This is a genomic window from Pseudomonas canadensis, from assembly GCF_030980095.1.
Lineage (GTDB): Bacteria > Pseudomonadota > Gammaproteobacteria > Pseudomonadales > Pseudomonadaceae > Aquipseudomonas > Aquipseudomonas canadensis.
Window position 1 is genome coordinate 5,125,166 of sequence record NZ_CP133298.1, and the last position, 57,671, is coordinate 5,182,836.

Annotated in this window: 49 protein-coding genes and 2 tRNA genes (1 of these 51 cut by a window edge); 23 read left to right on the forward strand and 28 right to left on the reverse strand. The window is 60.7% G+C overall.

The window, feature by feature from the left end; translation table 11 throughout:
• Positions 1 to 187 precede the first annotated feature (187 nt).
• The 3 genes from RB216_RS23830 to RB216_RS23840 form a co-directional block, all read right to left on the reverse strand.
• On the reverse strand, positions 188 to 664 hold the full coding sequence (locus tag RB216_RS23830; protein WP_016975517.1) for an FxsA family protein: 477 nt from the start codon (positions 662 to 664) through the stop codon (positions 188 to 190).
• 66 nt (positions 665 to 730) lie between these two features.
• The gene (locus RB216_RS23835; RefSeq protein WP_028617796.1) at positions 731 to 1,462 is read right to left on the reverse strand and encodes a HugZ family pyridoxamine 5'-phosphate oxidase; all 732 of its coding nucleotides are present in this window, start codon (positions 1,460 to 1,462) and stop codon (positions 731 to 733) included.
• Between the two features lie 123 nt (positions 1,463 to 1,585).
• The gene (locus RB216_RS23840) at positions 1,586 to 2,593 is read right to left on the reverse strand and encodes a DUF481 domain-containing protein (RefSeq protein WP_025854818.1); all 1,008 of its coding nucleotides are present in this window, start codon (positions 2,591 to 2,593) and stop codon (positions 1,586 to 1,588) included.
• A gap of 145 nt (positions 2,594 to 2,738) precedes the next feature.
• Between RB216_RS23840 and RB216_RS23845 the strand changes: the two genes are divergently transcribed.
• The 4 genes from RB216_RS23845 to RB216_RS23860 all read left to right on the forward strand — a co-directional run bounded on the left by RB216_RS23845 (position 2,739) and on the right by RB216_RS23860 (position 7,565).
• Positions 2,739 to 3,101 carry an MGMT family protein gene (locus RB216_RS23845; RefSeq protein WP_016975520.1) on the forward strand — a complete coding sequence of 121 codons (363 nt, stop codon included), beginning with the start codon at positions 2,739 to 2,741 and terminating at the stop codon, positions 3,099 to 3,101.
• Positions 3,102 to 3,144: 43 nt separating this feature from the next.
• Positions 3,145 to 4,677, forward strand: a complete 1,533-nt coding sequence (locus RB216_RS23850; RefSeq protein ID WP_028617797.1) for an AmpG family muropeptide MFS transporter — start codon at positions 3,145 to 3,147, stop codon at positions 4,675 to 4,677.
• A 198-nt stretch (positions 4,678 to 4,875) separates the two neighbouring features.
• Entirely contained in the window at positions 4,876 to 6,591 is a 1,716-nt protein-coding gene (locus tag RB216_RS23855; RefSeq protein WP_028617798.1) for a proline--tRNA ligase, read from the forward strand.
• Positions 6,592 to 6,611: 20 nt separating this feature from the next.
• The gene (locus RB216_RS23860; protein WP_028617799.1) at positions 6,612 to 7,565 is read left to right on the forward strand and encodes a hypothetical protein; all 954 of its coding nucleotides are present in this window, start codon (positions 6,612 to 6,614) and stop codon (positions 7,563 to 7,565) included.
• A gap of 99 nt (positions 7,566 to 7,664) precedes the next feature.
• Here RB216_RS23860 and dinB read toward each other — a convergent pair whose 3' ends face one another.
• The gene (gene dinB, locus RB216_RS23865) at positions 7,665 to 8,729 is read right to left on the reverse strand and encodes a DNA polymerase IV (protein ID WP_068931555.1); all 1,065 of its coding nucleotides are present in this window, start codon (positions 8,727 to 8,729) and stop codon (positions 7,665 to 7,667) included.
• 280 nt (positions 8,730 to 9,009) lie between these two features.
• Here dinB and RB216_RS23870 point away from each other — a divergent pair.
• The 4 genes from RB216_RS23870 (at position 9,010) to RB216_RS23885 (ending at position 13,574) form a co-directional block, all read left to right on the forward strand.
• Positions 9,010 to 9,086 (forward strand) — tRNA-Met (locus RB216_RS23870).
• 209 nt (positions 9,087 to 9,295) lie between these two features.
• Positions 9,296 to 9,372 (forward strand) — tRNA-Met (locus tag RB216_RS23875).
• A gap of 279 nt (positions 9,373 to 9,651) precedes the next feature.
• The gene (mprF, locus tag RB216_RS23880; RefSeq protein ID WP_028617801.1) at positions 9,652 to 12,294 is read left to right on the forward strand and encodes a bifunctional lysylphosphatidylglycerol flippase/synthetase MprF; all 2,643 of its coding nucleotides are present in this window, start codon (positions 9,652 to 9,654) and stop codon (positions 12,292 to 12,294) included.
• On the forward strand, positions 12,294 to 13,574 hold the full coding sequence (locus RB216_RS23885) for a virulence factor family protein (protein ID WP_028617802.1): 1,281 nt from the start codon (positions 12,294 to 12,296) through the stop codon (positions 13,572 to 13,574). Before mprF ends, RB216_RS23885 begins: the two co-directional genes overlap by 1 nt.
• A gap of 198 nt (positions 13,575 to 13,772) precedes the next feature.
• Here the strand turns inward: RB216_RS23885 and recJ are convergent, their stop codons facing one another.
• Together recJ and RB216_RS23895 are read right to left on the reverse strand one after the other, a co-directional pair.
• Positions 13,773 to 15,482 (reverse strand): single-stranded-DNA-specific exonuclease RecJ, encoded by a 1,710-nt coding sequence (gene recJ / locus RB216_RS23890; RefSeq protein ID WP_028617803.1) that lies wholly within the window; start codon positions 15,480 to 15,482, stop codon positions 13,773 to 13,775.
• A 197-nt stretch (positions 15,483 to 15,679) separates the two neighbouring features.
• A complete protein-coding gene (locus RB216_RS23895; protein ID WP_016977727.1) occupies positions 15,680 to 16,222 on the reverse strand; it encodes a YaeQ family protein in 543 nt (180 codons plus the stop codon).
• Positions 16,223 to 16,358: 136 nt separating this feature from the next.
• On the opposite strand from RB216_RS23895, the gene RB216_RS23900 reads away from it, so the two are divergent.
• Entirely contained in the window at positions 16,359 to 17,558 is a 1,200-nt protein-coding gene (locus RB216_RS23900; RefSeq protein WP_028617804.1) for a CaiB/BaiF CoA transferase family protein, read from the forward strand.
• Complete coding sequence (locus RB216_RS23905; protein WP_068932564.1) at positions 17,558 to 18,424, forward strand: TIGR02285 family protein; 867 nt, start codon at positions 17,558 to 17,560, stop codon at positions 18,422 to 18,424. Before RB216_RS23900 ends, RB216_RS23905 begins: the two co-directional genes overlap by 1 nt.
• Positions 18,425 to 18,594: 170 nt before the next feature.
• Here the strand turns inward: RB216_RS23905 and RB216_RS23910 are convergent, their stop codons facing one another.
• Positions 18,595 to 18,879 carry a DUF3509 domain-containing protein gene (locus RB216_RS23910; protein ID WP_028617806.1) on the reverse strand — a complete coding sequence of 95 codons (285 nt, stop codon included), beginning with the start codon at positions 18,877 to 18,879 and terminating at the stop codon, positions 18,595 to 18,597.
• A 314-nt stretch (positions 18,880 to 19,193) separates the two neighbouring features.
• Here RB216_RS23910 and RB216_RS23915 point away from each other — a divergent pair, with 314 nt between their 5' ends.
• Both RB216_RS23915 and RB216_RS23920 read left to right on the forward strand, forming a co-directional pair.
• Positions 19,194 to 19,415: a hypothetical protein gene (locus tag RB216_RS23915; protein WP_049711681.1), complete on the forward strand. Its 222-nt coding sequence runs from the start codon at positions 19,194 to 19,196 to the stop codon at positions 19,413 to 19,415.
• Positions 19,416 to 19,557: 142 nt separating this feature from the next.
• Positions 19,558 to 20,211, forward strand: a complete 654-nt coding sequence (locus RB216_RS23920) for a response regulator (RefSeq protein WP_068932565.1) — start codon at positions 19,558 to 19,560, stop codon at positions 20,209 to 20,211.
• Here RB216_RS23920 and RB216_RS23925 read toward each other — a convergent pair.
• From RB216_RS23925 to ffh, 12 genes are all read right to left on the reverse strand, one after another.
• Positions 20,180 to 21,424, reverse strand: coding sequence for an EAL domain-containing response regulator (locus tag RB216_RS23925; protein ID WP_122685557.1), 1,245 nt, complete (start codon positions 21,422 to 21,424; stop codon positions 20,180 to 20,182). The two genes, RB216_RS23920 and RB216_RS23925, sit on opposite strands and share 32 nt — an antisense overlap.
• A gap of 73 nt (positions 21,425 to 21,497) precedes the next feature.
• The gene (locus tag RB216_RS23930; protein WP_308907973.1) at positions 21,498 to 25,055 is read right to left on the reverse strand and encodes a transporter substrate-binding domain-containing protein; all 3,558 of its coding nucleotides are present in this window, start codon (positions 25,053 to 25,055) and stop codon (positions 21,498 to 21,500) included.
• A 134-nt stretch (positions 25,056 to 25,189) separates the two neighbouring features.
• Positions 25,190 to 26,599, reverse strand: a complete 1,410-nt coding sequence (gene thrC, locus RB216_RS23935) for a threonine synthase (protein ID WP_028617811.1) — start codon at positions 26,597 to 26,599, stop codon at positions 25,190 to 25,192.
• 67 nt (positions 26,600 to 26,666) lie between these two features.
• Entirely contained in the window at positions 26,667 to 27,971 is a 1,305-nt protein-coding gene (locus RB216_RS23940) for a homoserine dehydrogenase (RefSeq protein WP_010207988.1), read from the reverse strand.
• Positions 27,972 to 28,100: 129 nt separating this feature from the next.
• Positions 28,101 to 28,832, reverse strand: a complete 732-nt coding sequence (locus tag RB216_RS23945) for a thioredoxin fold domain-containing protein (protein ID WP_010207987.1) — start codon at positions 28,830 to 28,832, stop codon at positions 28,101 to 28,103.
• Positions 28,833 to 28,974: 142 nt separating this feature from the next.
• Positions 28,975 to 29,871: a site-specific tyrosine recombinase XerD gene (gene xerD / locus RB216_RS23950; RefSeq protein ID WP_028617812.1), complete on the reverse strand. Its 897-nt coding sequence runs from the start codon at positions 29,869 to 29,871 to the stop codon at positions 28,975 to 28,977.
• A gap of 152 nt (positions 29,872 to 30,023) precedes the next feature.
• Entirely contained in the window at positions 30,024 to 30,437 is a 414-nt protein-coding gene (locus tag RB216_RS23955) for an acyl-CoA thioesterase (protein ID WP_003193963.1), read from the reverse strand.
• Between the two features lie 82 nt (positions 30,438 to 30,519).
• Entirely contained in the window at positions 30,520 to 30,870 is a 351-nt protein-coding gene (gene rplS, locus RB216_RS23960; protein ID WP_003175895.1) for a 50S ribosomal protein L19, read from the reverse strand.
• A gap of 45 nt (positions 30,871 to 30,915) precedes the next feature.
• The gene (trmD, locus tag RB216_RS23965; protein WP_308907974.1) at positions 30,916 to 31,689 is read right to left on the reverse strand and encodes a tRNA (guanosine(37)-N1)-methyltransferase TrmD; all 774 of its coding nucleotides are present in this window, start codon (positions 31,687 to 31,689) and stop codon (positions 30,916 to 30,918) included.
• Positions 31,671 to 32,207, reverse strand: a complete 537-nt coding sequence (rimM, locus tag RB216_RS23970) for a ribosome maturation factor RimM (RefSeq protein ID WP_028617814.1) — start codon at positions 32,205 to 32,207, stop codon at positions 31,671 to 31,673. Before rimM ends, trmD begins: the two co-directional genes overlap by 19 nt.
• 5 nt (positions 32,208 to 32,212) lie before the next feature.
• Positions 32,213 to 32,464: a 30S ribosomal protein S16 gene (gene rpsP / locus RB216_RS23975; protein ID WP_003175899.1), complete on the reverse strand. Its 252-nt coding sequence runs from the start codon at positions 32,462 to 32,464 to the stop codon at positions 32,213 to 32,215.
• A 250-nt stretch (positions 32,465 to 32,714) separates the two neighbouring features.
• Positions 32,715 to 34,091, reverse strand: a complete 1,377-nt coding sequence (gene ffh, locus RB216_RS23980; RefSeq protein WP_003193965.1) for a signal recognition particle protein — start codon at positions 34,089 to 34,091, stop codon at positions 32,715 to 32,717.
• A gap of 220 nt (positions 34,092 to 34,311) precedes the next feature.
• Here ffh and RB216_RS23985 point away from each other — a divergent pair, with 220 nt between their 5' ends.
• The 3 genes from RB216_RS23985 (at position 34,312) to RB216_RS23995 (ending at position 38,045) form a co-directional block, all read left to right on the forward strand.
• Complete coding sequence (locus RB216_RS23985; protein WP_016977712.1) at positions 34,312 to 35,124, forward strand: cytochrome C assembly family protein; 813 nt, start codon at positions 34,312 to 34,314, stop codon at positions 35,122 to 35,124.
• A gap of 12 nt (positions 35,125 to 35,136) precedes the next feature.
• Positions 35,137 to 36,375, forward strand: coding sequence for a transporter associated domain-containing protein (locus RB216_RS23990; RefSeq protein WP_028617816.1), 1,239 nt, complete (start codon positions 35,137 to 35,139; stop codon positions 36,373 to 36,375).
• A gap of 356 nt (positions 36,376 to 36,731) precedes the next feature.
• Entirely contained in the window at positions 36,732 to 38,045 is a 1,314-nt protein-coding gene (locus RB216_RS23995; RefSeq protein ID WP_028617817.1) for an MFS transporter, read from the forward strand.
• Between the two features lie 108 nt (positions 38,046 to 38,153).
• Here RB216_RS23995 and purT read toward each other — a convergent pair whose 3' ends face one another.
• The 5 genes from purT to RB216_RS24025 form a co-directional block, all read right to left on the reverse strand.
• Positions 38,154 to 39,335: a formate-dependent phosphoribosylglycinamide formyltransferase gene (gene purT, locus RB216_RS24000; protein WP_017139720.1), complete on the reverse strand. Its 1,182-nt coding sequence runs from the start codon at positions 39,333 to 39,335 to the stop codon at positions 38,154 to 38,156.
• 69 nt (positions 39,336 to 39,404) lie between these two features.
• Entirely contained in the window at positions 39,405 to 39,872 is a 468-nt protein-coding gene (locus RB216_RS24005) for a VUT family protein (RefSeq protein ID WP_010207975.1), read from the reverse strand.
• Positions 39,873 to 39,995: 123 nt separating this feature from the next.
• Complete coding sequence (locus RB216_RS24015; RefSeq protein WP_122554807.1) at positions 39,996 to 40,211, reverse strand: DUF1289 domain-containing protein; 216 nt, start codon at positions 40,209 to 40,211, stop codon at positions 39,996 to 39,998.
• On the reverse strand, positions 40,208 to 40,732 hold the full coding sequence (locus tag RB216_RS24020; RefSeq protein ID WP_028617818.1) for a gamma carbonic anhydrase family protein: 525 nt from the start codon (positions 40,730 to 40,732) through the stop codon (positions 40,208 to 40,210). The genes RB216_RS24015 and RB216_RS24020 overlap by 4 nt, the downstream gene beginning before the upstream one ends.
• Before the next feature lie 36 nt (positions 40,733 to 40,768).
• Positions 40,769 to 41,371: a CoA pyrophosphatase gene (locus RB216_RS24025; RefSeq protein WP_016971944.1), complete on the reverse strand. Its 603-nt coding sequence runs from the start codon at positions 41,369 to 41,371 to the stop codon at positions 40,769 to 40,771.
• 149 nt (positions 41,372 to 41,520) lie between these two features.
• Between RB216_RS24025 and RB216_RS24030 the strand changes: the two genes are divergently transcribed.
• The 7 genes from RB216_RS24030 to nagE all read left to right on the forward strand — a co-directional run bounded on the left by RB216_RS24030 (position 41,521) and on the right by nagE (position 50,008).
• Positions 41,521 to 42,069 carry an NUDIX hydrolase gene (locus tag RB216_RS24030; protein WP_028617819.1) on the forward strand — a complete coding sequence of 183 codons (549 nt, stop codon included), beginning with the start codon at positions 41,521 to 41,523 and terminating at the stop codon, positions 42,067 to 42,069.
• Positions 42,070 to 42,089: 20 nt separating this feature from the next.
• Positions 42,090 to 42,593 (forward strand): L,D-transpeptidase family protein, encoded by a 504-nt coding sequence (locus RB216_RS24035; protein ID WP_308908900.1) that lies wholly within the window; start codon positions 42,090 to 42,092, stop codon positions 42,591 to 42,593.
• A 262-nt stretch (positions 42,594 to 42,855) separates the two neighbouring features.
• On the forward strand, positions 42,856 to 43,614 hold the full coding sequence (locus RB216_RS24040; RefSeq protein WP_016977704.1) for a GntR family transcriptional regulator: 759 nt from the start codon (positions 42,856 to 42,858) through the stop codon (positions 43,612 to 43,614).
• A 10-nt stretch (positions 43,615 to 43,624) separates the two neighbouring features.
• On the forward strand, positions 43,625 to 44,731 hold the full coding sequence (nagA, locus tag RB216_RS24045; protein ID WP_028617821.1) for an N-acetylglucosamine-6-phosphate deacetylase: 1,107 nt from the start codon (positions 43,625 to 43,627) through the stop codon (positions 44,729 to 44,731).
• Positions 44,724 to 45,734 (forward strand): SIS domain-containing protein, encoded by a 1,011-nt coding sequence (locus tag RB216_RS24050; RefSeq protein WP_236317795.1) that lies wholly within the window; start codon positions 44,724 to 44,726, stop codon positions 45,732 to 45,734. The genes nagA and RB216_RS24050 overlap by 8 nt, the downstream gene beginning before the upstream one ends.
• Before the next feature lie 29 nt (positions 45,735 to 45,763).
• Complete coding sequence (gene ptsP, locus RB216_RS24055; RefSeq protein ID WP_308908901.1) at positions 45,764 to 48,274, forward strand: phosphoenolpyruvate--protein phosphotransferase; 2,511 nt, start codon at positions 45,764 to 45,766, stop codon at positions 48,272 to 48,274.
• A 27-nt stretch (positions 48,275 to 48,301) separates the two neighbouring features.
• Positions 48,302 to 50,008, forward strand: coding sequence for an N-acetylglucosamine-specific PTS transporter subunit IIBC (nagE, locus tag RB216_RS24060; RefSeq protein WP_308907975.1), 1,707 nt, complete (start codon positions 48,302 to 48,304; stop codon positions 50,006 to 50,008).
• A gap of 437 nt (positions 50,009 to 50,445) precedes the next feature.
• Here nagE and RB216_RS24065 read toward each other — a convergent pair whose 3' ends face one another.
• Positions 50,446 to 50,757: a YqfO family protein gene (locus tag RB216_RS24065; protein ID WP_028617825.1), complete on the reverse strand. Its 312-nt coding sequence runs from the start codon at positions 50,755 to 50,757 to the stop codon at positions 50,446 to 50,448.
• 4 nt (positions 50,758 to 50,761) lie between these two features.
• On the reverse strand, positions 50,762 to 54,658 hold the full coding sequence (gene purL, locus RB216_RS24070; RefSeq protein ID WP_236317723.1) for a phosphoribosylformylglycinamidine synthase: 3,897 nt from the start codon (positions 54,656 to 54,658) through the stop codon (positions 50,762 to 50,764).
• 287 nt (positions 54,659 to 54,945) lie between these two features.
• Here purL and mltF point away from each other — a divergent pair, with 287 nt between their 5' ends.
• Positions 54,946 to 56,406, forward strand: coding sequence for a membrane-bound lytic murein transglycosylase MltF (gene mltF, locus RB216_RS24075; protein WP_028617827.1), 1,461 nt, complete (start codon positions 54,946 to 54,948; stop codon positions 56,404 to 56,406).
• 45 nt (positions 56,407 to 56,451) lie between these two features.
• Here mltF and RB216_RS24080 read toward each other — a convergent pair whose 3' ends face one another.
• Together RB216_RS24080 and ptsP (RB216_RS24085) are read right to left on the reverse strand one after the other, a co-directional pair.
• Positions 56,452 to 56,730: a PTS sugar transporter subunit IIB gene (locus RB216_RS24080; protein ID WP_028617828.1), complete on the reverse strand. Its 279-nt coding sequence runs from the start codon at positions 56,728 to 56,730 to the stop codon at positions 56,452 to 56,454.
• A gap of 2 nt (positions 56,731 to 56,732) precedes the next feature.
• Positions 56,733 to 57,671: the end of a phosphoenolpyruvate--protein phosphotransferase gene (ptsP, locus tag RB216_RS24085; protein WP_308907976.1), read on the reverse strand. It continues 1,578 nt past the right edge of the window; the window shows 939 of its 2,517 coding nt (coding positions 1,579-2,517); the start codon falls outside the window, past its right edge; its stop codon occupies positions 56,733 to 56,735.

Genomic DNA, 57,671 nt, shown 5'->3' on the forward strand with positions numbered 1-57,671 from the left:
CGGCTGTGCCGGTCGCGCCTCGCCAAGCAAGACGCGGAAGTCTGTCTGGTGTCGCCACCAGAAACCTTGCGGTGACCGTTACATAAGGGCGCATAAGCTTATTACAAGGGGCCGTGGCGTAATTTTTTTGCGTGTGCCGACGACTGAAAGCAGCACGGCACCCAGAGGTGCCGTGCCAGCTAAGCGGTTATTTGCTGTCGCGGTGCTCGAACTCACCTTCGATCACATCACCTTCACGCCCCAGCGGCTGGCGCGGGGCCGGACCGCCACGGGGTTGCAGGTCATCGGCGAACGCACGCTGGCGAATCGCTGCCTCTTCGGCGCGCTGGCGCATCTTGCCTGCCAGCAATTTGCGGGTAAACGGCAGCAACATCACCAGGCCGACCACGTCGCTGATGAAACCTGGCAGGATCAGCAGGCCACCGGCCAGGGCCATCATCAGGCCTTCAAGCATGGTTTGCGCGGGCAGTTCGCCCCGGTTAAGGCTTTCACGGGCACGCAGCGCCGTGGCCAGGCCGGCGACGCGCAGCACCAGAACGCCGAGCATCGAGCCGAGAATGATCAGCAACAGGGCCGGGAAAAAGCCGATCGCACTGCTGACTTGAACGAATACGAACAGCTCCAACACCGGGAACAGCAGAAAGAGCAACAAAAAAGGGCGCATCAAATGGTTCCTCAACGCAAGAATGCCTTGCCAGTCCACCTTAGATGACGTCGCCGTTTCGTGAATTCAAGCGTCAGCGGCTTCTTTTTTCGGCCAAACCTCGGCGTGAGCCAATGAAACCAAGGCTTCGCGCACTTGTGTCGGCGTGTTGCAAGACTCCGCAAACGGCAACCAATATAAGGATTGGCCTATACGCAAGTGCATGCCTTCGCTGTCGATACCGGCCAACTGGGCAGGCTCGGAAGTCGGCAAACCGGTGAGGTCGACGTAATGGGCAATGGCCTTGGTGTGATCGCTGTTCATGTGTTCGATCATGCTGCGCTCGGCCTTGCCCGCAAACGGGTTGGCCAACGTCAACTGATCGACCCAGTGAATCGCGCCAAAACCACCGATATATCGGTGACGCACCGGCTTGAGCACCCAGAAGTCGAAATCGTGAGCCTTGTGGTAGTTGGCTGAATCGGGGAAGTAGCGGTAATAACGCTCGGCCGCCGCCTCGATGGCAGCGCCCTCCTCCAGTTTTTCGGCTTCAGCCAGGTAGGTCAGGCGCCCGACGGCCTGCACGTCATCCGCCTCGCGCTCACCCACCAGCAGCGAACACTTGGGGTCTTTCTGCAGGTTGTGAGTATGTTGGGCGATGCGGCTGATCAGGATCAGCGGGCGGCCCTGCTCGTCCAGGCAATACGGCACTACCGAGCCGAAAGGGAAGCCGGGCATGGCTTTGGACTGTGTGGCGAGAGCCCCACGGTATTCCTTGAGCAACAGCTCTCGGGCGTTCTTGGCAACCTGTGCGCTCAACGTATGACTCCTCGGGTATTCAGCCGCTCCATGACCTATGGGCCTATGGGCCTATGGGAATGAATCTCAACGCAAGGTAATCATTATCGGCAAAGGTTGCCAAGCAGGTTTTGTACGCCCGTGTTACCAGGCCACGCCAAAGCCTGCGGTATAGCGGGTTTTGCTCAGGCTGCTGTCTGAGTCTCCACTGATAACGTCGCGTTCGGCCTTGAGGTTGAGCGACGCCCACTCGGTGACCTTGTAGCGCAGGCCCATTTCTGCGTCCAACGAGTATTCCGCAGGACCGCCGATGGGCTTGCCCACTTCGCCGTTGGTGAAGAACTCGACGGTCTTGCCCACCAGGTAGCGGTTGTAATTCCACTTCATGGCCAGGGAATAGAAGTTGTCCTTGCCGCCGTCGGCGTATTCATAGTCGGTGCGGTTGACCAGCGAGCCCAGGGAGAACGCGCCCAACTCATCGTCCCAGAACTGATAGCCCGGGCCCGTGCCGACGGTGCGCTGACGGGACAGGTCTTCAACCTTGTCGCGCTTGTAGGTCAAGCGCCCCTGCCAGAACCAGTGCTCGGTCAGGAAACGGTCGAGGTCGTATTCCAGGGCCCAGTTGTCGGTGGTGGTGACGTCGTCCTGGAACTCGCGGTTGTACTCGCCCTGCCCGGTATGGCGCCATTGACCATGGCGGGCGGTGGTCTTGAAGTCGATGTCGTAGTCGTTGGTGTCTTTATCGGCGCGTTTATAGTCCAGCGCCATGTCTACATTGCCCTTCCACACCAGGTCTTCAACCACCGGCTTGGGCTTGATGATCTGCTGGATGCTGGCCAGTTCGACGGTCTTGGGCGCTTCGCCGTTGGCCAGGACCACTTTGCCATCGTCCGCCGCTTTCAGGGACTTGGCCTTCTCGCCGGTATAGGCGTCCTGCTTGACCAGCAGTTCCTGGTCGCTCTCCAGGGTTTTCACCTGTTTCCAGTCTACCGGGATGGCGCCTGCGTAATCGGTTTGGATCAGCAGCTTGCCACCGTCGAAGACCTTGATCTTGCCCGTCAGGCGGTCACCGTTTTTCAACCAGACGGTATCGGCCAGCAAAGGCGTGGAGGCGCTGAAAACAGCGAGGCACAGCAGGGTTCTGGACAGCATAAGCGGATAAGGAGCTCAAGGTTGGCGAAAAAGGGCGGTTATCGTGTTAGATAGCTAGGACTGACTCAAGGATTTATGTTGAGTTCAATTCTCACCAGCACACTTACAGACCTTTCCTACAATTGTGCCGTCGGTATCAATGGATATGCCTACCGTGAATCAGCCCGCCGAAACACCACAAAGCCCCGCCGAAATGCGCCGCACCGCGCTCTACCTGACCCTGGCCCAAGTGCCCGCAGGCTGCGTGGTGAGCTACGGTGAGCTGGCCCACTTGGCGGGGCTCGGGCGTGCGGCGCGCTGGGTTGGCCGTACGCTAAGCCAGCTTCCCGAAGACACCAAGCTGCCCTGGCACCGCGTGCTGGGTGCCGGCGGTCGGATAAGTCTGCCGGTGGGCAGTGCCTCGGGTGACGAGCAACGCGCGCGTTTGCGCGATGAAGGCGTCACTGTCCGCAACAATCGCGTTGATATTCAGCGCCATGGCTGGCGCCCGGTAGAGCACAGCGGTTAGAGTGCGCGCTTTGTTTCCGCAAATCTGAGGCAGACTCCAGCCCATGCCCCGTAAAACCTGGCGCGCCGCGCTCGCCGCCTATGCCAGCCCCTCGACGTTAGTCCTGTTGTTGCTCGGCTTTGCCGCCGGCCTGCCTTACATGTTGGTGTTCTCGACGCTTTCAGTGTGGTTGCGCGAAGCCGGTGTGGCGCGCGAAACCATCGGCTACGCGAGCTTGATCGGTTTGGCGTATGCCTTTAAGTGGGTGTGGTCGCCGCTGCTCGACCAATGGCGCCTGCCGTTGCTCGGCAAACTCGGGCGCCGCCGTTCCTGGCTGGTGCTGGCCCAGTCGCTGGTGATCCTCGGATTGATCGGCATGGGTTTTTGCGACCCGCAGAAACACTTGTCCTGGCTGATCGCTATCGCGGTCATCGTTGCCTTTGCGTCCGCCACCCAGGACATCGCCGTCGACGCCTATCGCTTGGAAATCGCCGACGACAGCCGCCAGGCTGCTCTGGCCGCCAGCTACATGTCCGGCTATCGCATTGCAGCCCTGCTCGCCACAGCGGGCGCACTGTTTTTTGCCGAAGGTTTCGGCTCCACCGGCTTCAACTATAAACACTCGGCCTGGACCGGCACCTATGTGCTGTTCGGGGTACTGATGATCCCGGCGCTGCTGACCACCTTCTTCATGCGCGAACCGAATGTGCCACTGCGCACTCAATTGCAGGCCGGGCGCTACAGCTTTGTGCATCAGTTGGTTTCGGTGTTTGTACTGATCGTGTTGCTGGTGTCGGTGCCGGCCATGTTCACCCAACTGTTCAACACTGACTTCGAAAGCGTGCTGTTCCATGGCATGAGCCTGTGGGACTTGCTGATGGAAGACCGCGCATTCCTGCGGGCCATCCTCTATATAACGCTCACCACCCTATGCCTCTCGGCCATGGGCCGCCGTGGCCTGGCGCCGGTGCTGACGCCGGTCAATGACTTTATCCTGCGCTACCGCTGGCAGGCGTTGTTGCTGCTGGGGCTGATCGCTACCTATCGCATGTCCGACACCGTGATGGGCGTGATGGCCAACGTGTTCTACATCGACCAGGGCTTCACCAAGGACCAGATCGCCGGGGTCAGCAAGATCTTCGGCCTGATCATGACCTTGCTTGGCGCCGGCATGGGCGGCCTGCTGATTGTGCGTTTCGGCATCCTGCCGATCCTGTTCATCGGCGGTGTGGCCTCGGCTGGCACCAACCTGCTGTTCGTGATGCTCGCCGACATGGGCCCTGACCTGCAGATGCTGATCTTCACCATTTCCCTGGATAACTTCAGCTCGGGGCTGGCGACCTCGGCATTCGTAGCCTACCTTTCCAGCCTGACCAACCTGAAGTTCTCCGCCACCCAATATGCGTTGCTCAGCTCGATCATGCTGTTGCTACCGCGGCTGATCGGTGGGTATTCGGGGGTGATGGTGGAGAAGTTCGGCTATCACAATTTCTTCCTGATCACCTGCATGCTGGGTGTGCCGACGTTGCTGCTGATTGCGCTGCATTGGTTTCAGGAGAATCGGCGAATTCGGTTGAATCCACCGCAGGAAGACTGACACACATGCTTTTGTGGTGAGGGAGCTTGCTCCCGCTGGGGTGCGAAGCAGCCCCAAAAGCCGGCTCCAGCTGCGCTGTCGAACGGGAGCAAGCTCCCTCACTACAGACATCCCTACATTCTGATGCCTGTACGGCGGCAGTTTGCGCCCGTACAATCCAGAGTCATTTCAAGTCCAAGCAACCGACAACGGCCTACCATGCGTACCAGTCAATATTTGCTCGCCACACAGAAAGAAACGCCTTCCGACGCGGTCGTGATCAGCCATCAGCTGATGCTGCGCGCCGGCATGATCCGCAAACTGGCCTCCGGCCTGTACACCTGGCTGCCCATGGGCTTGAAGGTGATGCGCAAGGTCGAAGCCATCGTTCGTGAAGAAATGAACGCTGCCGGCTCTCTGGAAGTGTTGATGCCGAGTACCCAACCGGCTGAACTGTGGCAGGAATCCGGGCGCTGGGAAGAGTACGGCCCTGAGCTGCTGCGCTTCAAGGATCGTCATGGCCGCGACTTCTGCGCCGGCCCGACCCACGAAGAAGTGATCACCGATCTGATGCGCAACGAGCTGAGCAGCTACAAACAGCTGCCGCTGAACCTGTATCAGATCCAGACCAAATTCCGTGACGAAATCCGTCCACGCTTCGGTTTGATGCGCGGCCGCGAATTCATCATGAAGGATGCGTACTCGTTCCACGCCGACCAGGCGTCACTGCAGGTCACCTACGACCGCATGCACCAGGCCTACTGCAACGTGTTCACGCGCCTGGGCCTGAAGTTCCGTCCGGTTGAAGCGGACAACGGCTCCATCGGCGGCGCCGGTTCCCACGAATTCCACGTACTGGCCGAGTCCGGCGAAGACGATATCGTGTTCAGCAACGGCTCCGACTACGCGGCGAACATCGAGAAAGCCGAAGCCGTGCCACGGGAAACCTCCCGTCCAGCACCGGCTGAAGAGCTGCGCCTGGTGGACACACCTGAGACCAAGACCATCGCGGCCCTGGTGGAAAAATTCAATCTGCCGATTGAAAAGACCATCAAGACCCTGATCGTGCGCGCCGAAGAAGAAGGCAAGCTGATCGCCCTGGTGATCCGTGGCGACCACGAACTCAACGAAATCAAGGCGGCCCAGCAACCTGGCGTGGCCAGCCCGCTGGTCATGGCTACCGACGCCGAACTGCGTGACGCCATTGGCGCCGGCGCAGGTTCGCTCGGCCCGCTGAACCTGCCGCTGCCGATCATCATCGACCGTTCGGTCGAGCTGATGAGCGACTTCGGCATCGGCGCGAACATCGACGACAAGCACTACTTCGGCGTGAACTGGGAGCGTGACCTGCCGGTTCCGACCGTGGCCGACCTGCGCAACGTGGTGGCCGGTGACCCAAGCCCGGATGGCAAGGGCACCCTGGAAATCAAGCGCGGCATCGAAGTCGGGCACATCTTCCAGCTGGGCAACAAGTACAGCAAGGCGATGAAGTGCGAAGTGCTGGGCGAGAACGGCAAGCCGATCACCCTGGAGATGGGCTGCTACGGCATTGGCGTATCGCGCGTGGTTGCCGCTGCCATCGAGCAGAACAACGATGAGAAAGGCATCATCTGGAGTGACGCCCTCGCGCCGTTCCAGGTGGCTCTGGTGCCGCTGCGTTATGAAACCGAGCAAGTACGCGAAGCCACCGACAAACTGTATGCCGATCTGACGGCCGCCGGTTTTGAAGTGTTGCTGGATGACCGGGACAAGAAAACCAGCCCGGGCATCAAATTCGCCGACATGGAATTGATTGGCATCCCGCACCGGATCGTGGTCAGTGACCGCGGCCTGGCCGATGGCAATCTGGAATACAAGAGCCGGACCGAAGCCGAAGCCCAACCGTTGCCGGTGGCTGACGTGCTGTCTTTCCTTCAGGCGCGTATTCGTCGCTGAAAACCAGATCAAGAGAAGTCATGTTCAAGCGAAACACCAGAGCCCTGGGGGGCGCCGCCTTGTGCGGTGCCCTGCTGGTCAGCGGCTGCGCCAACCAGATGTCGCAACGCAGTGAGCACGAGGAGCGGGTCGAGCGTAAGTTGCTCGACCACAGCCTGCAGATTGATGTAGGCGAACCCAAAGTGCTGGAGCTGCCGCAACGCCGGGTCCGCATTCACGAACAGAAGACCTTCGAGGTCACCGAGTTCGAAGTCACCCGTCGTTACGACCGCTACACGCCCTACCAGCCCTGGCGCAAACTCTATGAGATGCCTTTGGGTGCCGTAGCCCTGGTGGCCGGCGCGGGCGCCAATGTGGTGAACGTATTCGCCCTTGGCAACCTGCCGACCAGTGTGACGCGTGACTGGCTGATCTACGGCGTGGACGGCCTAAACCCGTTCATGAACGTGCAGTCCCACGGCCGTGCGCAACAGAACCTGGCGGGTATTGATGAAGTCCAGCGCGACAAGCGCGTGGAGTATTCGAGCCTGCCCTGGAGCGAACGCCCGGTGCAAGTTACCGCCGGCAAGCAAGTCCATGAGCTGACCACCGACCGTAATGGCGTATTGCGCCTGAACCTGTTGGACAGCCCGTTTGCCGAGCAGGACCTGAACCGCGTCACGACCTTGAAGATCAGCGTGGAAGATGGCCAGGACGACGTGCATTCGGACTCCACGCTGGCGGTCAGCAGCACCTTGCGCAATAAGTTGCTGGAAGCCCACGGACTGATCTACGACGACCTGGAAGATGACGAAGTCAGTCAGTGGGTGCATAGGGTCAAGCGCTTGTCTGAACTGGGCCTGGAAGAAGAAGCCAGCGAGCTGGAGCAAAGCCTGATCGAACTGACCCGCAATGATCCCGAGTTGCAGCAGGAATTCCTGCAGGCGTTGACCAAGGATGCGGGGCGTCTCGTCGCAGATCCAGGCGCACGCTGAACCTTGTAGGAGCGAGCTTGCTCGCGAAAAACGTCAACGATGACGCGGGCATTCTGAATGAACGCGGTGCCGATGCGTTCTTCGCGAGCAAGCTCGCTCCTACAGAGGGGTAAATAGCTCCAATTGCTCGTTACCACCACTCAGGTCCAGCAACCGCACCCCAATCCCCAGCAACCGCACCGGCTTCCCACCGCGGTTAAACGCTTGCGTCAGCAGTTGCTGATAACTCTCCAGATCCCGCCCTGCCCCCGCCTGCTCCAAGGTGGTCTGGGTAAAGTCATGAAATTTCACCTTAACGAACGGCTTGCCTGCCCGGTAACTGCTGTCGATGCGCGCCATGCGTCCGGCCAGGGTTTCCATCAGCTCGGGGAGTTTGGCCAGGCAACTTGAGAGATCCGGCAGGTCCACGTCGTAGGTATTTTCCACACTGATCGACTGCCGGCGACTGTCGTTCTGCACCACGCGGTCATCGATCCCACGGGCCAGGCTCCACAGCCGCTCGCCAAAACTGCCGAATTCGCGCACCAACGCCAGCTTGTTCCACTCGCGCAACTGCAGGCAGTCTTCGATTCCCAGGCGCGCCAGTTTGTCCGCCGTGACCTTGCCCACACCGTGCAACTTGCTCACGCGCAACTGCGAGACGAAGTCTTCAACCTGGTCCGGGGTGATCACGAAGAGTCCGTTGGGCTTCTTCCAATCACTGGCGATCTTGGCCAGGAACTTGTTCGGCGCCACGCCGGCGGACACGGTGATGTGCAACTGGTTGGAGACACGCCGGCGAATATCCTGGGCAATACGCGTGGCACTGCCGCCGAAATGCGGGCTGTCGGACACGTCCAGATAGGCTTCATCCAGTGACAACGGCTCGATCAGGTCGGTGTAGTCGCGAAAGATGGTCTGGATTTCCTTCGACGCTTCCTTATAGGCATCCATGCGCGGCTTGACGATGGTCAGGTCCGGGCACAGCTTCAAGGCATGGCGTGACGACATGGCCGAGCGCACGCCATAGGCCCGCGCCTCGTAGTTGCAGGTGGCGATCACCCCGCGCCGGTCGGCCGAGCCACCCACCGCCAGCGGTTTTTGCGCCAGGCTCGGGTCATCGCGCATCTCGATGGCGGCGTAGAAGCAATCACAGTCGACGTGGATGATTTTGCGCTGCGTCATATAAACGGGGGTGTGTACCTACGGGTGGCCAGTATCGCATTCACACCTGTATATAGCACCAGTAGTTTGATTCTTCCGCTTGAGCGGTAGGAAAAATCCCGGATGAATTTATTTTCTCAATCGAATTTTACCTGCTGATAGAGCTGAAACCCTCAGCCACACTGGGCTGGCGGGGTATCGAGAGGCCACCTTGGAGAGCTAACCGATTGAACCACAAGCGCTTTTCTTCGATTCACGGGTTGACACACCTGCGTTCCTCTGTAGAATGCCGACACACAGACGCGGGATGGAGCAGTCTGGTAGCTCGTCGGGCTCATAACCCGAAGGTCGTCGGTTCAAATCCGGCTCCCGCAACCAAACATCAAAAAAGGCTACTCGAAAGAGTGGCCTTTTTTGTGCCTGCTCGTTTTTCCTTCCTGTACGAAAATTGTAAGACAAAAAACTCTTTACTCGTCGCGCACTTACCGTTCTTGGTCAACGTGTAACGACAAATTCACACTTATTTGACCCATCAGCCCATTAACGGTTGACACCCCGCCGTTGGGCTGTAGAATGCCGCCCACAGACGCGGGATGGAGCAGTCTGGTAGCTCGTCGGGCTCATAACCCGAAGGTCGTCGGTTCAAATCCGGCTCCCGCAACCAAACATCAAAAAAGGCTACTCGAAAGAGTGGCCTTTTTTGTATCCGGTGAAAAAGTTCTTCTGAAACAATGGCATGGCAACTTTCATGAAACCCTACACGGTTTGTTGAGTCCATCTCTTTGCAAGCTATGCTGAATGCTCAATCGCTACCCTCTACGACCAATGGCCGCTGTCGCCGCACCCGGTGATACGCGTTAATATTTGTAATTATTTTGTCCATAGGGATTGGTAACTTGGCTGGATACCTCCATCCTGTCGCGCACAATCCACGAGGTGATTGATGCGCGCCAACTCGTCTGAACCACAAGACACTGTCACAGCAGAACAACCGATCACACCCACTCGTTTACGTTGGCTGGATCTGGTGAGCAAGTACCGGCAACCCATCGGGCTGGCCGTCACCCTATTATTGTTCGCCATCGCCCTGATCGCCTGCCGACACCTGCTGTTGGAACTGGACCTCTACGCCCTCCACGACTCGATCCTGGAAGTGCCCAAGCCCGCCTTGCTGGGTGCGTTTGCGGCGGCAGTCGCCGGTTTCGTCATTCTATTGGGCTACGAATTTTCCGGCGCGCGCTACGCGGGCGTGAACCTGCCCGCCAAAACCCTGGCCCTCGGTGGCTTTACCGCCTTCGCCATCGGCAATGCGATTGGCCTGTCGATGCTCTCCGGCGGTTCGGTGCGTTACCGTTTATATGCACGCCATGGCATCGGGGCTTCGGAAGTCGCGCACATGACAGTGTTCGCCAGCCTGGCGCTCGGTACTGCACTGCCGCCACTGGCTGCATTGGCGACACTGAGCAACCTGCCCGCCGCATCGACCTACCTGCATTTGCCACAGGCTGTGCTGGGCGGTATTGCTGGCGCGGTGCTGTTGTTGTCGGCGGTGTTGTGCATAGGCATTTATCGCCGTCGCCTGCCGGAACAACCCTACCCGGATAACCTGCTGGTAAAAGCCGGTCGTCGAACCCTGCGCCTGCCGGGTCGCCGCCTGACCTTCCTGCAACTGATCATTACCGCGCTGGACGTGGCCGCTGCCGCCACTGTCCTTTATATGCTGCTGCCGGAAGCGCCGCCGTTCGGGCCCTTCCTGCTGGTGTACCTGCTGGCCTTGGCCGCTGGTGTGCTCAGCCATGTACCGGGCGGTGTGGGCGTATTTGAAGCGATCCTGCTGGCGGCCTTCGCCGACAAACTGGGCGCCGCGCCTTTGGCCGCCGCCCTGCTGCTGTATCGCATGATCTACGTGGTGTTGCCGCTGCTGATCGCCTGCGTGTTCCTGCTGGTCAACGAAGCACAGCGCCTGTTCCAGACCCAGCAAAGCCTGCGGGTCGCCTCGGGGCTGGCAGCGCCAGTATTGGCCGTGCTGGTTTTTTTGTCCGGCGTGGTCCTGCTGTTCTCTGGCGCCACGCCCGAAATCGACTCACGCCTGGAAAACATCGGCTTCCTGATTCCCCACCGCCTGATTGACGCCTCGCACTTTGGCGCCAGCCTGATCGGCGTGCTGTGCCTGTTGCTGGCCCAGGGTCTGCGTCGACGTTTGTCGGCTGCCTGGATGCTGACCATGGTGCTGCTGTTGGTCGGCGCCCTGCTCTCGCTGCTCAAGGGGTTCGACTGGGAAGAAGCCAGCCTGATGACCATGACCGCGATCCTGCTGGCGATCTTCCGACGCTCGTTTTATCGCGCCAGCCGCCTCACCGAACTGCCCTTCTCGCCGCTGTACCTGGTGGCCAGTGTCTGCGTGCTGGGCGCTTCGATCTGGCTGCTATTGTTCGCTTATCAAGACGTACCGTACAGCCATCAACTGTGGTGGCAGTTCACCCTGGACGCCAACGCTCCACGCGGCCTGCGCTCGCTGCTGGGCGCCGCCGTGGTGCTAGTGATCGTGTCGTTGACCTGGCTGCTGCGCACCGCGCGCCCGGTGATCCACTTGCCGACGCCAGACGAACTGGAGCGCGCCAGCAAGATCCTGATGGCCTCGTCCCAGCCCGACGGAGGCCTGGCGCTTACCGGCGACAAAGCGCTGCTGTTCCACCCCAATGATGAAGCTTTCCTCATGTACGCCCGTCGCGGCCGCAGCCTGGTAGCCTTGTACGACCCGATTGGCCCGACCCAGCCACGGGCCGAGATGATCTGGCAGTTCCGTGACCTGTGCGACATTCACCATGCGCGCCCGGTGTTCTACCAGGTCCGCGCCGAGAACCTGCCGTACTACATGGACATCGGCCTCACCGCCATCAAGCTGGGCGAAGAAGCCCGCGTCGACCTGAAACGCTTTGACCTGGAAGCCAAGGGCAAAGAGATGAAGGATCTGCGCTACACCTGGAACCGCGGCTCGCGGGACGGCCTGTCCCTGGAGATCTGCGAGCCGGGCACCGCGCCGATGGACGAGCTCAAGGTAATCTCCGATGCCTGGCTGACCGGTAAGAACGTACGGGAAAAAGGCTTCTCCCTGGGACGTTTCAGCGACGATTACCTCAAGCACTTTCGCATCGCGATCATTCGCTTCGAAGGGCGCCCGGTGGCCTTCGCCAACCTGCTCGAGACCTACAACCACGACCTGGCCAGTCTCGACCTGATGCGCGCCCACCCGGACGCGCCCAAGCTGACCATGGAGTTCATGATGGTCGGCCTGATTCAACACTATAAGAGTCACGGCTACGCCCGCTTCAGCCTCGGTATGGTGCCGTTGTCGGGCCTGCAACCACGACGCGGCGCCCCGCTGACCCAACGCCTGGGCTCGATGGTGTTCCGACGTGGCGAGCAACTGTATAACTTCCAAGGTTTGCGCCGCTTCAAAGACAAGTTCCAGCCTGACTGGGAACCCCGTTACATGGCCGTGCCCGCAGGACTTGATCCGCTGGTGGCACTGGCCGATACCGCCGCCCTGATCGCGGGCGGCTTGACTGGATTGGTGAAACGCTGATGATTCGACGCTCCTGGCGGTATGTGTTGGCCTTTGTAGTGCTGCTCGCCCTGATCCTGGGTGGCGGCTATTGGTACTGGAACCGCCCTGCCCCGCAGCCAACCCTGGAGCAACTGCCCCAGGCCGATGGCTCGGTGATGACCCGGGTAACCCCGTACGGAACGCCGAAAGCCCGTGTGGCCGTGGCCGTGATGCCCGATGAAATCCTGACCGACAGCCAACTGGTCGCCTTGAGCCAAGGCGGCAAGGCGCAGATTGTCCAGGTGATCCTGCCCAAGGACGACTGCAAGCTGCAGGAACAAGCGCTGCAAAACGCCCTGGGCCAGCTCAAGGGCCAAGCAACGCTGGTCAGCGGCATCGGCCCTGGCGCCGCCCTCGCCTGGCGCTGGCTGGCCACCCAGAACGACGACAAGGCCAACGCCATCTCCGTCGGCTTCGCCTTGGTGCAGGAAGGCTGCAAGGATCCACTGCCAAAGACAGCCGCACACGGCAATTGGCTGGTGGCCTGGAACGATAACCCTGACGATGAAAGCGCCAGTTTCGTACGTGACACCCCGCGCGCCACCACCAGTATCAGCGACTACGACATTCACTACCCGCAAGTGCTGAACAACGAGCTGCGCAAGCAACTGGTAGGTTCGGACAACGGCGGCCTGGCGATTCCGGTGGTTGAAGTCCCGGCCGGCCAAGCGAAAGATACCGTCACCCTGTTCCTCTCCGGTGATGGCGGCTGGCGTGACCTGGACCGTGACGTGGCCGGTGAAATGGCCAAGATCGGCTACCCGGTGGTGGGTATCGATACTCTGCGTTACTACTGGCAGCACAAGACCCCGGAACAAAGCGCCAAGGACCTCACCGAACTGATGCAGCACTACCGTCAGAAATGGGGCACCAAGCGCTTCGTACTGACCGGTTATTCGTTCGGCGCCGATGTATTGCCGGCCATCTACAACCGCCTGCCGGAAAACGAGCAGCAGCGCGTGGACGCGATCATTCTGCTGGCGTTCGCGCGCACGGGCAGCTTCGAAATTGAAGTGGAAGGCTGGTTGGGCAACGCCGGTAAAGAAGCCGCCACTGGGCCGGAAATGGCCAAGCTGCCCCCTGAGAAAGTGGTGTGCATCTACGGCGCGGAAGAGGTCGACGAGAGCGGCTGCACGGACAAGACAGCCGTGGGTGAAGCGTTGAAGTTGCCAGGTGGGCATCACTTCGATGAGAATTACCCGGCGCTGGCGAAGCGGTTGGTGGATATCATCGTGAAGCACCAGGCCAAAACCGAATAAGCTCTTCCCCCGTGGGAGCTGGCTTTTGTGGTGAGCGGGCTTGCCCCGCGCTGGGTGGCGAAGCCGCCCCAATAAGAACGCCGCATTCTGTCAGACAGAATGCGGCGTTTGGTTTTAGGGCTGCTGCGCAGCCCAGCGCGGGGCAAGCCCGCTTACCACACAAGCCCGCTCACCCCAGATAGCTTGCTCCTACAGCGTCTAGCGCGGTTCGATGTGGGCAATCATCAGTTGCACAGTCTCATTCCCACGAAACTCGTTCACATCCAGCTTGTACGCCAACTCCACCCAACGCACGGTCGGGTTCGGCCAGACTTCACGGTCCACGCCAAAGGCAATGCCATCGAGTTTCACTGACCCGCATTCAGTCTTGAGCACCACCTTCAGGTGCCGCTCACCCACCACGCGCTGCTCTACCAACTGGAATACACCGTGAAAGACCGGCTCGGGAAAGTGCTGCCCCCACGGCCCGGCATGTCGCAACGCGCGGGCCAGTTCCAAGTGAAACTCTTCCACCGCCAGAGTGCCATCCGACAACAAGCGTCCGGTCAGGTCTTCCTCACGCAGTTGCCGACGCACTTCAGCATCAAAGGCTTCGGCAAACAGTGGGAAATTTTCCTCGCGCAGTGTCAGGCCAGCCGCCATGGCGTGGCCGCCGTATTTGGCGATCAGGTTGGGATGCTGGCTCGCGACCACCGCCAGGGCGTCACGGATATGAAAACCCTGCACAGAGCGCCCTGAGCCCTTCAACAGGCCATCACCGGCGTCGGCAAAGGCGATGGTCGGTCGGAAATACCGCTCCTTCATGCGCGACGCCAGAATGCCGATTACACCTTGGTGCCATTCCGGGTCGAACAGGCACAAGCCATAGGGCATCGACTCCACCGGCAGGTCCTTGAGCTGGGCCAAGGCCTCGCGCTGCATCCCTTGCTCGATGGATTTACGGTCCTGATTCATGCCATCCAGTTGCGCGGCCATTTCACGGGCAGCGGCAACGTCGGTGGTCAACAGGCATTCGATCCCCAGGCTCATGTCATCCAGGCGACCCGCAGCGTTCAAACGTGGCCCGAGGATAAAGCCCAGGTCAGTAGAAGTGATGCGTGCCGCGTCGCGCTTGGCCACTTCCAGGATCGCCTTGATCCCCGGCCGCGCACGGCCAGCGCGGATACGCTCCAGGCCTTGATGCACGAGGATGCGGTTGTTGGCGTCCAGGGGCACTACGTCGGCCACGCTGCCCAGGGCAACCAGGTCGAGCAATTCACCAATGTTGGGTTGCGGCTTGTTGTCGTACCAGCCCAAGCTGCGCAGGCGCGCACGCAGTGCCATCAGCACGTAAAAGATCACACCCACGCCGGCCAGGGCCTTGCTCGGAAACTCACAGCCGGGCTGGTTCGGATTGACGATGGCATCTGCCGCCGGCAACTCATCACCAGGCAAGTGGTGGTCCGTCACCAACACCTGCAACCCCGCCGCTTTCGCCGCCGCCACGCCTTCGACGCTGGAAATGCCGTTGTCCACGGTGATCAGCAACTGCGGCTCGCGCTGCAGGGCGACAGCGACAATTTCCGGGGTCAGGCCGTAGCCGTACTCGAAACGGTTGGGCACGAGGTAATCGACATGGGCCGCACCGAGCAAACGCAGGCCCAGGGTGCCTACAGTGCTGGCGGTGGCGCCATCGGCGTCGAAGTCACCGACGATTAAGATACGCTGGCGCTGCTCCAATGCGGTCACCAGCAAGTCCACCGCCGCATCAATCCCTTTGAGCTGCTGATAGGGAATCAACCGGGCCAGGCTTTTATCCAGCTCGGCCTCGGACTGCACCCCGCGCGCGGCGTAGAGACGGGTCAACAGCGGTGGCAGTTCACCGAGAAACGGGAGGACGGCGGGCAACGGGCGAGGATCGATACGCATGGGGTGACGGGAGCTTCTCTTCTATTTGAAAGTTAGTTAGCAATGCTAAAGGCAACGCAGATCAGCTGTGGGAGCTGGCTTGTTGTGGCGAGGGAGCTTGCTTCCGTGGGCTGCGTAGCAGCCTCTCGCTTTTTGGGGGGCGCTTCGCACCCCAGCGCAAGCAAGCTTGCTCACCACAACAGCTGGCTCCTACAGTCTCAGCCGCGTTCGCCGACCAGCCATTGCAGTTGGACTTCATGCTGACCACGGTCGTCGGTGACGAACATCGTGCCTTCGCTGATCATCACGTCCCACTTGATGACGCGGGGCATGTCCTTGGCCAGGGTCTCCAAGACTTCCTGGGGCACGGCGGCGATGTGTACGTTTTTCAGGTTATTCGCCACCGGCACTACCTTGCCTTCCCACACGCGCAAGCTGCCGTAGGCCAGCAGGCTGGTGCGTTCGGTGCGGCGCGAGCACCAGGTGAGGCGGTCGGCGTCGGGCTGGCCGACTTCGATCCAGTGCAAAACCCGATCATCCAGGCTTTTTTCCCACAGGGCTGGTTCGTCTACATCTGACAGGCCGCGCCCGAACGACAACTGCTCGTTGTACCAGAGGGCGTAGGCCAGCAGGCGCACGGTCATGCGCTCTTCGGTTTCCGACGGGTGGCGGGCGATGGTTTGTTTGACGCTCTCGTACACCGAGCGATCGAGGTCGGTGAGGTTGAGTTCGAATTTGTAGGTCGTGGACGGCTGGGCCATGAACGGGCTTCTAGAGACAGGGAAAGGCGGCCAGTCTAACCGATGGCGAGGCTATTCAACGAATCCTGCGCTGCCCAGGGCTACTCGCCTATGTTAAAAGGCATCACACCCACGCCCTGCGCAGACAAGGATCCTCATGTCGTTCAACGCCAAACCGCTTGCCGGACTGAAAGTCATCGAACTCGGCACCCTGATCGCCGGCCCGTTTGCCTCCCGTATCTGTGCGGAATTCGGCGCCGACGTGATCAAGGTCGAGTCTCCCGACGGCGGCGACCCCCTGCGCAAATGGCGCAAGCTGTACGAGGGCACATCGCTGTGGTGGTTCGTGCAGGCGCGTAACAAACAGTCGCTGACGCTGAACCTCAAGCACCCCGACGGTCTGGCCATCCTCAAGCAACTGTTGGCCGACGCCGACATCCTGATCGAGAATTTCCGCCCCGGCGTGCTGGAAAAACTCGGCCTGAGCTGGGAAACCCTGCACGCCCTCAACCCCAAGCTGGTGATGGTACGTCTCTCCGGCTTTGGCCAGACCGGGCCGATGAAAGATCAGCCAGGGTTTGGTGCTGTGGGCGAATCCATGGGCGGCCTGCGCTACATCACCGGTTTTGAAGACCGCCCGCCGGTCCGCACCGGTATTTCGATCGGCGACTCGATCGCCGCGTTATGGGCGGTGATCGGTGCGTTGATGGCGCTGCGTCATCGCGAAGTCAATGGCGGTTTGGGGCAAGTGGTGGATGTGGCGCTGTACGAAGCCATCTTCGCCATGATGGAGAGCATGATTCCGGAGTTCGACGTGTTTGGCTTCATCCGCGAACGCACCGGTAACATCATGCCCGGCATCACGCCGTCCTCGATCCACACCAGCGCCGATGGCAAGCATGTACAGATTGGCGCCAACGGCGATGCGATCTTCAAGCGCTTTATGTCGGCCATCGGTCGAGAAGACCTCGCCAACGATCCTGCACTTGCCAGCAATGACGGGCGCGATAGCCGCCGTGATGAGCTGTATGGGGTAATTGATCGCTGGGTGAACTCGCTGCCGCTGGGTCAGGTGGTAGAGATCCTGAATAAGGCCGAAGTGCCCGCCAGCCGCATCTATAGCGCCGAAGACATGCTCGGCGACCCGCAATTCCTCGCCAGGGAGATGTTCCTCAAGGCCAAGTTGCCTGGCGGCAAGGACTTCAAGATGCCGGGCATCGTGCCCAAGCTGTCGGACACGCCGGGCAGCTGCGAATGGGTCGGGCCGCAGTTGGGTGAACATAACAGCCAGGTGCTGGGCGGGCTGGGTTATGACGCTGCCGCCATTGTGCGTTTACGTGAGGCAGGCGCGATCTGATGATCCGCAGGCTTGCTCAGCTTTGCCTCGGCGTCATGCTCGCCTGGGGCCCGACCGCCAACGCTGAAGACACGCTGGTCTGGCTATTACGTGACCTGCCTCCCCTGACCATTTTCGAAGGCCCACGCAAAGGCCAGGGTGCGCTGGACCAGTTACTGCCGATACTCATCGAACGCCTGCCGGAGTACCGCCACCAAGTGCTGCACGTCAATCGCGCACGGGGCATGCAAATGCTGCGTGAGCCCACGTTCACCTGTGATCCGTCATTGCTGTGGACGGCCGAACGGGCCAGGTACGTCGTGTTTTCCAGCCAGGCGTTTGTGGTGGCCGGCAATGGCGTCACCATCCGACACGACCAGCAGGACGCCATGGCGCCCTACATCACGCAAGGCCAGTTTGACCTGCAGGCGTTCCTCGATGCTCACACGTCTAGGGTGGGAGCCATCGCCGAGCGCAGCTACGGGCCTGTCATCGATGAACAGCTCAAGCACGCTGATGCGCACAAGCTCGCACTGCATTACGGCAACGACGCCTTGGGTAGCCTGTTGCAGATGCAGCGCCTGGGCAGACTGGAGGCGGTGTTGGGTTATTGGCCGGAAATCCGCTATCACGCGATGCAGCAGGGCATCGTCTCGGACGACTTGATGTTCTACCCCATCAAAGGCTCGGCGCCTTACCAACGGACGCACATCGGTTGCTCGGATACGCCCCAGGGACGCCAAGCCATCGAAAGGATCAACCAGATCCTGCGCGAAATCCCACAAGAGCAGATACAGCAGTCCTACGCCTCATGGCTGGACCCCGTCATGCGTGAACAGTATCTGCGCGATAACCCGAGTTTTTTCCAGGACTCGCCGGCCCCCTGACAAATCGCAGGCAAAAAGAAACCCCGGAGCGTGGGGAGACACTTCGGGGTTAAACGTGGCCTACAAAGACCAGTACAACAAGGCACAAACACCGGAGCACAATGTTTGCTCTTGCTGTTACGAAATCTGACCGGCCACGCTGTAGGAAGTTTCCATAATTAAACAATTCTTCATGCGGCGGTGGCGTTGCGGGTCTGGGCTGCGTTGCGCAAGGCCGCGATGACCGAGGGTTCGACGCGCCCTTCGGCAATTTTGATGTCACGCAGCAGGCAATCCACCACATCCACCAGCACGCGTTTGTCCATCAATTGGGCGCGGTCGACTTCACGTTCGACCACAATGGCGCCAGCAGGATTCTTCACGGTTACCAGGCACTCGTCCTGCACACCAGAGGTGGTCAGCGTAACCTGATAAGGGCTCAGTGCTTCTTCGAGCAATAGGCTGATACTTTCCATCTCGATCACCACTCAATAGTTCGGGAACAATCGTTTCAACGGGAGCTGCATCTATCCTAAGTGACTGTTTGTGACGTAGGAAAGTTCGCTTTATCGTCTTTATGGGGCCGTCAGGGGGTGACGGATTCCAGCATGCGCTTGCAACATGACAGGGAAAAAACGGCTGCACATAACTGCTTACGCAATGGGCGGCTGTTTTGGGGTTGGCCGAGGGCCGAGACCCGAGGTGAATCCTATACTCGGTGAGCGCTGGTATAGCTGCGACGCAGATAAAAGCGCAGGTCAAAAGGCCCTTATTGCGAAGGATGAAGATGATGGCGGAACACAATGAACAGCAAACATCGACAGACAGAATGCACGCCGAGGTCTCACGTATTTTTGCTGAAATCGCACGTATGAACGCAGAGCAGAACAAACTCAACAAAGAATCCCTGAAGATAACCTGTGAGACTTTCTGGTACCCGGTGGGTATCGCGACAGGGTTCTATGCCGCAGTCGGCACCGTCATAGTCGTCGCGCAGAAACTATTCTCGTAACACTAGACCGGGCCTGCCAGAAACAGAAAACGCCGCTGCCCCAAGGAAGGGAAAGCGGCGTTTTTGTGCACCGTGAACACCCCACTTTCCACCATCACTGGGTTAACAGGCTAAAATCCCCGAATTGTCCGGGGAATCTATCTTGAGAAGCGCACCTGAAAAACCCTTGCGCATCATCCTTGCCGACGACCATCCCATTTTCCTGATTGGTCTGCGAGCCGTCTTGGAACGCGATGAACAGTTGGAAATCGTCGGCGAAGCCAACTCACCCCAGTCCCTTGCCCAATTACTGCAACACTGTGCCTGCGACCTGTTGATCACCGATTTCATGATGCCCGCCGAACCCCAGGCCGACGGTTTGCGACTGATCGAACAACTGCGCCGGCATCACCCAACGCTGCCCATCGTCGTGGTGACCATGCTCAACAACGCTGGGTTGTTTCACGCCATTCTGGAGCTGGGTGTCATGGGCCTGCTGAGTAAAGCCAGCCTCGCGAATGAATTGCCTGAAGCCGTCCGGGGGGTACGCCAGCAGCAATGCTATGTGGCCCACACCATTCGCCAGTCACTGAGCGCCGTGGGCACTGATCGATTGCAGTCCCACGAGCAACTGTCGCCCCGCGAGCTGGAAGTGATTCGCCTGCTGGCGAGAGGGCTGACCGTTGGTGAGATTGCGGCACAACTGCATCGCAGCAAGCAGACAGTCAGTGCGCAAAAAGTGAGCGCCATGCGCAAGCTAGGGCTCAGTACCGACGCATCATTGTTTATCTACGTGCAGGAGCATGGGTTGGCCTAGCCTCATGGCCGAGCCACTCTTTCAGTGCCTGAGCGTCCATCGGCGGGGCAATCAGGCGGCCTTGCAACCAGGCAGGGCCCAGTGCACAGGCCGCATCACGATCGGCTGTCGTTTCAATGCCCGCCATCACCACGTTCATGCCCATGCGGCTGGCCATGCTCATGGCGCCTGCAACGACGGCCACTTTGCGCTCATCGCCCGCCATTCCACAGGCAAAGGCCGGTGGTATTTTCAGCTCGGTGAAAGGCAGCTCCAGCAAACGCTGCAAACTCGTACCGCCAACGCCGAAGTCACCGATAGACAATTTGCAACCGATCATCCGCAAACGTAGCAAGCTGCTGACATGAGCACTGTCGGTGTTCAAGCGGGTGGTTTCGACCAGTTCCAGCGTCAGGCTATGGGCGGGCACGGCATAGCGTTGCAGCAGGCGCTGCAGCCTCTGGGGAAAATGCGCATGCTCCAGCATCCGCCCGGGAATGTTCACCGCCACTGGCAAGATCTCGCCCGTATCCCACGCTATCTGGCTGACAAGGCCTAGGGCCTCTTCCATCACATGCCAGGTAAATGCCTCCTCCATACCGGCAAACTCCAGCACCGGCAGGAATTCATGCGGTAGCAACACTTCTCCCTCAGGTAGGTACCACCTCGCCAGCACCTCAACCCCTTGCAATACGCCTGCCTGGCAAACGATAGGCTGAAAGCTGGCGCTGGCGTAGCGCGCGATGGCTACCTGGCAGGCATCCACCGAAGGCGGCAATTCATCCTGCTCATTCACCCCCAACAGTTGGCGTACCCTCTCCCAGGACACTACCTGCGGCCCTGGGCGTAAGTGTTGCCGGCAAACCGTCAGCAGTTGCCCGATCAGCTGTGCCGAGGCGGGTTTGGGCAAACACCTGAGCACATTCAACCCGGCCTGACGCGCCATGTTGGCGACACCCTCCAATACGTTGGGCTCAGCATTGCTTAACAGGATCAGCACCTGAGTCTGCCGCAGCTCGCCCAATTCGCGAATCAGCTCAAGGGCATCGCCTTGCTCCAGATAGAGGTCGCAAATAGCAATGTCTACCGGCCCCTTGCTCGCCAACGACTGCCGGGCGGCATCTACTGTTTCGGCCGTCATTACATTAAATACACCATTGGCATTGAGCATCTGGTGCAGGGCCATCAGTTGGAACGGGTTATCTTCGAGGATCAAGACATTGAGGGAGCGCATGAAAAACTCTACGACGTAAAAGCGAGGTGGCGCAGGCTACTCAAAAGGCCCTGCGCGCCCCATAGGACACGTCCTATTCTTGCGGATTCAAATGAGCCCCCAGCTCAACTTTAAACTCTGCCAGCGCTTCATTCAGCACAAGCCACAGGGGTTGAACTTCTTCAATACGTTGCTCACGCAGGCAGCTTTCAAGCCCCACACACGCCTTGGCAAGGGGCAGCGCATCCACCAGGCAGCAAATGCCCTTGAGGCGATGCAGCGAGGCCATCACCCGGGGGAAATCCTGTTCCGCCAACGCCGCCTTGATCGCGTCGTGCTCATGTTCAAGACTCTTCGCCAGCTCCTCCAGCATTCGCTGCAGCACCGGCCCATCGGCCTGGGTCATCGCATGCAAGGTCTGGATATTGAAGGTGCGCAACGGCGCCACGCGGGCGAGTACCCTGGCCCAGTGTTCAAGGGTAACCGGCTTGACCAGCAGTTCATCCATCCCCACCTCAAGACAACGCTGGTGCTCATCCTCCATGGCATTGGCGGTACAACCTACCAACGCACAGCGCGGTCGTCGCTCCTGCGCTTCAATCCCGCGGACCGCTTCGCTCAAGGCGTAGCCGGACATACCCGGCATGTTGCAATCGGTCACCAGCACGTCAAAGGCGTCATCTCGCCAATGCTGCAAGGCCAACTCAGCCGAGTCGAGGGCCACCACCCGATGACCGAGGAATTGAAGCTGCTGAGCCAGTACCAGACGATTGGCGGGCAGGTCATCCACGACCAGCACCGACAAACGGCGACCGACAGTCGGCAGGGTCATCTCAGGCACAACGGGCATGTCGTCGCCACTAACCCGTTCCAGATACAGGTCAATGCACACCGTCGTGCCCTCGCCCGCCGCGCTGCTCAGGGAGATCGTGCCGCCCATCAACTCCACCAGTTGCTGACAAATGCTCAAGCCCAGTCCCGTCCCGCCATGCTGAGCCGCCGTCAGCGGGCTGACCTGGACAAAAGGCTTGAACACCCGGGCCTGTTGTTCGACGCCAATCCCCGGCCCACTGTCTGCAACACACACATGCAGGTATTCAGCGCCTGACTCATCGCACAGGGTGACGACGCTGAGGCGGACCTCACCCTGCTCGGTAAACTTCAACGCATTGCCCAGCAGGTTGTGCATGACCTGCCGCAAACGCAGCGGGTCGAACCAATAATTCCCTTGCGCCGCTGGGTCAAACGCCAGGGTCAAATGCAGGCCTTTTTTACGTGCGGTGGCTTCGAACAGGCGCTGGATCCCCTCGAAAAAACTTTTCAGGTCAGTGGTCTGCGGCGCCAGTTGCAAATGGCCTGCTTCGATCTTGGCCAGGTCCAGGCTATCGCCCATTAACTCAATCAATTCTCGTGCCGAACGATGGGCCACCTGTAGCGCTTCGGAAACGCGTTTGCCCTCGGCCAGGGCGCGTTCTTGTTCCAATTCAAGCAAGCCGATGATGGCGGTCATCGGTGTACGAATTTCGTGGCTGAGCGTCGAGAGAAACGCACTTTTGGCGTAATTCGCTTCGTCAGCAGCCTGGCGTGCGTCCATCAACTGATGTTCCAGGACTTTGCGCTCATTGATGTCGATCCACCCCCCGAGCAATCCCTGCAATTGGCCGCGCGCGTCGAAAAACGGCACCGTCCATTGATACACGTGGAAAGTGCCGCCGTTGAACTCCAACTGGCGATCAACAAATAACGATCGCTGCGTTGCCAACTGCTCCATGTGCCCTGCATGCAGGCGTGCGGCAGTAGCTTCTGGCATCAAGCCACTCTCCATCAAGGTCAGGCCCTGGATCTGCTCGCGCCGGGTGGCCAACTGCTGCTCATAGCTGGTGTTACAGGTCACCAACCGCCCAGCCAGGTCACGTACGAAAACCGGATTGGGCATGCCGTCGAGCAAGGCACGCTTGAAGGCCAACTGATCGCTCAGTCGTTGCTCGGCCACTAAGCGCTGCTGGATCTGACGCTTGAGCCGGCTATTCCAGGCCAGCGATACCAACACACACAACAGCGCCATGGCGACCGTCCAATAGGCCCATGGCGGCACACGCTGCCATGCCGATGTAGGGATGGGCACCGCGCCCAGCCAGCGCAAGCGCAGCGCGCTCAACTCTGCCACCGGCATCGCTTCCAAAGCCTTGTTCACAATACTCAGCAGCTCGGGCTGATCCTTGCGCACCACAAGGCTGTTGGACGACCACTTGCCCTCGACACTACGCCCGATACGCAAGCCGTCGGACGGGTAACTCTGCACCTCCACTTCATTCTGGATAGTCGCTGCCGCGTGCCCCTGGATCACTTGATCACGGGCCTGGGTATAGTTATCGACAGAGAGAATTTCGATGTCTGGGTGTTCACGACGAATAAAGCTTTCCAGTACATGACGTGCCGGCAACGCCAATACTTTGCCGGACAGTTCACTCAAACTGACCAGTAATGGCGTGTCGCTGCGCTGGATAAACACCCACCCGGCGCCACCAAAACCATGACTGAAATCCAGGAATTGCCTGCGTTCCTGATTCTCGGCCAGCGTGGTGTTCATATCCGCCCTGCCCGCTGCCAGTAACTCCAGGGTCTGCGCGGTGGAAGACACCTCTTCCATCACGAACTGCAACCCCGTCATGCGTGAAATCCGGTTTAGCAGATCGACGTTCAGGCCGACCCATTGGTCATCCTTGTCTTTGAAGATGTACGGCGACTGTTGTTGGGACGCCACCACCACATGAGGATGGTGCAACAGCCACGCTTGCTCCTGGGCCGACAACACAATGCGGTCTGCGGCGATGTCCACCCCCAGGCCAGTGGTCCAGCGCGCCAGGATTTCACGCTGTATCGACTCGTCGATACTCGCCAGGGCACGGTCCAGCATGGCGCCCAATAAAGGGTCCGCCGCACGGGAGGCAAAGGCAAAACCAATCGGCGCCAGCCGGCTTTCCACCTTTATCTGCAAACCCAGGTAAGGACGCAGCGACTTGTAGGCACGCACGATCACTTCATTGCCGATAAAGGCATCGGCATCCCCTTGGTTCAACGCCTCCAAGCCACTGTAAAGGTTCGGAGCCAGTATGATATGACTGGCGGGATAGGCCCGATGCACATTGCCGACATTGGCATATCCCTCCAGCAAAACCACCTTCTTGTCCGCGAGGTCCTCGTTCTGCGTGGCGTCGTCGCGGCGCACGACAACCACCGAACGATCCGGCATGTAGTCCCGGGTAAACCGCAACCCAGGCACATCCCGCTCATAGCCATTGGCGCTGGTCAGAATATCAATCGCCCCACTGCGCAAGGCTTCCACCGCTTGCGCCCGCTCAGCGAAGCCCATCACCTGCATGGGCACATCGAGGCGCGCGCCGATTAGGCTCAGGTAGTCGGCGCTGATGCCCTGGTAGCGATTATGGTCGCGGGTAATATCAATCGGCTGGTAATCATCAATGGAGATACCAACCTTCAGCGTTCGATGGGTCGCCAGCCATTGCTGCTCGGCGGCCGTCAAAGGCAAGGGTGCCAGAGGCGTAAATGCCGGGACCAGTTTGAAGGGCAGGCTAACGGCTGCCAGGGTCGTCGACAGATGACCGAACAAGAGCAGACACACCAGCCACATGCATCTTCGGCTCAATAAAAGCACCGTATTGGTTTCCTTGTTTTTTGTTGTCGGTTGCCCGTTGGAGTATGGCCTGCCCCAATGAAAAAGCCCGTCACTAAGACGGGCTTGAGCAACCTCGCGAAGCCATTGAATCAGAGCGGCTTGCCACGATTTCCGTGCTGGCTCACAAACGCCTGCACAGCCTTCAGGTCATTGGCCAACACGGTGCAACGCTCTTCACGCTCGAACAGGTCCGCCAAGTGCACAGGCAGCTCCAGCGCCTTACCAACACCAGCCTTCTCTACCGCTTCCGGGAATTTAACCGGGTGGGCGGTGCCCAGGATCACCATCGGAATGTCCAGGCTGCGGCGGCATTCGCGGGCGGCCTTCACACCGATAGCGGTGTGCGGGTCGAGCAGCTCGCCGGTCTGGGCATAGACTTCAGCGATGGTTTCGCAGGTCTGTGCATCGTCCACGGCCAGGGAATCGAACAGCTTGCGGGTTTCGGTCCAGCGCTCTTCTTCCACGCTAAAACCGCCGCCACTCTTGAAGGTGTCCATCAAGCCGGCAATCGCTGCACCGTTACGACCGTGCATGTCGAACAGCAGGCGCTCGAAGTTCGACGAAACCATGATGTCCATCGACGGCGACAGGGTGGCGTGCAGGGTTTCCTTGACGTACTGGTTGCCGCTCATGAAGCGGTGCAGGATGTCGTTGCGGTTGGTGGCGACGATCAATTGGTTGATCGGCAGGCCCATGTTGCGCGCCAGGTAACCGGCGAAGATATCGCCAAAGTTGCCGGTAGGCACCGAGAACGACACCGAACGCGCCGGGCCGCCCAACTGCAGGGAAGCGTGGAAGTAGTAAACGATCTGGGCCATGATCCGCGCCCAGTTGATCGAGTTCACCGCTACCAGGCGTGTGCCCTTCAGGAAGCTCTGGTCAGCAAAGCTGTTCTTGACCATTTCCTGGCAGTCATCGAAGTTGCCTTCGATGGCAATGTTGTGGATGTTTTCACCAAAGATGGTAGTCATCTGGCGACGCTGCACTTCCGACACGCGCTTGTGCGGGTGCAGGATGAAGATGTCGACGTTTTCGCAATGCTTGCAGCCTTCGATGGCCGCCGAGCCGGTATCACCGGAGGTGGCGCCGATGATCACCACGCGCTCGCCGCGCTTCTCCAGCACGTAGTCGAGCAGGCGACCCAGCAGTTGCAAGGCGAAGTCCTTGAATGCCAGGGTCGGGCCGTGGAACAGCTCCAGTACCCATTCGTTGCCATTCAGCTGGCGCAGTGGCGCGATGGCATTGTGGGAGAAGACACCGTAGGTTTCTTCCAGGATCTTCTTGAAGTCCGCATCCGGAATGCTGCCGGTGACGAACGGGCGCATCACGCGGAACGCCAGTTCGTGGTACGGCAGGCCGGCCCACGAAGCGATTTCTTCCTGGGTAAAACGTGGCAGGTTTTCCGGCACGTACAGGCCGCCGTCGGTGGCAAGACCTGCCAGCAGGACGTCTTCGAAATTCAGGGCCGGTGCCTGGCCGCGGGTGCTGATATAACGCATGACTGGCTCCTCTAGAGCATTCTTGAACAAGGGCCGCCGAACCTGCGGGGCCCTTGCAGCAAAACCATTAGTTCAGGTGTTCGACGCGGATCCGCACCACGGGGCCGACCACGCCTTGCAGGGCTTCCAGGGCAGCGATGGCATCGTTGATGTGCTGTTCGAGCACGCGGTGAGTCAGCAGGATCATCGGCACCTGGCCGTTTTGTTCCTCGACTTCCTTCTGCATGATCGACTCGATATTGATACCGCGCTCCGACAGGATGCTGGCGACCTGGGCCAACACGCCCGGATGGTCCTGGGCCTGGATGCGCAGGTAGTAGGCGCTTTCGCAGGCTTCGATCGGCAGGATCGGGTGCGCCGACAGCGAATCCGGCTGGAAGGCCAGGTGCGGCACGCGGTTTTCCGGGTCGCTGGTCATGGCGCGGACCACATCCACCAGGTCGGCGATCACCGACGAAGCGGTCGGCTCCATGCCGGCACCGGCGCCGTAGAACAGGGTCGAACCGGCCGCATCACCGTTGACCATCACAGCGTTCATCACGCCATTGACGTTGGCGATCAGGCGGTCGGCCGGGATCAGCGTTGGGTGCACACGCAGCTCGATGCCCGCAGGTGTGCTACGCGCGACGCCCAGGTGCTTGATGCGGTAGCCCAAGGCTTCGGCGTAGTTCACGTCGGCGGTGGTCAGCTTGGTGATGCCTTCGGTGTAGGCCTTGTCGAACTGCAGCGGGATACCAAAGGCGATGGACGCCAGGATGGTCAGCTTGTGAGCGGCGTCGATACCTTCCACGTCGAAAGTCGGGTCGGCTTCGGCGTAACCCAGGGCCTGGGCTTCGGCAAGCACGTCTTCGAAGGTGCGGCCCTTTTCGCGCATTTCGGTAAGGATGAAGTTACCGGTGCCGTTGATGATGCCGGCCACCCAGTTGATGCGGTTGGCGGACAGGCCTTCACGGATCGCCTTGATCACCGGGATGCCACCGGCCACGGCGGCTTCGAACGCCACGATCACGCCCTTCTCACGCGCCTTGGCGAAGATCTCGTTGCCGTGCACGGCGATCAGCGCCTTGTTGGCGGTAACCACGTGCTTGCCGTTCTCGATGGCCTTGAGCACCAGCTCACGGGCCACGGTGTAGCCGCCGACCAGCTCGATGACGATATCGATTTCAGGGTTGGTGGCAACGGCGAAGACATCGTTGGTAATCGCAATACCGGTCGTTTCGAACTGAGGCTTTGGCGAACGCGTGGCAATTTGCGCCACTTCAATCCCGCGACCTGCGCGGCGGGAAATTTCCTCAGCGTTACGCTGAAGTACGTTAAAGGTGCCGCCACCGACGGTCCCTAACCCACAGATGCCTACTTTGACCGGTTTCACTGAAGAACTCCCCATGAAACGGCCGACGCTAGGTCGGCCGTGGAAAACAGCCGCACGACTGCGGCTTGCAATTAACGACCCGCTGACGTGTCAGCGAGCCTTGATCGTCGACATTTCGACGATACTGATTTATTTGGCACTGAGCGCCAGTTTGGCAACTTGTGGTGCCGGCTGGTAGCCCGGAATCACTTGGCCGTCAGCCAAAACGATGGCCGGTGTACCGTTCACGCCGATGGACTGGCCCAGGGCGAACTGCTTGGAAACCGGATTGGCACATTTGGCCGCCTTGATTTCCTTGCCATCGACCATCTTGTCCATGGCTGCTTTCTTGTCGGCCGAGCACCACACGGCTTGCAACTGCTCGTCACCCGGCGAACCCAGGCCCTGGCGCGGGAACGCGACGTAGCGCACTTCCACGCCCAGCTTATTCAGCGCCGGCACTTCGGCGTGCAGCTTGTGGCAGTAAGGGCAAGTGGTATCGGTGAACACGGTGATATGGGTCTTGGTCTCGCCGATGGCCGGGTAAACCACGGTTTCTGCTACCGGAATGCCATTGATCAGCTTGGACACGCCCAGGCGCTCGGCTTTCTCGGTGAGGTTGACCGGCTTGCCGTCCTTCAGCTGGAACAGGTAACCCTGGACGATGTACTGGCCGTCGGCACTGGCGTACAGCACGCGGCTGCCCTTGAGCTTGACTTCATACAGGCCGGCCATCGGGCTGGCGCTGATGCTTTCGATCGGGGTATCGAGTTGCAGGTTGGCCAGGCTCTTGCGGATGGTCTGCTCGGCAGCGTCATCGGCGAAGGCAAAGGTAGAAACCAACGCAATGGCTGCGGCGGCAATAATCTGGGTCAAGCGCATGGGAACTCCTGAAGGCAGATGCAGGGACGGGAGCAGTAGCACCGATGTGGAAACTCGGGCATGGGCCGTCCCCTTTGCTAACCGGCAAAGCCTACCACAGTTGGGCCGCAGGGCAGCCCGTGACGGGATAAATTGGCGGTTTTCAGCCTCGCGGGTGGTGCTTGGCGTGCATATCCTGCAAACGTGCACGCGCGACGTGGGTGTAGATTTGGGTTGTGGATAAGTCGCTATGGCCGAGCAACATTTGCACCACGCGCAAATCCGCACCGTGGTTGAGCAAATGCGTGGCAAATGCATGGCGCAACGTGTGGGGTGACAAGGTCTTGCCGATACCGGCGACCTTGGCCTGGTGCTTGATACGATGCCAGAAGGTCTGCCGGGTCATCTGCTCGCCGCGCAGGCTGGGGAACAGCACGTCGCTGGGCCGCCCGCCAAGCAGCTCACTGCGAGCATCACGCATATAGCGCTCGACCCAGACAATCGCCTCCTCGCCCATCGGCACCAGCCGTTCCTTGCTGCCCTTGCCCATCACCCGCAGCACGCCCTGACGCAGGTTGACTTGCTCCAGGGTGAGGCTAATCAATTCGGTCACCCGCAGGCCGCAGGCATACAACACCTCCAGCATGGCACGGTCGCGCTGGCCGATGGCCTCACTTAAATCCGGCGCGGCGAGCAAGGCCTCCACGTCGGCTTCCGACAGGGATTTGGGCAATGGCCTGCCGAGTTGTGGCATGTCGACTTGCAGGGTGGGATCGAGGGCGATCAACTTTTCCCGCAGCAGATAGCGATAAAACCCACGCACACCGGAAAGGAATCGCGCGGTGGAGCGTGGCTTGTAGTTCTGCTCCAGACGCCAGGCCAGGTGATCGAGGATCAGCTCGCGGCCGGCGTTGATCAATTCGAGGTTTTTTTCCTGCAGCCAGCCGTTGAACAGCGCCAGGTCGCTGCGGTAGGCCTGGCGCGTGTTGTCTGACAGGCCTTTTTCCAGCCAGAGGGCGTCAAGGAAACGGTCTATCAGGGGGTGGTCGATGGCGGGCATGGGGGCTCAGGCGGATTTCTGTAATGTCTGTTAGATCCTATCGCAGGCAAGCCAGCTCCCACAGGGGTTTTGTGTCGGGTCACTGATTTGTACCCTCCACCGATCAAATGTGGGAGCTGGCTTGCCTGCGATGGCCGCGGCTCGGTCCAGGATCAGTCTACAAACCCAGGCAGCACAGGCACCGGACGCTTATCGGCATCAATCGCCACAAAACTGAACACACCTTGGATCGCCTTCTCGCGGCCATCGGCGCTCATGCTCTCTACGAACACTTCCACTTCAACCTTGAGGCTGGTGTTCCCCACCTTGATTACGCGACCGATCAGCTCAACGATGGAGCCGGCCGGGATCGCATGATTGAAGTCGATACGGTCGGTAGACACCGTCACCAGCGGCAAGCGACAAAAGCGCGTGGCGGTAATGAACGACACTTCATCCATCCACGCCAGGGCGGTGCCGCCGAACAGGGTGTTGTGGTGGTTGGTGGTCGGCGGGAACACGGCCTTGGTCACGTGGGTCACGGACAGGTCGGTGCGGCGCTGGATTTCTTCGAGGCGGGTGGTCATGGACAAATACCGGCAAATAGACAAATTTCAGGCACAAAAAAGCAGCCCGTAGGCTGCTTTTTTCTGCATCGGGAAGCTGGACTTAAGCCAGTTTTTCCTTGATGCGAGCTGCTTTACCGGACAGGTCACGCAGGTAGTACAGCTTGGCTTTACGTACGTCACCGCGACGCTTGACGGCCATGCTGTCGATTTGCGGGCTGTAGGTCTGGAAAGTACGCTCTACGCCAACACCGTTGGAGATTTTACGAACAGTGAAAGCACTGTTCACACCACGGTTACGCTTGGCGATTACCACGCCTTCGAACGCTTGCAGACGCGAACGGTCGCCTTCCTTCACTTTCACCTGAACGACAATGGTGTCGCCCGGGGCAAAGGTAGGGATCTCTTTGGTCATCTGCTCTGCTTCGAGTGCAAGGATGATTTTGTTAGTCATGCTGTGCTCCTAAGGTAAGTCAATGGACCTACCATCGATACGTTGTTAACTATCGTCCCGCGCGAGGATGTATTCCTCGAGCAGCTTCTTCTCTTCTCCAGAAAGCGAGCGGCTTTCCAGAAGATCGGCGCGTCGTTCATAGGTCCGACCAAGGGACTGCTGTAAACGCCAACGCCGGATGTGTGCGTGATTGCCACTTAGCAATACGTCGGGAACACGCTGATCCGCATACACCTCCGGTCGGGTGTAGTGCGGGCAATCCAGCAAACCATCCGTGAAGGAATCTTCCTCCGCGGAGTCCGCATGCCCTAAAGCTCCAGGCAGCAGTCGTGTAACCGCATCTATCAGGACCATCGCCGGCAGCTCGCCGCCAGACAGGACATAGTCCCCAATCGACCACTCTTCATCGACATGAGCTTCAATAAAACGCTCGTCAATGCCTTCATAGCGACCGGCAATCAGGATCAGTGCTTCCTCATTCGCCAGTTCGCGGACCCCAGCCTGTTTCAGCTGGCGGCCTTGAGGGGACAGGTAAATTACCTTCGCCTTCTCCCCGGCGGCGGCCTTGGCCTGAACCAACGCGTCTTCCAGGGGCTTGATCTTCATCACCATGCCAGGACCACCGCCAAATGGGCGATCGTCTACAGTGTGATGTCGATCCGTCGTGTAGTCTCGCGGGTTCCAACAGGTGAGCTGCATCAGCCCCTGTTTCACCGCCCGACTGGTGATGCCGTACTCGCTGATGGCGGAAAACATCTCGGGAAACAAACTGATCACTTCAATGCGCAAATTAGCCACGCTTAGAAGTCCGCGTCCCATTCCACCTTCATCTCGCCCGCTGCCAGGTCGACGGCCAACACGCATTGCTCGGTATAGGGCAACAGGCGTTCGCGATCATCCAGGCTGCCAGCGCAAGGCTTGACCACCATTACATCATTGGCGCCGGTTTCCAGAAGATGATCGATTTTCCCGAACAATTGCCCGAGTTGATCAATAACCTTCAGACCTTCCAGCTGGTACCAGTAGTACTCACCGTCGGTCAATTCAGGGAACAGGTCTCGCGGCACGCAGATCTCATAACCGGCCAGAAGACGAGCTTCTTCACGGTCATCAAGACCCTTGAGCTTTGCGACCAGGAACTTATCGCTCCCGCGTCCACTGACCAGCTCAACCTGCTTCACACTACCTTCGCGCTTGAGCGTCCAGGTCTTGTACTGCAACAGGTTTTCAGTCGGATCAGTAAAGGAATACACCTTCACTTCGCCGCGAACGCCATGAACAGAGTAAATCTTGCCGATAACGATCAAATCATCAGCAACAGCTGGCGTCGCGTTCATATTGCTCAGGCTGCGGCCTTAGCCGAGTCCTTCAACAGTTTTGCAACGCGCTCGGATGGCTGTGCACCCACGCTCAGCCAGTAGGCTACGCGCTCTTGGTTCACGGACAGACGAACTTCTTGACCACGAGCAACAGGGTTGAAGAAACCAACCTGTTCCTTGTGCGAACCGTCACGCGGGTTGCGGCTGTCGGTTACGGTCAAGTGGTAAAACGGGCGCTTTTTGGAGCCGCCAAGGGCAAGACGGATTGTTAGCATGTGAACATCGTTCCTGTAGTCGGTGCTGCAAATCTAAATGCACAGCGGGCATAGGTGCCCGAAAGGCCGCATATTCTAAGGAATATCCGGACTTTTGCAAATGTCTTTTTCTGGCGCCTATCAGCGTGCCACTCAGATCTGCTATAGAGCCGTCGGTTAAAACGGCCGGTCAGCCCCCGCCAACGGCGGGTTTGCTGGAGATCCCACATCCCTGTGGGTCGGAGCAGAAGCGAACTTCTGCTCGAATTCTTTACATCTTTGGCATCCCGCCGCCGGGCAACATACCGCCCATGCCGCGCATCATCTTGGCCATTCCGCCCTTGGCGGAGAATTTCTTCATCATCTTCTGCATCTGCTTGTGTTGCTTGATCAAGCGACCGATGTCCTGCACCTGGGTGCCGGAACCCATGGCGATCCGGCGCTTGCGCGAACCGCTGATCAGCTCGGGATCGCGGCGCTCGGCCGGGGTCATGGAGTTGATGATGGCCTCCATCTGCTTGAACTGCTTCTCTGCCGCGCCCTGGGCATTGCCCATCTGCGCCAGGTTCACACCGCCGATGTTCGGCAGCTTGTCCATCAGGCCGCCAAGACCGCCCATGTTCTTCATTTGTTGCAGCTGGTCGCGGAAGTCTTCGAGGTCGAAGCCCTTGCCCTTCTTCAGCTTTTTGGCCAGTTTGTCGGCCTTGTCCTTGTCGAGCGTGGCTTCGGCCTGCTCGATCAGGCTGAGCACGTCGCCCATGCCGAGGATGCGCGAGGCAATACGCTCTGGGTGGAACGGCTCGAGCGCTTCGCTCTTCTCGCCCATACCGATGAACTTGATCGGCTTGCCGGTGATGGCACGTACCGACAGCGCAGCACCGCCGCGGGCGTCACCGTCGACCTTGGTCAGGATCACGCCGGTCAGCGGCAGTGCGTCACCAAAGGCCTTGGCGGTATTGGCCGCATCCTGGCCGGTCATGGCGTCGACCACGAACAGCGTCTCGACCGGGTTGATCGCGGCATGCAGCGCCTTGATCTCGCCCATCATCTCTTCGTCGATGTGCAGGCGACCGGCGGTATCGACGATGACCACGTCGATGAACTTCAGCTTGGCTTCTTTAATAGCCGCGTTGGCGATGTCGACCGGCTTCTGGCTCAGGTCGGACGGGAAGAAAGTCACGCCTACTTCGCCAGCGAGCATTTCCAACTGCTTGATGGCCGCCGGACGGTACACGTCGGCCGACACCACCATCACGGACTTCTTCTTGCGCTCTTTAAGGAAGCGCGCCAGCTTGCCGGCGGTGGTGGTCTTACCCGCACCTTGCAGACCGGCCATCAATACGACGGCCGGCGGCACGGCGCTGAGGTTCAAGTCTTCATTGGCCGCGCCCATCAGGCTTTCGAGCTCGGCCTGGACGATCTTCACAAAGGCTTGGCCCGGCGTGAGGCTGCGAGACACTTCGGTGCCCACCGCGCGCTCTTTGACCGAGTTGACGAAGTCCTTCACCACCGGCAAAGCCACGTCGGCTTCCAGCAACGCCATGCGCACTTCACGCAGGGTGTCTTTAATATTGTCCTCGGTCAGCTTGGCCTTGCCGGTGACATGGCGCAGCGTCTGCGAGAGACGGTCAGTCAGATTTTCAAACATGCGCGATCCTTTCAGGCCCTATTCATAGACCGAGGTAATGGCGGCCCAGGCTGTGGTAAATCGCTATTAAAAACAGCGCTCGGTGAGCCTGCGGCGTGGGCAGGTCGCGGATTATAGCGAAGACTGCCGCCATGCACACCCGCTGTCTGGCTTGAGAGTCTTTCGTGTTACGCGGGGGTATGCCAAACTCAGCGCCTTTCGGGCTTGCCTAACAGGATTTATGCTCCCTTTGTCACCCAGTTTGCTACCCAGCCTCGCCGCCGCCATTTTGTATGCCGCTGCGACTCTCTACCAGGGCACTCGTCTGGCCCAAGGCGCCAAGGCGGACAAACGCCTGCTCGTCGGCCTTGGCGTCCTCGCCCTGCTGGCCCATGCTGCCAGCCTGTTTACCCATTTGATGACGCCCGTCGGCCTGGGCCTGGATTTTTTCAGCGCCGCCAGCCTGATCGCGGCTGCCGTCATCGCATTGACCCTGCTGGCCTGCTACCGGATTCCCGTCGAGAACCTGCTGGTGCTGCTATTCCCCTTGGGCATGCTGACGGTGCTGATGGCGCAATTCGCCCCGACCGGCACGGTGCAGGTGATCGATGAAGAACCGGGCATCCTCGCGCACATCCTGCTGTCGATCCTCGCTTACGGCATGTTCACCATCGCGGTGTTCCAGGCCCTGCTCCTGCTGCTGCAGGACCACCAGCTCAAGCACAAGCACCCCTCGGGGCTGATCAAGAACTTCCCGCCGCTGCAAACCATGGAAAGCCTGCTGTTCGGCTTCCTGTGGGCCGGCTGGACGCTGCTGTCGCTGTCGCTTATCTCCGGCTGGCTGTTCGTCGAAAACCTGTTCGCCCAGCACTTGGTGCACAAGACCCTGCTAGCGTGCCTGGCCTGGGTGGTGTTCAGCGTGTTGCTGTGGGGCCGCAACCGCCTCGGCTGGCGCGGGCACAAGGCGATCCGCTGGACCCTGGCCGGTTTCTGCCTGCTGATGCTGGCCTATTTCGGCAGCAAGCTGGTCCGCGAATACATCCTGCATATCTGACGGGCAGCGATCATGGACAACCTGCCACTGGAGCCGATGCTCGCGGTAATCGCCCTGCTGGTCCTATGGGCCGCACTATTCACCGCCATCGAAGCCGCGCAACAACACCTGCTGGCCCTGCGCCCCGGCACACGCCAGGGCGACAAGGCCGCCACCCGCCTGAGCTTTCCGCGTAACAGCCTGATCCTGTGCAACAGCCTGTGTCGCGCCGCCGTGGTGATCCTCTGCACGCTGCTGGCCATCTATGCCTGGGCGCAGAACGGGCCCTGGCTGGGTTGGATGATCTCCTGCGCGATCCTGCTGGTTCTGGCCGACTACCTGCCCCGCGCCCTCGCCGTCCGCCATCCGCAGGCCGTGCTGGGCTTTGGCAATACGCTGTTGGGCGTGCCGCTGAAAATCCTCTACCCGCTGGCCTGGCTGCTCAATGGCATCAGCCTGTTGCTGCTGCGCCCGTTCGCACGCAAATCCGGCGTGGTGAAACAGAGCGACGAACCGCTGCCCGACCATGACGACGAGCGGGAAGCCGAATCCGACGAAGGCCACACACCTGGCATGCCCGGCATCCACGCCCTGGACAACATCACTGTCAACGACATCCTGGTGCCGCGCAGTGAAGTGGACGGCATCAACCTGGACGACTCGATCGAAGAGATCATCGAGCAACTGCGCACCTCCCAGCGTACGCGCCTGCCGGTGTTCCACAGTGATATCAACCAAGTGCAGGCCGTGCTCAACACCCGGCAGATCCAGCACCTGCTGCCCGACGCCAGCCTGACCAAGGAAGCGTTGCTCGCCGCCTGCCACGAACCCTACTTCGTCCCGGAAAGCACGCCCCTGCAACTGCAACTGCTTAACTTTCACAAGCAGCAGCGCCGCCTGGGCATGGTGGTGGATGAATACGGCGAAGTGCTGGGTATCGTGACCCTGGAAGACATTCTCGAAGAAATCGTCGGCGAATTCGAAAGCGAGCAAAGTGCCGACAACCCGCATATCGAGCCTCAGCCGGACGGCCGCTACATCATCGATGGCGCTGCATCGATCCGCGAACTCAACAAGAGCCTGAACTGGCACCTGCCCAGCGACGGCCCCAAGACCCTCAACGGCCTGGTCACCGAAGCGCTGGAGACCATTCCCGATTGCGCGGTGTGCCTGAAAATCGGGCGCTACCGCCTGGAAATCCTCGAGACCGAGGACAACCGCGTGAGCAAGGTGCTGATCTGGCACACCAGCCGGATGCCGGTCGCCGTATAAGCTGCTGGCGAAACACATTCTCCCTGTGGGAGCGGGCTTGCTCGCGAATGCGGTAGACCAGCTGAAGATGAGCTGACTGACCCACTGCTTTCGCGAGCAAGCCCGCTCCCACATTTTGATTTGCGGCGTGTCAGCCCCCTTGTTGTATGTTCAAACCCCTTCCTATAATCGGTGCGGCTTACCAGAGCCGCGCCCGACCGCGTGCTACCCGCACCCAGCGTGTCCAGGCACCGCCTTATCGTGTCCGACCGGTGTTCGCTCCCATCCCGAGCCTGCCCGCGCACAACCCTGATCCATGGGTGTTCGACCAATAATAATCCGCGTCCAAACGCGCAATGACCATCAGGGACACCACCATGAGCACCACCTACAACGTGGCCGCGCCCGCCGCCGCCCCGACCAACTCGACTGCACGGGTCGCCACGGCGAGCATCGTCGGCACCGCCATCGAGTTCTACGACTTCTATATCTACGCCACGGCCGCTGCGCTGGTGATCGGCCCGGTGTTCTTCCCGCAGACCTCTGGCACCGCACAGATGCTGGCGTCATTCCTCACCTTCGGTATCGCCTTCATCGCCCGCCCGCTGGGCTCAGCGCTGTTCGGCCACTTCGGCGACCGCATCGGGCGTAAATCCACACTGGTGGCGTCACTGCTGCTGATGGGCGTATGTACCACGCTGATTGGCTTGCTGCCCGGCTATGACAGCATCGGGGCCTGGGCGCCGATCCTGTTGTGTGTGCTGCGGTTCGGCCAAGGCCTCGGCTTGGGCGGTGAGTGGGGCGGCGCGGCGCTGCTGGCCACCGAGAACGCGCCCAAGGGTAAGCGCGCCTGGTTTGGCATGTTCCCGCAATTGGGCCCTTCGATCGGCTTCCTGGCCGCCAACGGCTTGTTCCTGATTCTGGCCATGAGCCTGAACGACGAGCAGTTCCGCAGCTGGGGCTGGCGCATCCCGTTCATCCTCAGCGCTGCGCTGGTGATGGTTGGCCTGTACGCGCGACTGAAGCTGCACGAAACGCCGGTGTTCGCCAACGCCGTCGCCAAGGAAGCGCCGGTCAAGGTGCCACTGGTGGAATTGTTCAGCCAGCATTGGCTGCCGGTATTGCTGGGCGCTGCGTCGATGGTGGTGTGTTACGCGCTGTTCTATATCACCACCGCGTTTTCCCTGAGTTATGGCGTTTCAACCCTGGGCTACAGCCGCGAGACCTTCCTCGGTCTGCTGTGCTTTGCGGTGCTGTTCATGGGACTGGCGACGCCATTGGCGGCGCTGGCCAGTGATCGCTACGGACGCAAGCCGGTGCTGATTGTCGGCGCGATCCTGGCGATCCTATCGGGCTTCACCATGGAACCGCTGCTGACTCACGGTTCGACCTGGGCCGTAGCGCTGTTCCTGGCCTTGGAGCTGTTCCTGATGGGCGTGACCTTCGCGCCGATGGGCGCCATGCTGCCGGAACTGTTCCCGACCCGCGTGCGTTATACCGGTGCTTCGGCGGCGTATAACCTGGGCGGGATTGTAGGCGCGTCGGCCGCACCGTTTTTCGCGACCAAGCTAGTGGCGATGGGTGGGCTGAGTTATGTCGGCGGGTATGTGTCGGCGGCAGCGCTGCTCAGCTTGATTGCTGTGCTGTGCCTGAAAGAGACGCGGGATAATGACTTGAACAAGGTCGTCTGATAGACCGAATCACCTGTAGGAGCGAGCTTGCTCGCGAAAAAGGTACATCCGACGCCGCAATGCGCCTGAAATGCCTTCGCGAGCAAGCTCGCTCCTACAGGGCCTGCCTTACAGCTCTACTACAACAGCCTTCGAAGCACGGGTCGCCTTAGCCCGAGCCGCTTCAATCGACTCATCCCGCGCCAGCGCCACGCCCATGCGGCGCTGGCCATTCACTTCCGGCTTACCAAACAGACGCAACGCCGTGTCCGGCTCGCTCAGCGCAGCACCGAGGTTGGCGAACGCAGTCTGGGTCGACTGGCCTTCTACCAGGATCACCGCCGAGGCCGAAGGCCCGAACTGACGGATCAACGGGATCGGCAGGCCCAGGATTGCGCGCGCATGCAGCGCAAACTGCGACAGGTCCTGGGAAATCAAGGTCACCAAACCGGTGTCATGCGGGCGCGGCGAGACTTCGCTGAACCACACCTGATCCCCCTTGATGAACAGCTCAACGCCAAACAGACCACGACCTCCCAGGGCCTCGGTCACCGCTTTGGCAACACGCTCGGACTCTGCCAGGGCAATCGGGCTCATGGCCTGCGGCTGCCAGGATTCCTGGTAGTCGCCCTTCTCCTGACGGTGACCGACCGGGGCACAGAACGTGGTGCCGCCGATGTGACGCACGGTCAACAGAGTGATTTCGTAGTCGAAGTCGATAAAGCCTTCGATGATCACGCGGCCTTTACCGGCACGACCACCTTCCTGGGCATAGTCCCAGGCTTTTTGCACATCATCGGCGCTGCGCAGCAGGCTCTGGCCTTTGCCCGACGAACTCATCACCGGCTTGACCACGCAGGGGAAGCCCAGGTCCTGCACGGCTTTGCTGTAATCTTCGAAGGTATCGGCGAAGTGGTACGGCGAGGTCGGCAGGTCCAGCTCTTCAGCGGCCAGGCGGCGGATGCCTTCACGGTTCATGGTCAACGAGGTGGCGCGCGCGGTCGGGATCACGGTGAAGCCTTCGGCTTCCAGTTCTACCAGGGTCGCGGTGGCGATGGCTTCGATTTCCGGCACGATGAAGTGCGGCTTCTCGGCCTCGATCACCGCACGCAACGCAGCGCCGTCGAGCATGTTGATAACGTGGCTACGGTGCGCCACCTGCATGGCCGGCGCATTGGCGTAGCGATCCACGGCAATCACTTCAACGCCCAGGCGTTGCAGTTCGATTACCACTTCCTTGCCCAGCTCACCGCAGCCACACAGCAAAACGCGGGTCGCGGTTGGCGACAATGGAGTTCCGATTCGGGTCATCTCAGGTCCTCAGGGGAGCGGATCATTGGGAGAAAGGCCGGCATTTTACATGAACTGCAGCAATTGGCCTCAGTTGACGACGGCGCGCTTGCGGATGCGCCAGGCCATGATCAACCACACCACCGTGACCCCGGCGAATTTCGACACCAGCGCGGTGCCCGCTACCGCTGGGGTGAGCGCGCCGATCAAGCCGAAGAAGATGAAGGTATCGAGAGGAATACTCAGCGCCGAACTTATCCACAGGCGGTCGTGCAACGGGCGCTTGGTGATGCTGAACACCAGCCAGTCGATGCACTCGGACACCGCGAAGGCCGTGGCGCTGGCCAGGGCGATGGCTGGGTCGGACGTGACATACGACAGCACCAGCGCAGCCAGCATGGCGATGATCGCACCGTGGCCGAAGCGGGTTTGCACCATGTCGCGGAGGATAAAGACCAGGCCACCCCAAGCAGACCAGATAACGTCCAAATGCGGGGCGGTGGAGAAGGCGAAGTTGATCAGCACGACGCTGCTGATGTAGGCGATCAGGAAGAGCATGGGGCGAAAACCTGTAGGAGCGAGCTTGCTCGCGAAAAACATTAACGATTACGCGGGGTACCTGACTATACGCGGTGTCATCGAGTTTTTCGCGAGCAAGCTCGCTCCTACAGGGGATAGCACTCAGCCGCCGGATTTCCCGGAAACCATAAACACCAGCCCACTCGCCACCGCCCGCTCATGACACAACCCCAACACCACCCGACGCTCGGCATTATCCATGCGACTCCAACGCGTAATCTCATCCACCGTGCGCTGGCAGCCAGTACAAATATCGTCGTCATCCAATGCACAAATGCTCACGCACGGCGACGCAACGGGGCGCTCAATCGGGCTCATTCTTCCTGCTCAACCAGGTCACGCGCATAACGCTGCGAGTTATGCACATAGTGCGCGGCGCTGGCTTCAAGCATGCGCTTCTGTGCGTCGGTCAATTCACGCACCACCTTGCCCGGCGAACCCATCACCAGCGAACCATCGGGAATTTCCTTGCCTTCGCCGATCAGCGAATTGGCGCCGATGATGCAGTGCTTGCCGATCTTGGCGCCATTGAGGATCACCGCGTTGATGCCGATCAGGCTGTAATCATCCACCGTGCAGCCGTGCAACATGGCGTTATGGCCAATGGTCACGCCGGTGCCCAGGGTCAGCGGGTAGCCCATGTCGGTGTGCATCACGCTACCGTCCTGCACGTTGCTGTTCTTGCCGATCAGGATCAGTTCGTTGTCGCCACGCAACACCGCGTTGAACCAGACATTGGCGCCCTCCTCCAGCTTGACCTTGCCCACCAGCGTGGCATTCGGCGCCACCCAGCTGTGTGGATGCGTCTCGACGCGGGCGTCGCCCAGGCGGTATTTCATGGTGTTTCCTCACGGCGTTGCCATTCAAGCGATGGCTTAGATGTTGATGAAACTCTTGGGTGGTTGGTGCAGGCTGATCTTGGCATCGTCATAGAGGAGGTTGATCAACTCGACGATCATGATCGCCGTCAGCCCCCAGATCTTGTATTCGCCGAATCGATAGCTGGGCACGTACCAACTACGGCCCTGGTAATCGATCCGGTGGGTATGTTCCCGTGGGTCTTGTCGGAAGAAGTCCAAGGGCACGCTGAAAACAGCGGCGATTTCGGCATCGTTGGCCAGGTATTCGACGTAATCGGGGATGACGCCGACATACGGCGTAACCCGAATGCCATGCAGGGAGATCAATGGGCTCAGCGGGCCGATGACTTCCACCAGGCCGGGTGGCAGGCCGATCTCTTCTTCCGCTTCACGTAGCGCGGTGAAGATCAGGTCCGGGTCTTCGGGGTCACGGCGCCCGCCGGGAAAGGCCACTTCGCCACCATGGGTCGACAGGCCACTGGCGCGCAGGGTCAGGATCAGCTCAGGTTCGTCACTGCGGGTAATCGGCACCAGCACCGCGGCCTCGGGGAAACGCCCGTCGGTTTCAAGCGTGTGGGGGGTGTGATTGCTTACCCGGCGAAGTAGCTCGTCCAGCATGAGTCATCTCGGTCTGTTGGCTACCTTGCATCATGCACCAAAGCTCGCGGGCGCCCAACCCCAAAACCCGCGCCGTGTCGCTAAACGACAACTTGTTGCAGCGCCCTGCCCGTCACGCCAAGATAGACGCACTTTCCAGGAACCCCAGCATGAATTTCTGCAGCCAGTGCGGTAAACCGGTCACCCAACGCATCCCCGAAGGCGACGGCCGCCTGCGCTTTGTGTGTGATCACTGCTCGACCATCCACTACCAGAACCCCAACATCGTCGCCGGCACCGTACCCGTGTGGGGCGATAAAGTGCTGCTGTGCCGCCGCGCCATCGAACCGCGCCTGGGCTACTGGACCCTGCCCGCCGGCTTCATGGAAAACGGCGAGACCGTGGAACAGGCCGCCATGCGCGAAACCCTGGAAGAAGCCTGCGCCCGCGTGCACAACCTGAACATCTATACGCTGATCGACGTGCCACACATCAACCAGGTGCATATTTTCTACCGCGCCGACCTGCTCGACCTGGACTTCGCCGCCGGCCCCGAAAGCCTGGAAGTGCAGCTGTTCGATGAAGCCGACATCCCTTGGTCCGAGCTGGCTTTCCGCACGGTCGGGCGTACCCTGGAATACTTTTTCGCTGACCGCAGGCAACAGTCGTTCCCGGTGCGCAGCGAAGCCGTGCCGGCGATGGGAAAGCCCGCGCCATGACACTGGGGATACCGTCTTTGATGCGCTGGGTGCTTGCCCTGCTCTGCCTGTCGTTCACCACGCTGTCAACAGCCTCTACGGTGCAAACCCTGGGCGGCAAGCCTGTCGAAAAAGTCCTGGTGCTCAAGTCTGCCCACCAATTGCAGTTGATCAACGACGGCAAGCCTTTCAAGACCTACCGCATTTCCCTGGGCAAGAACCCGAAGGGCCACAAGCTGATCGAGGGCGACCGCCGTACGCCAGAGGGCCTGTACTGGATCGACTGGCGCAAGACCAGCGACCGCTTCAACCTGGCCATGCACATCTCCTACCCAAACATCAGCGACGCCGCCCGCGCCCGCCGCGAAGGCGTGAAGCCCGGCAGCATGATCATGATCCACGGCACCCCCGACACCGAGGATTACCCGGAACAGTGGTTCCACACCCTGGACTGGACCGACGGCTGCATCGGCATGCGCAACGTGGACATGCGCGAAGTTTGGAACTTGGTCAAAGACGGCACCCTGATCGAGATTCGTCCGTAATCTCGTACCGTTCGTAAAATAATTCGAAAAAATTCCTGCCCTGCCCCGCGCCCGCCGGTGAATACCAGTTCACCCCCGCGGGCTGCGCAGTTCTGCGCGTGATAAAGACCTCTCTAATACCACTTGATACCAGGCCCCATTACAGAGCCCGAAAACCAATGCCTGCACCATTTTGACTGCATTGACATGGTATTTAAGTGGTATTAATTTCCGGCCCATACCGGGCGACAACACTCCAATAACCGCATCGGAAACCTTAACGATGAATCCCATCCTGGCCCTGCGCCCCGACGACAAACAATCCACGCCGCTGTACCTGCAATTGGCGCGCAAACTGGAAGCGGCGATCCATGCCGGCCAGTGGACGTCCGAGCAGGCACTGCCGTCAGAACGCGTTCTCAGCGAGCAATTGAGCATTTCGCGCGTCACCGCACGCAAGGCGTTGGAAGTGTTGTTTGCCCAAGGGCTGATCCGCCGCAACCAAGGTTCCGGCACCTATATTTCGCCACGTTTGGAACAGCCGCTGTCGCGCCTGTCGGGGTTCAGCGAAATGCTGCGGCTCAAGGGTTTCGTGCCCAGCTCCCAATGGCTGGAGCGTGAACTGACCCAGCCGACCCACGAAGAGATGATCCGCCTGGGCCTGTCGCCCGCCGACAAAGTGGCTCGCCTCAAGCGCTTGCGTAAGGCGGATGACACGGTGATGGCAATTGAAATGACCACCATGCCCGCCTCGGTGCTGCCACAGCCACAAGCCATCGGCCACTCGCTGTACGAGTACCTGGAAGGCATCGGCAAACCGGTGGTGCGCGCCCTGCAGCATATCCAGGCGATCAACGCCTCGGACGAGTTCGCCAAGCTGGTCGGCATCGCCCCCGGCACCGCCATGCTGCTGATGACCCGGGTCGGCTACACCGCCGATAACACCCCGATCGAAATCACCGACACCTACTGCCGCAACGACTACTACGACTTCGTCGCAGAACTGCGTCGCCACGACTATTCCGCTGAACTGCGAATTTAGAGAACTGCCCATGTCCGAAGACAACATCCTCACGCCCAGCGGCTGGATTCGCGGCCGCCTAGTGCACGCGCACGGCAAGGTCGTCGCCATCGAAGGCACGCCCTGCGACCCGGCTGAAAACGAGTTGCCCTACCTGCTGCCGGGCTTTATCGACCTGCATGTGCACGGCGGTGGCGGCGCGGACATCATGGAAGGCCGCGATGCCTTCGAGACGATCACCCGCACCCATGTGCGCTTTGGTACTACCTCGTTGCTGGCCACCACCATGACCGCTCCGGTGGAGGAAATCTCAAGCGTGCTTGGCCAGCTCGGCACGTTCTGCGAGCAACGTCCTACCGGCAGCGCCCGTGTACTCGGCGTGCACCTGGAAGGGCCCTACATCAATCCCGGAAAACTCGGCGCCCAACCCAACTTCGCCCACACCGCGTTGATGGCCGAAGTGGAAGCCTACCTGCGCCTGGCGCCAATTCGCGTGATCACCATCGCGCCGGAAATCGCTGGCCACGACGGCCTGATCCGCGCCCTCAGCGAACGCGGCGTGCGCATGCAGATCGGCCACACCCTGGGCAGCTACGAAGAAGGCGTCGCCGCCCTCGCCGCCGGAGCCACCAGCTTTACCCATTTGTACAACGCGATGAGCCCGTTGCATCACCGCGAGCCGGGCATCGTCGGCGCCGCGTTGGCCCACGCCAAATACGCCGAATTGATCCCGGATCTGCTCCACGTTCACCCCGGCGCCATGCGCGTGGCGTTGCGCTCGATCCCATGCCTGTATTGCGTCACCGATTCCACCGCCGCCGCCGGCATGCCCGACGGTGAATACAAGCTGGGCAGCCACACCGTGACCAAATGCCTGGGCGGCGTACGCCTGGCCGATGGCACCCTGGCCGGCAGCACGCTGACCATGGACCAGGCGCTGCGCAACCTGGTGAAGATCGGCTTGCCCATCAGCGAAGCCTCACAACGCCTGTCGCAATTTCCTGCGGACTACCTGGGCCTGGAAGAACGCGGCCGCCTGCAACCCGGCAGCTTTGCCGACTGCGTGCGCCTGGACCGCTCCCTGACACTCACCGACGTAATGGTCGAAGGAGAAACCATTGACTTCAAAAATGCTTGAAGAGGCCCTGGCCTCCTGCGACGCCGTGGCCGCCCAACTGCAACGCCTGGACCCGGCGCTGGAGGAAATCGCCGGCCGCCTGCGCCGTCAGCCGCCGCAGGTGGCGATGACCATCGCCCGTGGCAGCTCGGACCATGCCGCCAGCTATTTCGCCTACCTGACCATGCAGCACGTCGGCATTCCGGTGGCGTCGTTGCCGATGTCGGTAGTGACCCTGTTGCAGGCGCCAATGAAAGTCAGCGGCCAGGTGGCGTTTGGTTTCTCCCAGTCGGGGCAAAGTCCGGACTTGGTGAACAGCCTGCGTCTGCTACGCAAACGCGGTGCCCTGAGCATCTCGCTGGTCAACGCCGAAGACTCGCCGCTGGAAGCCGCCTGCGAATTCCATGTGCCGCTGTGCGCCGGGCCGGAACACAGTGTGGCCGCGACCAAAAGCTTCATCGCCACCCTCAGCGCCAGCGCGCAGCTGATCGGCCACTGGAACCAGGAAACCGAGTTGCTGCAAGCCTGCCGCGCCCTGCCCGATGACCTGCGTGCCGCCGCCCAGCAAGATTGGACGGTTGCCATCGACGCCCTGCGCGACTGCCAGCAATTAATGGTCATCGGTCGCGGCGCCGGCTTCGCCATCGCCCAGGAAGCTGCACTCAAGCTCAAGGAAACCTCGGCGATCCAGGCCGAAGCCTTCAGCAGCGCCGAAGTGCGTCACGGGCCGATGGCCTTGATCGACAAGAATTACCCCTTGCTGGTGTTCGCCCCACGCGGCGCCGAGCAGGCTGGCCTGTTGAGCCTGGCCGCCGATATGCGCCAACGCGGCGCCCGTGTGTTGCTGGCTGCGCCAGACGATATCGCCGAACGCGACCTGACCCTGAGCCGCGCCGAACACCAGACCCTGGACCCGATCCTGGCAATCCAGAGTTTCTACGTGATGGCGGCAGGTTTGGCGCAAGCCCGAGGCATGGACCCGGACCAGCCGCGTCACCTGAGCAAAGTTACCCGCACTCACTGAGTGGTGTTTTCCTGATGAGTACCGTGCCCATGTCCTACAACAATAATGAATTGACCCTCAGCGCCCCGTTAAGCGGGCCCGTGCTGACCCTGGGCGACGTTCCTGATGAAGTGTTTGCAAGCCACGCCATGGGCGATGGTATTGCCATCGACCCCCTGAACGATTGCCTGCATGCGCCCTGTGACGGCGTGATCATCCATGTCGCGCGCACCGGGCACGCCCTGACGATTCGCGCCCAGAACGGTGCCGAGGTGTTGATGCATGTGGGCATCGATACGGTGGAACTGAACGGCGAAGGCTTTGCCTTGCTAGTGAAGGAAGGCGCGAAGGTGAGCAAGGGGCAAGCATTGGTGCAGTTTGACCTGGACCGCATTGCGCGCCAGTGCAAGAGCTTGATCAGCCTGATCATCCTGACCAATGGCGAACGTTTCGAATTGCGTTCGGTAGCCGGGCAATCGATCAAGGTCGGCGAGCCGTTGTTGCAGGTCGTGGCGCGTTCGGCGGCAGCGGTTCAAGCCGCTGTGGATAACTCGGCCACTGAAGTCAGCGCCAGCGTGCGCATCACGCATCGCGGTGGTTTGCATGCGCGTCCGGCGGCGTTGATCCGCAAGACGGCCCAGGGTTTCAGCAGCCAGGCACAGCTGCATTTCGGTGAAAAATCAGCTTCGTGTGACAGCTTGATTGGCTTGATGGGACTGGGTATTGGCGAAGGGGATGAAGTGCGTGTGAGCTGTCGCGGCAAGGATGCGGAGGCGGCGTTGCAGGCACTGGTCGCGGCCTTGTCCGCCGCCATCAAGCACGAACACCACGCCCCCGTCGTTGCCACCCCACGCCGAGCCAACACCGAAGCCGGCGTGTTGCAAGGTGTGTGTGCTGCTCCGGGTCTCGTATGTGGGCCGCTGTTCCGCCTGACGGGTATCGAACTGCCGGCAGACGCCGGCCACCATACTGCCGATGAGCAGCTGCAACGCCTGGACACCGCCCTGGAGCAAGTGCGCAGCGAAATTCGCATCACTCTGGATCAAGCGCGCCAGCGCAAGAACGTCGAGGAAGAAGACATCTTCGCCGCCCACCTCGCGCTGATGGAGGATCCTAACCTGCTGGAAGCCGCGACCGGCTCCATCGAAAAAGGCAGCGCAGCGACTCACGCCTGGCGCGATGCAATCCAGGCGCAATGCGCGGTATTGCTGGCCCTGGGCAAACCACTGTTTACCGAACGCGCCAACGATCTGCGTGATTTGCAACAACGGGTACTGCGTGCGTTGCTGGGTGAGGCCTGGCATTTCGAATTGCCCGCGGGGTCGATTGTCAGCGCCCATGAACTGACCCCCTCAGACCTGCTGCAACTCAGCGCGCAACAGGCCGTCGGCATTTGCATGGCCGAAGGCGGCGCCACCTCTCACGTGGCGATCCTGGCTCGCGGCAAAGGTTTGCCCTGCGTGGTGGCGTTGGGTGCCGAAGTCCTCGATGTGCCCCAAGGTCAACGTGTGGTGCTGGACGCCGCCAACGGCCGCCTGGAACTGGCACCCAGCGACGCGCGCCACGCCGAAGTGCACCAGATTCGTGACGCGCAGAAACGGCGTCGCCAGCAGCAACAGGCCCAGGCTCAACAGCCGGCGCGCACCAGCGATGGCGTGACCATCGAAGTGGCCGCCAATGTCGCTTCCAGTGCCGAAGCCCTGGTGGCGTTTGAAAATGGCGCCGATGGCGTCGGCCTGCTGCGCACCGAATTTCTCTTCGTTGATCGTCGCACTGCACCGGATGAACAGGAGCAGCGCCAGGCCTACCAAGCCGTACTGGATGCCATGGGCGACAAGTCGGTGATCATCCGCACCATCGACGTGGGCGGCGACAAGCAGCTCGACTACCTGCCGCTGCCGGTCGAAGCGAATCCGGTGCTGGGCCTGCGCGGTATTCGCCTGGCCCAAATGCGCCCGGAACTGCTCGACCAGCAACTGCGCGCGCTGCTGCAAGTCTCCCCACTGGAGCGCTGCCGCATCCTGCTGCCGATGGTCAGTGAAGTGGATGAGCTGCTGCAGATCCGCCAGCGTTTGGATGAGTTGTGCGTGGAGCTGGAACTGACCCAGCGCCCCGAACTGGGCGTGATGATCGAAGTGCCCGCCGCCGCGCTGATGGCCGAGCAGTTGGCCAAGCACGCGGACTTCCTGTCCATCGGCACCAATGACCTGTCCCAGTACACCCTGGCCATGGACCGCGACCACGCCGGCCTTGCCGCGCGCGTCGATGCGCTGCACCCGGCGCTGCTGCGGCTGATCGCGCAGACCTGTGCTGGGGCTGCAAAACACGGGCGCTGGGTCGGTGTGTGTGGCGCCCTCGCCTCCGACCCGTTGGCCACACCGGTCCTGGTGGGCCTGGGGGTCAGCGAGCTGTCGGTAAGCCCGCCGCAGATCGGAGAAATCAAGGACCGTGTCCGCCAGCTGGACGCGGCGCAATGCCGGCAACTGAGCCAAGGGCTGCTCGACCTGAGCAGCGCCAAAGCCGTTCGCCAAGCCTGTCAACACCACTGGCCGCTGAGCTGACAACAACAAGAAAAAAGGAGACTCGCCATGTACCAACATTTCATCGAAGGCCTGCAACGCCTGGGCCGTGCACTGATGCTGCCGATTGCGATCCTGCCGATCGCCGGCCTCTTGCTGCGCCTAGGCGACACCGATCTTTTGAACATCGCGGTGATGCACGACGCCGGGCAGGCGATCTTCGCCAACCTGGCGCTGATCTTCGCCATCGGCATTGCCGTGGGGTTTGCCCGCGACAACAACGGCACGGCCGGTTTGGCGGGTGCGATTGGTTACCTGGTGATGGTCTCCACGCTCAAGGTGATGGACACGTCCATCAACATGGGCATGCTTGCCGGTATCGCCAGCGGCCTGATGGCAGGCGGGCTGTACAACCGCTTCAAGGACATCAAGCTACCGGAGTACCTGGCGTTCTTTGGTGGACGACGGTTCGTGCCGATCGTCACCGGGTTCAGTGCGGTCGGATTGGGCGTGATCTTTGGTTTGATCTGGCCGCCGATCCAGCACGGCATCAACAGCTTCGGCGTGTTGTTGATGGAAAGCGGCAGCCTGGGTGCGTTTGTGTTTGGCGTGTTCAACCGCCTGCTGATTGTCACCGGGCTGCACCACATCCTCAACAACATGGCGTGGTTTGTGTTCGGCACCTTCACCGATCCGGCCACCGGCGCGGTGGTGACGGGCGACCTGACCCGCTACTTCGCTGGCGACCCCAAAGGCGGCCAGTTCATGACCGGCATGTTCCCGGTGATGCTGTTCGGTCTGCCTGCCGCGTGCCTGGCGATGTACCGCAACGCCTTGCCCGAGCGCCGCAAAGTAATGGGCGGGATTTTCCTATCGATGGCGCTGACCTCGTTCCTGACCGGGGTGACCGAGCCGATTGAGTTCGCGTTCATGTTCCTCGCACCGTTCCTGTACCTGATCCATGCGGTGCTGACCGGCCTGTCGATGGCGGTCACCAATATGCTGAATATCCACCTGGGCTTTACCTTCTCCGGTGGGTTTATCGACATGGTGCTGGGTTGGGGCAAGTCCACCAACGGCTGGCTGGTATTCCCGGTTGGCTTGGCCTATGCGCTGATCTACTACAGCGTGTTCAACTACTGCATTCGCCGCTTCAACCTGAAAACGCCGGGGCGGGAAGATATCCAGGTGGTGCAGGCTGAGGTGATGACGGATAACCAGCGCGCTACGGCCTACATCAAGGCCTTGGGCGGTGCGCAGAATTTGCTGAGCGTTGGCGCCTGCACCACGCGCCTGCGGTTGGACATGGTGGATCGCAACAAGGCGGTGGATGCGCAGCTGAAAGCCCTGGGTGCCATGGCGGTCGTCCGGCCAGGTAACGGCGGCAGTTTGCAGGTGGTGGTCGGGCCGATGGCAGACAGCATTGCCGATGAGATTCGGTTGGCCATGCCTTCGTTTGTTGCCAGTGCGCCGGTGGCGGTTGCGTCTGTGGATAAACCGGTGGCGGTGAATGTGCAGGAAGCCGAGAAGTGGCTGAATGCCTTGGGTGGCCGAGGGAATGTTCGCCAGTTGGAAGCGGTGGCGATGACGCGGTTGCGGGTGGAGTTAGGGGATGACTCGGTGTTGTCTGAAGCTGACCTGACGGCTCTGGGTTGCCAGGGTGTGAGCCAGCTGGAAAGCGGTGTTTGGCACTTGTTGATTGGTGACAAAGCGTCGGGCTTGGGTGACGCGTTGGAGCGGTTGTTCAGCGGTCGCCAGATTGTGGCTGGGGCCTAACAAATCTTTGCCTGAACAGGCCCCATCGCGGGCAAGCCCGCCTCCCACATTTTTTATCTGTGAATACATTCAAAATGTGGGAGCTGGCTTGCCTGCGATTGGCCTTAACTGGCGACTGGAGTGTTGAGACCAGGAATCTCATTCATGTCCAACACATGATTTCGGCGGGCTTGCAGTCCCGGTCGCTGAATTGGCAGCGACTGGTGAAGATTAGTGAGAGGAGTTCCGAGGGACAACCTGAAAGACCTGTGGGAGAGATCTGAGGCGCCTGTACCGACGCCATCGCAGGCAAGCCAGCTCCCACAGTGATTGATGTACGACATGACAAGGCGGTCGAATGTGGGAGCCGGGCTTGCCCGCGATGAGGCCCTAACAGCCGACAAAAAACCCGCTGGCCAAACTGGCCCAGCGGGTTTCTTGTTTTCACAGCCAACGAATCAAAAATCCGCCAACTGCCACACCTCATACGCCGGTGTCTCATACGGGTGACTGAGTTTGAGCGCCGCCACTACAGCCACGATCAACTCGTCCGCCACCACCAGCTCAACCTTCCATTCTTCAACCACTTCAACCTGGCCCACCTGCCCGATAAACGGCTGGCTGCCGTCCAACGCGCGGAATTGGCCTTGGCCCAGCACTTGCCAGGCGCAGCTGTCGTAGTTGCCGATGCGCCCGCCGCCGGCGGCGAAGACGGCGGTCTTCACCGTCTCCACGTGGCTGTCGGGCACAAAGAAGGCGAGCTTGTACACCGTCTTAGTTCACCCACACACGGGCGTTGCGGAACATGCGCATCCAGGCGCCGTCTTCGTTCCACTCTTCCGGACGCCACGAGTTCTGCACGGCGCGGAATACACGCTCCGGGTGCGGCATCATGATGGTCACGCGACCGTCGCGGCTGGTGAGGCCGGTGATGCCGCGCGGCGAGCCGTTCGGGTTGGCCGGATAGGTCTCGGTGACCTTGCCGTGGTTGTCGACAAAACGCAGGGCGACGGTGCCGGACAGGTCGGCTTCGAGCAACGCTTCTTCGCTTTCGAACTCGGCATGGCCTTCACCGTGGGCAATGGCGATTGGCATGCGCGAACCGGCCATGCCTTGCAGGAAGATCGAGTTGGACTCCTGCACCTGCACCATGGCGACACGGGCTTCGAACTGCTCGGAACGGTTGCGCACGAAGTGCGGCCAGAACTCGCTGCCCGGGATCAGTTCGCTGAGGTTGGACATCATCTGGCAACCGTTGCACACACCCAGGGTGAAGCTGTCGTTGCGCTCGAAGAAGCCTTGGAACGCATCGCGGGCACGGCTGTTGAACAAGGCCGACTTGGCCCAGCCTTCACCGGCACCCAGCACGTCGCCGTAGGAGAAACCGCCGCAGGCTACCAGGCCTTTGAACTCGTTGAGGTCAACGCGACCGGCGAGGATGTCGCTCATGTGCACGTCGATCGCATTGAAACCGGCGCGGTCGAACGCAGCCGCCATTTCCACCTGGCCGTTGACGCCCTGCTCACGCAGTACGGCAACCTGTGGGCGGATACCTTTCTTGATGTAAGGCGCGGCGATGTCCTGGTTGACGTCGAAGCTGAGCTTGGTGCTAAGGCCCGGGTTGTCTTCTTCCAGGATCACGTCGAATTCCTGTTCGGCGCAGTCGGCGTTGTCACGCAGGCGTTGGATCTGGTAGCTGGTCTCGGCCCACTGGCGTTGCAGCAAGCGGCGCTGGCCAGCAAACACGGTGTCGCCGTTGAACGAGATGTTGATCTCGCCGTTGTTGATCGGCTGGCCGATCACGGCCACGCAGTCGTCCAGGCCAGCGGCGCTGAATTGGGCGAGTACGTCCGGTGTAGCGTCTTGGCGAACCTGGATCACCGCACCCAACTCTTCGTTGAACAGGATGCCGTTGATTTCGGCAGCATCCTCGGCAACGCTGTCGAGCACGATGTTCAGGCCGCAGTGGCCAGCGAAGGCCATCTCGACAACGCTGGTCAGCAAACCACCGTCGGAACGGTCGTGGTAAGCCAGCAGGTGGCCGTCGGCGTTCAGGCCCTGGATCACGGCGAAGAAGGCTTTGAGGTCTTCGGCGTCATCGACGTCCGGTGCCTGCTTGCCGAGCTTGCCATGGGTCTGCGCCAGGATCGAGGCGCCCATGCGGTTCTGGCCACGGCCCAGGTCGATCAGGATCAGGTCGGTGGTGCCCTTGTCCATGCGCAGTTGCGGGGTCAGGGTCTGGCGGATGTCAGTGACCGGTGCGAAACCGGTGACGATCAGCGACAGCGGCGAGGTGACCGTCTTGTCGATGCCGTCTTCGTTCCAACGGGTGGCCATGGACATGGAGTCCTTACCCACCGGAATGGTGATACCCAGCTCAGGGCAAAGCTCCATGCCGACCGCCTTGACGGTGTCGTACAGGCGCGCGTCTTCACCCGGGTGGCCGGCAGCGGACATCCAGTTGGCCGACAGTTTGATGTCGGACAATTTACCGATGCGCGAAGCCGCGATGTTGGTGAGGGTTTCACCAATGGCCATGCGGCCCGACGCCGGAGCGTCGAGCAGGGCCAGCGGTGTGCGCTCGCCCATGGCCATGGCTTCACCGGTGTAGACGTCGAAGCTGGTGGCGGTAACGGCAACGTCAGCCACCGGAACCTGCCACGGGCCGACCATTTGGTCACGGGCCACCAGGCCGGTGATGGTGCGGTCGCCGATGGTGATCAGGAAGCTTTTGCTCGCCACGGCCGGGTGGTGCAGCACGCGTTCGATGCTGTCGGCCAGTTCCAGTTGGCTTGGGTCGAAATCATCGCCCAGCTCGGCTTCACGTACAGCCGAACGGTGCATGCGCGGGGCTTTGCCCAGCAGCACTTCCAGCGGCATGTCCACCGGGCTGTTGCCGAAGTGGCTGTCGGTAACCGTCAGCTGTGGCTCGGCAGTGGCTTCGCCGACTACCGCAAACGGACAACGCTCGCGTTCGCAGATGGCCTGGAAGCGTGCGAAGTCTTCAGCGCCGACTGCCAGAACGTAGCGCTCCTGGGATTCGTTGCTCCAGATTTCGTGCGGGGCCATGCCCGGCTCGTCGTTAGGAATGTTGCGCAGTTCGAAACGGCCACCACGGTCGCCATCATTGACCAGTTCCGGGAAGGCGTTGGACAGACCACCCGCGCCGACGTCGTGGATGAAGCTGATCGGGTTCTTGTCACCCAACTGCCAGCAACGGTCGATGACTTCCTGGCAGCGACGCTCCATCTCTGGGTTTTCGCGCTGTACGGAAGCGAAGTCCAGGTCTGCCGAGCTGGTGCCGGTGGCCATGGAAGAAGCGGCGCCGCCGCCCAGGCCGATCAACATCGCCGGGCCGCCGAGCACGATCAGCTTGGAGCCGACCAGGATCTCGCCTTTCTTGACGTGTTCTTCACGGATGTTGCCCATGCCGCCGGCCAACATGATTGGCTTGTGGTAGCCGCGCACTTCATCGCCACGCGGGGTGGTGATGGATTGTTCGAAGGTACGGAAGTAACCGGTCAGCGCCGGACGCCCGAATTCGTTGTTGAACGCGGCGCCGCCCAGCGGGCCTTCGATCATGATGTCCAGCGCGGTGACGATGCGCTCAGGCTTGCCGTACGGCACTTCCCATGGCTGTTCAAAGCCTGGGATCTGCAGGTTGGACACGGTGAAACCGGTCAGGCCCGCCTTTGGCTTGGCGCCTCGGCCGGTAGCACCTTCGTCACGGATTTCGCCGCCGGAACCTGTGGCTGCGCCCGGGAACGGGGCAATCGCGGTCGGGTGGTTGTGGGTCTCAACCTTCATCAGGATGTGCACCGGCTCCTGCACCGCGCCGTACTGGCGGGTTTCAGGGTCCGGGAAGAAACGGCCGGCGACGGAGCCGACGATCACCGAGGCGTTGTCTTTATAAGCCGACAGAACGCCTTCGCTGTGCATCACGTAGGTGTTCTTGATCATGCCGAACAGGCTTTTTTCCTGGCTTTCGCCGTCGATGTCCCAACTGGCGTTGAAGATTTTGTGACGGCAGTGCTCGGAGTTGGCCTGGGCGAACATCATCAGTTCGATGTCGTGCGGGTTGCGCTTCAAGCCGTTGAAGGCGTTGACCAGGTAGTCGATCTCGTCTTCAGCCAGGGCCAGGCCCAGCTCGGTGTTGGCCTTCTCGAGGGCGGCGCGGCCACCGCCGAGCACGTCAATCGCGGTCAGCGGCTTGGGCTCGGCGTGGCTGAACAGGCCAGCAGCCTGTTCCAGCTGGCTGACGATGATCTGGGTCATGCGGTCGTGCAGGCTGCTGGCGATCAGCTCGGCTTCGCCATCGCTGAACTGGCCGGCGACGTAGAACGCGATACCACGCTCCAGGCGCTGGATTTTTTCCAGGCCGCAGTTGCGGGCGATATCGCTGGCCTTGCTCGACCAGGGCGAGATGGTGCCGAACCGCGGCAGAACCAGGAACAAGCGGCCATTAGGCTCTTGAACCGGAACGCTTGGGCCGTACTTCAGAAGGCGTGCCAGCACTTGCTGTTCGTCGGCGGTCAACACGCCGGTAACGTCGGCGAAGTGAGCAAATTCAGCGTACAGGCCTGTAACAGCTGGAACCTTTTGGCTCAGTTGCTCAAGGAGTTTGCTGTGGCGAAAGGCAGAAAGGGCAGGAGCGCCGCGCAGGATCAACATCTTCGGGACAGCCTCGGGAAGGGGGTGTGCTTTGAGGCCGTGCATTCTAGCGTAAACCGCCGCCAACGGCACCCGAAACGCTACCGGTGGCTGCTGCCGGACGTCAGTTGGCCGGATTACCCCCCTTTAGAGGGGGCATGCCCGGCATCCGGCGCAGTTATTTTAACCGTCACAATCGCGCGCCAAGCCCCGTTTCTGCGGGCTGCAGCACAGTTTTACCGGCGCTAGCAGACAAGACCCGCGCTGTCGAGATATGGCGCCGTGGGCCGTTTGCGTATACTGCGCAGATGTTCTCCCCAACTGCTTTGCGCCCGCGATGCGCCAAATGGCTCATCGCCACCGGACTCTTCCTGATGCTCAGCGCCTGTGTTGATAAACCCAGCACGCTCGAGCGAATCAAGGAGGATGGCGTATTGCGGGTGGTCACCCGGAACAGCCCGGCGACCTATTTCCAGGACCGCAACGGTGAAACCGGTTTCGAATACGAACTGGTCAAGCGCTTTGCCGATGACCTGGGCGTGAAGCTGGAGATCGAGACCGCCGACAACCTCGACGACCTGTTCGGCCAACTGGGCAAACCCAACGGCCCGGTTCTCGCAGCGGCCGGCCTGGTCAGCAGCGAGCAGCGCCAGACGCAGGTGCGTTTCTCCCACCCTTATTTAGAAGTCACCCCGCAGATCATCTACCGCAACGGCCAGTCGCGCCCGACCAACGCGGCCGATTTGGTGGGCAAGAAAATCATGGTGCTCAAGGGCAGCACCCACGCCGAGCAACTGGCGGCACTGAAAAAGCAGAATCCTGCGATTGAATACGAAGAATCCGACGCCGTTGAGGTGGTCGACCTGCTGCGCATGGTGGACGAAGGGCAAATCGACCTGACCCTGGTGGACTCCAACGAAGTGGCGATGAACCAGGTGTACTTCCCCAACGTGCGCGTGGCGTTCGACCTGGGCAACGCCAGCAACCAGAGCTGGGCGGTGGCCGCCGGTGAAGACAACAGCCTGCTCAACGAGATCAACAGCTACCTGGATAAAGTCGAAAAGAACGGTACGTTGCAGCGTCTGAAAGACCGCTACTACGGGCATGTCGATGTTCTGGGTTATGTAGGCGCCTACACCTTTGCCCAGCATCTGCAGCAGCGTTTGCCCAAATACGAGAAACACTTCCGCGCTTATGCCAAGGAAGAAAAGGTCGATTGGCGCCTGCTGGCAGCCATCGGCTATCAGGAGTCACTGTGGCAGCCGGCCGTCACCTCCAAGACCGGCGTGCGCGGCCTGATGATGCTGACCCAGAACACCGCCCAGGCGATGGGCGTGTCCAACCGCCTGGACCCCAAGCAAAGCATCATGGGTGGCGCCAAGTACCTGGCCAAGATCAAGGATGAATTGGACGACAGCATTGCCGAGCCGGATCGCACCTGGTTTGCCCTGGCCGCCTACAACGTCGGCACCGGTCACCTGGAAGATGCCCGCACCTTGGCCAAACGTGAAGGCCTGAACCCGAACAAGTGGCTGGACGTGAAGAAGATGCTGCCGCGCCTGTCGCAGAAGCAGTGGTACAGCAAGACCCGCTACGGTTATGCCCGGGGTGGTGAGCCGGTGCACTTCGTGGCGAACATCCGGCGTTACTACGACATCCTTACCTGGGTGACCCAGCCGCAGTTGGAAGGCAACCAGGTGGTCGAAGGCAACTTGCATGTGCCGGGTGTGGACAAGACCAAGCCGCCAGAAGATAACCCGCAGTTGTAAGACACACTCCCAAACACCGCTCCCACATTTGGATCTCCACTAGGCTTAAAGGCCGGTGAGTAGATGCACCACTCCGCCCGTCAGCACCATCACACCTGGCACCCCCGCTGCCTTTAACGCCGTAGTATCCACCTTCGCCACATCCTGCAACTGCACCCTCACCCGCGTCAGCGCCACACGCTGCTGCGACTTGAGGTTATCCGCCCCACCCAACGCGTTCAGCACCTCGACCGACAACAGGCTCTGCGTCGGCGCAGTGGCCGTCTCGGCAATCAAATCCGGCGTCAGGGCCTTCCAGAACGCCCGCTGCAATTTCTCGAACATACTCAGTGCTCCACGACAGGTGAGGTTTCTACGGTGGCCGCGTGATATTGGCGCAAGGCCTCACGCACCTGGGCGGCTTCTTCCAGGCCCAGGACCTGGCGGGCAATGATCTGGCAGTCAGCCAGGTCCAGCTCGCGCACAGTGGCTTTGATGGTGGGGATCAACGGCACGCTGACCGACAACTCGTCCACACCCAGCCCGATCAATACGGGTACCGCCAGCGCCTCGGACGCCAACGCGCCGCACACACCCACCCACTTGCCATGGGCGTGGGCGGCCTTGACCGTGGCGGCAATCAGGCGCAGTACCGCCGGATGGAAGCTGTCGGCCTGACTGGCCAGGCGCGGGTGGTCGCGGTCCATGGCGAGCGTGTACTGGGTCAGGTCGTTGGTGCCGATAGAGAAGAAATCTACATGGGGCGCGAACACATCCGCCATCAGCGCGGCGGACGGCACTTCAATCATGATGCCCAGCTTTGGCAACTCGCTGAGCCCCAGCGCCAGTGCTTCCTCTTCAAGGATCCTGCGCGCCTGGTGCAGTTCCGACAGCAGGCTGATCATCGGCAACATGATGTGCAGCCGTGCAAAACCGGCGCTGGCGAGGATCGCGCGGAATTGTTCGCGCAGCAGTTCCGGGCGTTCCAGGCACAAACGGATGCCGCGCAGACCGAGGAAGGGGTTGGTCTCGGCGTCCATCGGCACATAGGCCAAGGGTTTGTCGCCTCCCACGTCGAGGGTGCGCACCACCAGGTTGCGCTCGGTGCCCAGGGCACGGGCGATCGCGGTGTAGGTCGCTGCCTGTTCGTCGGGACTTGGGGCACGGTTGCGATCCAGATACAGGAACTCCGATCTCAGCAGGCCGACGCCTTCGCCGCCGAGGCTCAGGGATTGCTCGACTTCCTGCAACGAAGCCACGTTGGCAGTGACTTCAACGTGATGACC

Bases quoted from the DNA above. Each gene is read 5' to 3' on its own strand.
- RB216_RS23850 (WP_028617797.1), top strand. From the start codon at position 3,145: ATGCCCCGTAAAACCTGGCGCGCCGCGCTCGCCGCCTATGCCAGCCCC.
- ptsP (WP_308908901.1), top strand. From the start codon at position 45,764: ATGTCCTACAACAATAATGAATTGACCCTCAGCGCCCCGTTAAGCGGG.
- RB216_RS24025 (WP_016971944.1), bottom strand. From the start codon at position 41,371: ATGCTGGACGAGCTACTTCGCCGGGTAAGCAATCACACCCCCCACACG.
- dinB (WP_068931555.1), bottom strand. From the start codon at position 8,729: ATGACGCAGCGCAAAATCATCCACGTCGACTGTGATTGCTTCTACGCC.
- RB216_RS23845 (WP_016975520.1), top strand. From the start codon at position 2,739: ATGCCTACCGTGAATCAGCCCGCCGAAACACCACAAAGCCCCGCCGAA.
- RB216_RS23860 (WP_028617799.1), top strand. From the start codon at position 6,612: ATGTTCAAGCGAAACACCAGAGCCCTGGGGGGCGCCGCCTTGTGCGGT.
- trmD (WP_308907974.1), bottom strand. From the start codon at position 31,689: ATGGGACGCGGACTTCTAAGCGTGGCTAATTTGCGCATTGAAGTGATC.
- RB216_RS24080 (WP_028617828.1), bottom strand. From the start codon at position 56,730: ATGTTCGAGAAATTGCAGCGGGCGTTCTGGAAGGCCCTGACGCCGGAT.
- RB216_RS24050 (WP_236317795.1), top strand. From the start codon at position 44,724: ATGCTTGAAGAGGCCCTGGCCTCCTGCGACGCCGTGGCCGCCCAACTG.
- RB216_RS23840 (WP_025854818.1), bottom strand. From the start codon at position 2,593: ATGCTGTCCAGAACCCTGCTGTGCCTCGCTGTTTTCAGCGCCTCCACG.
- RB216_RS24040 (WP_016977704.1), top strand. From the start codon at position 42,856: ATGAATCCCATCCTGGCCCTGCGCCCCGACGACAAACAATCCACGCCG.
- RB216_RS23905 (WP_068932564.1), top strand. From the start codon at position 17,558: ATGATCCGCAGGCTTGCTCAGCTTTGCCTCGGCGTCATGCTCGCCTGG.
- RB216_RS23955 (WP_003193963.1), bottom strand. From the start codon at position 30,437: ATGACCACCCGCCTCGAAGAAATCCAGCGCCGCACCGACCTGTCCGTG.
- ffh (WP_003193965.1), bottom strand. From the start codon at position 34,091: ATGTTTGAAAATCTGACTGACCGTCTCTCGCAGACGCTGCGCCATGTC.
- xerD (WP_028617812.1), bottom strand. From the start codon at position 29,871: ATGCCCGCCATCGACCACCCCCTGATAGACCGTTTCCTTGACGCCCTC.
- rpsP (WP_003175899.1), bottom strand. From the start codon at position 32,464: ATGCTAACAATCCGTCTTGCCCTTGGCGGCTCCAAAAAGCGCCCGTTT.
- mltF (WP_028617827.1), top strand. From the start codon at position 54,946: ATGTTCTCCCCAACTGCTTTGCGCCCGCGATGCGCCAAATGGCTCATC.
- mprF (WP_028617801.1), top strand. From the start codon at position 9,652: ATGCGCGCCAACTCGTCTGAACCACAAGACACTGTCACAGCAGAACAA.
- RB216_RS23855 (WP_028617798.1), top strand. From the start codon at position 4,876: ATGCGTACCAGTCAATATTTGCTCGCCACACAGAAAGAAACGCCTTCC.
- RB216_RS24005 (WP_010207975.1), bottom strand. From the start codon at position 39,872: ATGCTCTTCCTGATCGCCTACATCAGCAGCGTCGTGCTGATCAACTTC.
- purT (WP_017139720.1), bottom strand. From the start codon at position 39,335: ATGACCCGAATCGGAACTCCATTGTCGCCAACCGCGACCCGCGTTTTG.
- nagA (WP_028617821.1), top strand. From the start codon at position 43,625: ATGTCCGAAGACAACATCCTCACGCCCAGCGGCTGGATTCGCGGCCGC.
- RB216_RS23930 (WP_308907973.1), bottom strand. From the start codon at position 25,055: ATGTGGCTGGTGTGTCTGCTCTTGTTCGGTCATCTGTCGACGACCCTG.
- RB216_RS23945 (WP_010207987.1), bottom strand. From the start codon at position 28,832: ATGCGCTTGACCCAGATTATTGCCGCCGCAGCCATTGCGTTGGTTTCT.
- RB216_RS24030 (WP_028617819.1), top strand. From the start codon at position 41,521: ATGAATTTCTGCAGCCAGTGCGGTAAACCGGTCACCCAACGCATCCCC.
- RB216_RS24015 (WP_122554807.1), bottom strand. From the start codon at position 40,211: ATGAGCCCGATTGAGCGCCCCGTTGCGTCGCCGTGCGTGAGCATTTGT.
- nagE (WP_308907975.1), top strand. From the start codon at position 48,302: ATGTACCAACATTTCATCGAAGGCCTGCAACGCCTGGGCCGTGCACTG.
- RB216_RS23910 (WP_028617806.1), bottom strand. From the start codon at position 18,879: ATGGAAAGTATCAGCCTATTGCTCGAAGAAGCACTGAGCCCTTATCAG.
- RB216_RS24020 (WP_028617818.1), bottom strand. From the start codon at position 40,732: ATGAAATACCGCCTGGGCGACGCCCGCGTCGAGACGCATCCACACAGC.
- RB216_RS23995 (WP_028617817.1), top strand. From the start codon at position 36,732: ATGAGCACCACCTACAACGTGGCCGCGCCCGCCGCCGCCCCGACCAAC.
- RB216_RS23895 (WP_016977727.1), bottom strand. From the start codon at position 16,222: ATGGCCCAGCCGTCCACGACCTACAAATTCGAACTCAACCTCACCGAC.
- RB216_RS23900 (WP_028617804.1), top strand. From the start codon at position 16,359: ATGTCGTTCAACGCCAAACCGCTTGCCGGACTGAAAGTCATCGAACTC.
- RB216_RS23990 (WP_028617816.1), top strand. From the start codon at position 35,137: ATGGACAACCTGCCACTGGAGCCGATGCTCGCGGTAATCGCCCTGCTG.
- RB216_RS23915 (WP_049711681.1), top strand. From the start codon at position 19,194: ATGGCGGAACACAATGAACAGCAAACATCGACAGACAGAATGCACGCC.
- rplS (WP_003175895.1), bottom strand. From the start codon at position 30,870: ATGACTAACAAAATCATCCTTGCACTCGAAGCAGAGCAGATGACCAAA.
- RB216_RS23925 (WP_122685557.1), bottom strand. From the start codon at position 21,424: ATGCGCTCCCTCAATGTCTTGATCCTCGAAGATAACCCGTTCCAACTG.
- purL (WP_236317723.1), bottom strand. From the start codon at position 54,658: ATGTTGATCCTGCGCGGCGCTCCTGCCCTTTCTGCCTTTCGCCACAGC.
- RB216_RS23885 (WP_028617802.1), top strand. From the start codon at position 12,294: ATGATTCGACGCTCCTGGCGGTATGTGTTGGCCTTTGTAGTGCTGCTC.
- thrC (WP_028617811.1), bottom strand. From the start codon at position 26,599: ATGCGTTATATCAGCACCCGCGGCCAGGCACCGGCCCTGAATTTCGAA.
- RB216_RS23830 (WP_016975517.1), bottom strand. From the start codon at position 664: ATGCGCCCTTTTTTGTTGCTCTTTCTGCTGTTCCCGGTGTTGGAGCTG.
- recJ (WP_028617803.1), bottom strand. From the start codon at position 15,482: ATGCGTATCGATCCTCGCCCGTTGCCCGCCGTCCTCCCGTTTCTCGGT.
- RB216_RS24035 (WP_308908900.1), top strand. From the start codon at position 42,090: ATGCGCTGGGTGCTTGCCCTGCTCTGCCTGTCGTTCACCACGCTGTCA.
- rimM (WP_028617814.1), bottom strand. From the start codon at position 32,207: ATGAACGCGACGCCAGCTGTTGCTGATGATTTGATCGTTATCGGCAAG.
- RB216_RS23985 (WP_016977712.1), top strand. From the start codon at position 34,312: ATGCTCCCTTTGTCACCCAGTTTGCTACCCAGCCTCGCCGCCGCCATT.